This is a genomic window from Drouetiella sp. (assembly GCF_059504425.1).
On record NZ_JCACIN010000049.1, the window covers coordinates 1 to 50,973 of the forward strand.

General features: G+C 49.7%; 44 protein-coding genes and 1 pseudogene. 16 read left to right on the top strand and 29 right to left on the bottom strand.

The window, feature by feature from the left end; genetic code table 11:
- Window positions 1-44: 44 nt before the first annotated feature.
- The 7 genes from AC5JMP_RS12385 to AC5JMP_RS12415 form a co-directional block, all read right to left on the bottom strand.
- Window positions 45-1,049, bottom strand: a complete 1,005-nt coding sequence (locus AC5JMP_RS12385; protein WP_495851779.1) for an ABC transporter permease — start codon at window positions 1,047-1,049, stop codon at window positions 45-47.
- Window positions 1,050-1,105: 56 nt separating this feature from the next.
- Window positions 1,106-2,764 (bottom strand): ABC transporter substrate-binding protein, encoded by a 1,659-nt coding sequence (locus tag AC5JMP_RS12390; protein ID WP_495851780.1) that lies wholly within the window; start codon window positions 2,762-2,764, stop codon window positions 1,106-1,108.
- A 335-nt stretch (window positions 2,765-3,099) separates the two neighbouring features.
- Window positions 3,100-3,513, bottom strand: coding sequence for a helix-turn-helix domain-containing protein (locus AC5JMP_RS12395; RefSeq protein ID WP_495851822.1), 414 nt, complete (start codon window positions 3,511-3,513; stop codon window positions 3,100-3,102).
- Between the two features lie 207 nt (window positions 3,514-3,720).
- Entirely contained in the window at window positions 3,721-4,116 is a 396-nt protein-coding gene (locus AC5JMP_RS12400) for a hypothetical protein (protein WP_495851781.1), read from the bottom strand.
- Window positions 4,117-4,581: 465 nt separating this feature from the next.
- Window positions 4,582-5,217 (bottom strand): response regulator, encoded by a 636-nt coding sequence (locus AC5JMP_RS12405; protein WP_495851782.1) that lies wholly within the window; start codon window positions 5,215-5,217, stop codon window positions 4,582-4,584.
- Window positions 5,214-6,299: a PAS domain-containing sensor histidine kinase gene (locus tag AC5JMP_RS12410; RefSeq protein ID WP_495851783.1), complete on the bottom strand. Its 1,086-nt coding sequence runs from the start codon at window positions 6,297-6,299 to the stop codon at window positions 5,214-5,216. The genes AC5JMP_RS12405 and AC5JMP_RS12410 overlap by 4 nt, the downstream gene beginning before the upstream one ends.
- A gap of 404 nt (window positions 6,300-6,703) precedes the next feature.
- The gene (locus AC5JMP_RS12415) at window positions 6,704-7,837 is read right to left on the bottom strand and encodes an aromatic ring-hydroxylating dioxygenase subunit alpha (RefSeq protein ID WP_495851784.1); all 1,134 of its coding nucleotides are present in this window, start codon (window positions 7,835-7,837) and stop codon (window positions 6,704-6,706) included.
- A gap of 509 nt (window positions 7,838-8,346) precedes the next feature.
- On the opposite strand from AC5JMP_RS12415, the gene AC5JMP_RS12420 reads away from it, so the two are divergent.
- The 7 genes from AC5JMP_RS12420 to AC5JMP_RS12450 all read left to right on the top strand — a co-directional run bounded on the left by AC5JMP_RS12420 (window position 8,347) and on the right by AC5JMP_RS12450 (window position 16,150).
- Complete coding sequence (locus AC5JMP_RS12420; protein WP_495851785.1) at window positions 8,347-9,780, top strand: NCS2 family permease; 1,434 nt, start codon at window positions 8,347-8,349, stop codon at window positions 9,778-9,780.
- A 130-nt stretch (window positions 9,781-9,910) separates the two neighbouring features.
- A complete protein-coding gene (locus tag AC5JMP_RS12425; protein ID WP_495851786.1) occupies window positions 9,911-11,035 on the top strand; it encodes a DMT family transporter in 1,125 nt (374 codons plus the stop codon).
- A gap of 71 nt (window positions 11,036-11,106) precedes the next feature.
- On the top strand, window positions 11,107-11,445 hold the full coding sequence (locus AC5JMP_RS12430; protein ID WP_495851787.1) for a hypothetical protein: 339 nt from the start codon (window positions 11,107-11,109) through the stop codon (window positions 11,443-11,445).
- Between the two features lie 408 nt (window positions 11,446-11,853).
- Complete coding sequence (gene guaD / locus AC5JMP_RS12435) at window positions 11,854-13,224, top strand: guanine deaminase (protein ID WP_495851788.1); 1,371 nt, start codon at window positions 11,854-11,856, stop codon at window positions 13,222-13,224.
- A 61-nt stretch (window positions 13,225-13,285) separates the two neighbouring features.
- A complete protein-coding gene (locus AC5JMP_RS12440) occupies window positions 13,286-13,777 on the top strand; it encodes an SH3 domain-containing protein (RefSeq protein WP_495851789.1) in 492 nt (163 codons plus the stop codon).
- A gap of 25 nt (window positions 13,778-13,802) precedes the next feature.
- Window positions 13,803-14,468 (top strand): hypothetical protein, encoded by a 666-nt coding sequence (locus AC5JMP_RS12445; protein ID WP_495851790.1) that lies wholly within the window; start codon window positions 13,803-13,805, stop codon window positions 14,466-14,468.
- A 128-nt stretch (window positions 14,469-14,596) separates the two neighbouring features.
- Entirely contained in the window at window positions 14,597-16,150 is a 1,554-nt protein-coding gene (locus tag AC5JMP_RS12450) for a hypothetical protein (RefSeq protein WP_495851791.1), read from the top strand.
- A 109-nt stretch (window positions 16,151-16,259) separates the two neighbouring features.
- Here AC5JMP_RS12450 and AC5JMP_RS12455 read toward each other — a convergent pair whose 3' ends face one another.
- Together AC5JMP_RS12455 and AC5JMP_RS12460 are read right to left on the bottom strand one after the other, a co-directional pair.
- Entirely contained in the window at window positions 16,260-20,036 is a 3,777-nt protein-coding gene (locus tag AC5JMP_RS12455; protein WP_495851792.1) for an alpha/beta hydrolase, read from the bottom strand.
- A gap of 24 nt (window positions 20,037-20,060) precedes the next feature.
- On the bottom strand, window positions 20,061-20,792 hold the full coding sequence (locus AC5JMP_RS12460; RefSeq protein ID WP_495851793.1) for a TVP38/TMEM64 family protein: 732 nt from the start codon (window positions 20,790-20,792) through the stop codon (window positions 20,061-20,063).
- A gap of 338 nt (window positions 20,793-21,130) precedes the next feature.
- Here AC5JMP_RS12460 and AC5JMP_RS12465 point away from each other — a divergent pair, with 338 nt between their 5' ends.
- Window positions 21,131-22,693, top strand: a complete 1,563-nt coding sequence (locus tag AC5JMP_RS12465; RefSeq protein WP_495851794.1) for a BamA/TamA family outer membrane protein — start codon at window positions 21,131-21,133, stop codon at window positions 22,691-22,693.
- 337 nt (window positions 22,694-23,030) lie between these two features.
- Here the strand turns inward: AC5JMP_RS12465 and AC5JMP_RS12470 are convergent, their stop codons facing one another.
- From AC5JMP_RS12470 to AC5JMP_RS12495, 6 genes are all read right to left on the bottom strand, one after another.
- Entirely contained in the window at window positions 23,031-24,404 is a 1,374-nt protein-coding gene (locus tag AC5JMP_RS12470; protein ID WP_495851795.1) for an alpha/beta hydrolase, read from the bottom strand.
- Between the two features lie 13 nt (window positions 24,405-24,417).
- The gene (locus tag AC5JMP_RS12475; protein ID WP_495851796.1) at window positions 24,418-25,767 is read right to left on the bottom strand and encodes a C45 family autoproteolytic acyltransferase/hydrolase; all 1,350 of its coding nucleotides are present in this window, start codon (window positions 25,765-25,767) and stop codon (window positions 24,418-24,420) included.
- Between the two features lie 352 nt (window positions 25,768-26,119).
- Window positions 26,120-26,593, bottom strand: coding sequence for a T9SS type A sorting domain-containing protein (locus AC5JMP_RS12480; protein ID WP_495851797.1), 474 nt, complete (start codon window positions 26,591-26,593; stop codon window positions 26,120-26,122).
- 108 nt (window positions 26,594-26,701) lie between these two features.
- Window positions 26,702-26,854 carry a hypothetical protein gene (locus AC5JMP_RS12485; RefSeq protein ID WP_495851798.1) on the bottom strand — a complete coding sequence of 51 codons (153 nt, stop codon included), beginning with the start codon at window positions 26,852-26,854 and terminating at the stop codon, window positions 26,702-26,704.
- A gap of 42 nt (window positions 26,855-26,896) precedes the next feature.
- Window positions 26,897-27,679: an SDR family NAD(P)-dependent oxidoreductase gene (locus AC5JMP_RS12490; protein WP_495851799.1), complete on the bottom strand. Its 783-nt coding sequence runs from the start codon at window positions 27,677-27,679 to the stop codon at window positions 26,897-26,899.
- Between the two features lie 45 nt (window positions 27,680-27,724).
- Window positions 27,725-28,873, bottom strand: coding sequence for a DUF4268 domain-containing protein (locus AC5JMP_RS12495; RefSeq protein WP_495851800.1), 1,149 nt, complete (start codon window positions 28,871-28,873; stop codon window positions 27,725-27,727).
- 398 nt (window positions 28,874-29,271) lie between these two features.
- Between AC5JMP_RS12495 and AC5JMP_RS12500 the strand changes: the two genes are divergently transcribed.
- The 3 genes from AC5JMP_RS12500 to AC5JMP_RS12510 all read left to right on the top strand — a co-directional run bounded on the left by AC5JMP_RS12500 (window position 29,272) and on the right by AC5JMP_RS12510 (window position 32,642).
- Window positions 29,272-30,081: a Uma2 family endonuclease gene (locus tag AC5JMP_RS12500; RefSeq protein ID WP_495851801.1), complete on the top strand. Its 810-nt coding sequence runs from the start codon at window positions 29,272-29,274 to the stop codon at window positions 30,079-30,081.
- Between the two features lie 45 nt (window positions 30,082-30,126).
- Complete coding sequence (locus AC5JMP_RS12505) at window positions 30,127-30,960, top strand: aldo/keto reductase (protein ID WP_495851802.1); 834 nt, start codon at window positions 30,127-30,129, stop codon at window positions 30,958-30,960.
- 410 nt (window positions 30,961-31,370) lie between these two features.
- Window positions 31,371-32,642, top strand: a complete 1,272-nt coding sequence (locus AC5JMP_RS12510) for a C1 family peptidase (protein WP_495851803.1) — start codon at window positions 31,371-31,373, stop codon at window positions 32,640-32,642.
- Between the two features lie 124 nt (window positions 32,643-32,766).
- On the opposite strand, the gene AC5JMP_RS12515 is transcribed toward AC5JMP_RS12510, so the two are convergent.
- The gene (locus tag AC5JMP_RS12515; protein WP_495851804.1) at window positions 32,767-33,330 is read right to left on the bottom strand and encodes a Uma2 family endonuclease; all 564 of its coding nucleotides are present in this window, start codon (window positions 33,328-33,330) and stop codon (window positions 32,767-32,769) included.
- A 142-nt stretch (window positions 33,331-33,472) separates the two neighbouring features.
- On the opposite strand from AC5JMP_RS12515, the gene AC5JMP_RS12520 reads away from it, so the two are divergent.
- Window positions 33,473-33,958 (top strand): protease inhibitor I42 family protein, encoded by a 486-nt coding sequence (locus AC5JMP_RS12520; protein WP_495851805.1) that lies wholly within the window; start codon window positions 33,473-33,475, stop codon window positions 33,956-33,958.
- A gap of 6 nt (window positions 33,959-33,964) precedes the next feature.
- On the opposite strand, the gene AC5JMP_RS12525 is transcribed toward AC5JMP_RS12520, so the two are convergent.
- The 3 genes from AC5JMP_RS12525 to AC5JMP_RS12535 form a co-directional block, all read right to left on the bottom strand.
- Complete coding sequence (locus tag AC5JMP_RS12525; RefSeq protein WP_495851806.1) at window positions 33,965-35,080, bottom strand: aldo/keto reductase; 1,116 nt, start codon at window positions 35,078-35,080, stop codon at window positions 33,965-33,967.
- A gap of 2 nt (window positions 35,081-35,082) precedes the next feature.
- Window positions 35,083-35,589, bottom strand: a complete 507-nt coding sequence (locus AC5JMP_RS12530) for a bifunctional nuclease family protein (RefSeq protein ID WP_495851807.1) — start codon at window positions 35,587-35,589, stop codon at window positions 35,083-35,085.
- Window positions 35,590-36,110: 521 nt separating this feature from the next.
- Window positions 36,111-36,776 (bottom strand): HAD family hydrolase, encoded by a 666-nt coding sequence (locus AC5JMP_RS12535; RefSeq protein ID WP_495851808.1) that lies wholly within the window; start codon window positions 36,774-36,776, stop codon window positions 36,111-36,113.
- Between the two features lie 293 nt (window positions 36,777-37,069).
- On the opposite strand from AC5JMP_RS12535, the gene glgA reads away from it, so the two are divergent.
- Complete coding sequence (gene glgA, locus AC5JMP_RS12540; RefSeq protein ID WP_495851809.1) at window positions 37,070-38,548, top strand: glycogen synthase GlgA; 1,479 nt, start codon at window positions 37,070-37,072, stop codon at window positions 38,546-38,548.
- Window positions 38,549-38,849: 301 nt separating this feature from the next.
- On the opposite strand, the gene leuB is transcribed toward glgA, so the two are convergent.
- A complete protein-coding gene (gene leuB, locus AC5JMP_RS12545; RefSeq protein WP_495851810.1) occupies window positions 38,850-39,929 on the bottom strand; it encodes a 3-isopropylmalate dehydrogenase in 1,080 nt (359 codons plus the stop codon).
- Between the two features lie 58 nt (window positions 39,930-39,987).
- Window positions 39,988-40,284, bottom strand: a complete 297-nt coding sequence (locus AC5JMP_RS12550) for a hypothetical protein (RefSeq protein ID WP_495851811.1) — start codon at window positions 40,282-40,284, stop codon at window positions 39,988-39,990.
- 409 nt (window positions 40,285-40,693) lie between these two features.
- Between AC5JMP_RS12550 and AC5JMP_RS12555 the strand changes: the two genes are divergently transcribed.
- Together AC5JMP_RS12555 and AC5JMP_RS12560 are read left to right on the top strand one after the other, a co-directional pair.
- Entirely contained in the window at window positions 40,694-41,590 is an 897-nt protein-coding gene (locus tag AC5JMP_RS12555) for a CoB--CoM heterodisulfide reductase iron-sulfur subunit B family protein (RefSeq protein ID WP_495851812.1), read from the top strand.
- A gap of 123 nt (window positions 41,591-41,713) precedes the next feature.
- A complete protein-coding gene (locus tag AC5JMP_RS12560) occupies window positions 41,714-43,282 on the top strand; it encodes a CapA family protein (protein ID WP_495851813.1) in 1,569 nt (522 codons plus the stop codon).
- Between the two features lie 45 nt (window positions 43,283-43,327).
- On the opposite strand, the gene AC5JMP_RS12565 is transcribed toward AC5JMP_RS12560, so the two are convergent.
- Window positions 43,328-43,588, bottom strand: coding sequence for a helix-turn-helix domain-containing protein (locus AC5JMP_RS12565; RefSeq protein WP_495851814.1), 261 nt, complete (start codon window positions 43,586-43,588; stop codon window positions 43,328-43,330).
- A gap of 147 nt (window positions 43,589-43,735) precedes the next feature.
- Here AC5JMP_RS12565 and AC5JMP_RS12570 point away from each other — a divergent pair, with 147 nt between their 5' ends.
- Entirely contained in the window at window positions 43,736-44,005 is a 270-nt protein-coding gene (locus tag AC5JMP_RS12570; protein WP_495851815.1) for a hypothetical protein, read from the top strand.
- Here AC5JMP_RS12570 and AC5JMP_RS12575 read toward each other — a convergent pair.
- The 7 genes and pseudogenes from AC5JMP_RS12575 to AC5JMP_RS12605 form a co-directional block, all read right to left on the bottom strand.
- A pseudogene (locus AC5JMP_RS12575) lies at window positions 44,002-44,346 on the bottom strand (type ISP restriction/modification enzyme); the annotation flags it as partial. The gene AC5JMP_RS12570 and the pseudogene AC5JMP_RS12575 sit on opposite strands and share 4 nt — an antisense overlap.
- A gap of 184 nt (window positions 44,347-44,530) precedes the next feature.
- The gene (dnaK, locus tag AC5JMP_RS12580; RefSeq protein WP_495851816.1) at window positions 44,531-46,423 is read right to left on the bottom strand and encodes a molecular chaperone DnaK; all 1,893 of its coding nucleotides are present in this window, start codon (window positions 46,421-46,423) and stop codon (window positions 44,531-44,533) included.
- Between the two features lie 429 nt (window positions 46,424-46,852).
- Complete coding sequence (locus AC5JMP_RS12585; protein WP_495851817.1) at window positions 46,853-48,244, bottom strand: DUF3084 domain-containing protein; 1,392 nt, start codon at window positions 48,242-48,244, stop codon at window positions 46,853-46,855.
- A 106-nt stretch (window positions 48,245-48,350) separates the two neighbouring features.
- Window positions 48,351-49,004 (bottom strand): arsenical resistance protein ArsH, encoded by a 654-nt coding sequence (gene arsH / locus AC5JMP_RS12590; protein ID WP_495851818.1) that lies wholly within the window; start codon window positions 49,002-49,004, stop codon window positions 48,351-48,353.
- 52 nt (window positions 49,005-49,056) lie between these two features.
- On the bottom strand, window positions 49,057-49,761 hold the full coding sequence (locus tag AC5JMP_RS12595; protein WP_495851819.1) for a tetratricopeptide repeat protein: 705 nt from the start codon (window positions 49,759-49,761) through the stop codon (window positions 49,057-49,059).
- Window positions 49,762-49,975: 214 nt separating this feature from the next.
- Window positions 49,976-50,440, bottom strand: a complete 465-nt coding sequence (locus AC5JMP_RS12600) for an arsenate-mycothiol transferase ArsC (protein WP_495851820.1) — start codon at window positions 50,438-50,440, stop codon at window positions 49,976-49,978.
- Complete coding sequence (locus AC5JMP_RS12605; protein ID WP_495851821.1) at window positions 50,437-50,898, bottom strand: phosphatase domain-containing putative toxin; 462 nt, start codon at window positions 50,896-50,898, stop codon at window positions 50,437-50,439. The genes AC5JMP_RS12600 and AC5JMP_RS12605 overlap by 4 nt, the downstream gene beginning before the upstream one ends.
- Between the last annotated feature and the right edge of the window lie 75 nt (window positions 50,899-50,973).

Consider the following 50,973-nt stretch of genomic DNA (forward strand, 5'->3'; position numbering starts at 1 on the left):
AAAAATGCACTACAGCTAGAGGGCTTGCGTAAGTCCTATCCTGATTACTTATATTGAATTCTGGGATCAAGGAAGGCGTAGGAAATATCGATGAGGAGATTGATTAAGACAAAGACGATCGCCACAAACACCACGCCGCCTTGCACCACCGGATAATCTCTCGCCAAAATGCCCTCATAGATCCAGGAGCCAATCCCTGGCCATGAAAAGATAGTTTCCGTCAGGATGGCGCCGCTCAAGAGCGTCCCAAATTGCAGCCCAATGATGGTGATTACAGGCAGCAGCGCATTTTTGAGGGCGTGCTTCATGATGATCCAACGCTCGATCAAGCCTTTGGCGCGAGCGGTACGAATGTAGTCTTGAGACAGCACCTCTAACATGGCGCTGCGAGTGATGCGGGCAATGATGGCGAGGGGAATCGTGCCTACCGTAATGGCGGGCAAGATTAGATGAGACAGCACATCTAGAAGCGCCGGAAAATTCAGCCGCAGGATTGAATCGAGAATGTAGAACCCTGTGATCGGCTGAAGCTGTACACCCACGCCCAAACGACCGCTGGGGGGCAGCCAGTGCAAATTGACGGCAAATAGATAGATCAACAGCAGCCCTAGCCAGTAGACAGGCATAGATACACCCAGTAGCGATGCACTCATAGCTAAGTTATCAATCCAGCCATTTTTGCGGACGGCCGCCAGAATTCCGGCAGGGATACCTAGCAGCATCGCCACCAGCATGGCAGCCACCGAAAGCTCAAAAGTTGCGGGCCAGCGGATGGCTAACTCCTGAGCGATCGGTACGCCGCTGAGAATGCTTTTGCCCAGATCAAACCGAATGAGTCTGCCCAGAAAAGCAAGGTATTGCAGCGGCAGCGGTCGATTTAGCCCAAGCTGCTCTTGCAAAGCGACAATTTGATCCGGAGTGGCGCGAGGTCCCAGCAAAACTACTGCCGGATTGCCGGGAATCAATTGGAGAAACAGGAATACCAGTAGGGTGATTCCTAAAAGGACGGGTAGAAGATCAAACAGGCGTTTGCCGATATATTGCAGCATGGCAGATGGGGGGATATAAAAACGAGGTCTTTGGATATCCAAAGACCTCGCTAGAACTACTTCTTCTCGATCGCATCAAAGGGTTCTGTAGCCAGCGGGCTGGGCTGCCACCCTGAGATATTGCTGCGCTGCGCCAACAGCGGCTCCGAATGGACGATCGGAATCCGCACCGCCTCTTCGTAGGTAATTTTGTCCACCTCAGCGTACATTTTGGCGCGCTCGGTTTCCTTGCTGTCCTGACGAGCATTCTCTAGTAGGGTAGCGACCCGATCGCTCTTCCAGTTACCAATGTCCTTGGTGCCGCTGGGGCTGAAGTGGTAGTAGAGGAAGTTGTCGGGGTCGCCATAGTCGCCTGTCCAGCCCATCATGTAAGCCTGAAAGCCCGGAGCTTTGAGGCGATCGGCTAGATACGCCGCCCAGTCTTTGGTATTGAGCTTGACCCGAATGCCGATCGCTCCCAAGTCTGCGGCAAAGGCTTCGGCGATCGGTTTGGGAGTGGGGTAATAGGGACGTGAGACAGGCATATACCACAGCTCTAAGTCAAAGCCGTCGGGATAACCTGCCGCCGCCAGCATCTCCTTGGCTTTGTCAGGGCTGTACTCATACTCCTTCAGGCTGGCATCCTGGTAAGCCTGCATTGAGGGGGGAATAAAGTGAGCGTCCGTTTTTGCCAGACCGGACCAAAAGGAATCGACGATCGCCTTGCGGTTAATCGCCATGGCTACTGCCTGACGCACCTCTTTTTTCTGAAATGGCTCAAAGCTGGGATTGAGCGCCAAGTAGCCCACGTTAAAGGACGGGCGGCGAATCTCCTTCAGGTTAGGGTCGGCTTGCAGCTCTTTTAACTGGTCAGGAGCAATATCTACCGTGAAGTCAATGCTGCCTGAGCGCAGTTCTGCCAGACGGGCGGCAGGTTCTTTGATGGTACGGAAAATCACCTGCTGCATCTTAGGTTCGCCCTTCCAGAAGCTAGGGTTTTTGTCTAGCACGATGCGATCGCCTGATCGCCATTCCTTGAGAATGTAGGGACCTGTGCCAACTGCCGTCGAACTGGGAGTACCATAGCTAGCTCCAGCTTTTTTGATGGCATCGGGGCTGGCAATCCCAAAGTAGTTAGAGGCGATCGCGGCTGGAAATGCGGCAAACGGGTCTTTCAAAACAAACTGGACGGTTTTAGCATCAACGGCTTTCACGTCCTGCAACAGCGAATCTTCGCTGCCTTTGAAGCCACCAAACAGGCTTGACCAAATGGCATAGGTTTTCCCAGCATCGCGGAAGCCCAGCGCGTCTTTTTCGTCCCACCAGCGATTGACGTTAGCCACTACGGCAGCGGCGTTGAGGTCTGTGCCATCATGAAATTTCACGCCGTCTCGCAGCTTGAATGTCCAAGTTTTGCCGTCAGCAGACGCTGACCATTCGGTTGCCAGTCCTGGCTCTAGATCGGCAGTTCCAGGCTTAAAGCGAATTAGTCGATCGTAGATTTGATCCTGAACGTAGCCAGAGTTGCTGTCTTCAAAGTTGCCCGGTTCCAGGTTGACCGGATCGCCGCCTGTGCCAAATACCAGGGCTGTCGCTGCCGGAGCGCCGGATGCGAGGCTGGCGCTGGCTCCAGGGGTAGGGGCGGTACTCTGCTGGGCGCAATTGGCAAGGGTAATGCTGAGGACGGCTGCCAGGGCAAATAAACCCATCTGCCATCGTTTTAGCTGTCGAATCATATTAAATTCCTTTAAGGTCTGAAAGTGATATCTGACTAAGCTTATATGAGCTAGGTGATGCTGAGCGCTGAGATGAATTTTTGTTTGAGAGGGGCGCGGAGCGCCCCTCTCAAACAAAAATTCATCCCTTTAAGGCTATGGGCAACGGGAATAGACCCATTAAGATTCAGCGTCTCAAAGATTGCACTTTTTCACTTAAGGTTCTGTAGCAAAAGGTTCTGTAGCAGAGTACAGCTTTCTCTTTGCTATTGAGTACAGATAGGAGTGATAGTGTGCCGAGCGATCGTCTTCGGTCTACTTTGAGGCGTTGTCCTGATGACAGATGCGGTGCGTCTCTACTGACCTACGGCGTTGAAAAGGATTTCTTGATTGCTGCTAGCTAAATCATTCCGCAAGATTTTTGGGGTTAAGCCTGTATGCTTTCGCATTAAGCGAGTTAAATGACTTTGGTCTGCAAACCCGGTTTGGCTAGCAATATCTCCAATCGACATCTGGGTTTGGATCAGCAAGGCTTTCGCTTTTTTGATGCGCTGAGCCATAACGTATTGGTGTGGAGTCAATCCAGTGGATTGCTTGAAAAGAGTCAAGAAATAGGAAGAACTCATGTTTGCCACTCTAGCGATCGCTTCCAAAGAGACAACGGCATCAAGATGCTGATCGATGTAGTCTATGACAAGCGCGAGTTTATGGGAAGGCAATTTCCTATCTATCGCCTGATCTATCGCTTGATCTATCGCCTGATTTTCCATAACTGCATATTTTCTAACGAGATGCGCGATCAGGGTGTGAGTTAATGATTCAACATAAACGCGATCGGGCAGTGCATCCTGACTCAACTCGGCAATGAGATTCAACGCTAACTGATGGAGCAAGTCATCACGAAGCTAAAGCGACAACAGTTATTTCCCAAGTTCTTTGGCTATTTGCTGATAGTAGGTGAATAGAATACCGCTGCATCAAGACCAAGTGCACTGCTTAGTCATCATGGTTTCTCCATAGTGGGAAACCGTTAGACTGCCAGAACCACCGCCTTGGGTCACAACTTTGTACTCGTAGTCATTGTTATAGAAAAGGTAGGTTTCACCGTCGCGGGTGCCATTAGTTAGAAAAAGACCATCTGTCAAATAGGAGTAGCTGTCGCTAGCTGCACTGCCTTCGGTACGGATGGTGATCGTGTAACCGCCACACTGTAAAGTAGCAATCCGAACATTCTGTTCTTGAGCCAGAAGCATCGGAGCTTGGTCAATGCCAGCACGAGCGGCAGTAGGAACCAACGGGAGACAGAGCAGACCGCCAATTATTACTGAGCCAGCCAGTTTTCGTGCGTTAACGATCGTATTCCAGATAATCATAGGATTCCAGGTTTAAAGGGTACAGGGATATTGCAACGATGATGGGAACCAATAGCAATCTGCCGCTGCGTGAGCCAGCCTGATCTATTCAGTCTTACGTTCCATACTGACATCGCATTGAATATTCGAGCTGACAGTAGCAATAAAAGATAACGAAACAATATGGCATTACGTAATTGAGTTAGGACGAGTTATTTTTTGAGAGCCGCGCGGCTCTCAAAAAATAACTCATTGGATCTAAGCGCGTAGCGCTATATCATCACAGCTCAGGTTATGCAGATGCAAAACTTGAGAACAGAACTAATTCGAGATGACATACCCCTTCGTTGGTGAAAATCGCAAATGAGAATTTGCCTTTTACCTTAGAAAATTCATTAATAGAAGATTCATTAAATGTTGTCGCCAGCTCAACATTGAGTTTTACACCTATCAAAATGTTGGGATAGCTAGCGTACCTCAATTGAATCAAACCGACAAATCCACGATACCCCGCTGTACTGCTGTAATCACCGCTTGAGTGCGATCGCTCACGCCCAGCTTGCTCAAAATATGGCTGATGTGAAATCTAACCGTACTCTCGGCGATGTTCAGGTCAGCGCTGATCTGAGGATTATTTTTACCCTTTGCCATTAAGCGAAGCACCTCTAGCTCTCGATCGCTCAACTCTGACGTGCCCATGCGTTCTGCTAGTTTCGCGCCTATGTGAGGCGGAATGTAGGACTGGTTACGATAGACCGTGCGAATGGCATTTAATAACTCTTCAAGCCGAGTTCCCTTGAGCAGATAGCCCTTTGCGCCTGTTTGCAGCCCGCGATAGATGTCTTCGTCGCCGTCATAAGTCGTTAGTACAATAATTCGAGCCTGGGGAAACTCCGCCCGAATTGCGGCGATCGCTTCCACTCCGCTCACTTCTGGCATCCGTAAGTCCATTAGCGTGACATCGGGTTGGTGTTGACGAAAGAGTTCAATGGCTTCCCTACCATTGAGAGCCTGTCCGACGACCGTGATATCCGGCTCACATTCCAACAGCATGGCTAGTCCTTGACCCAATACGGGGTGGTCATCCGCGAGCAGAACGCGAATAACAGGAGATGAATTCATGAGAGGTTCCCTGAATGACCCATATCTTGATTGACCCATACAAGGATTTCCGTTCCCTGGCTCAGAGCGCTTTGGATGGTCAACTGTGCCCCAATCCGTTCAGCCCGTTCCGTCATTCCCAATAGACCAAAGCCGCTTCCAACAGTGTCCGAAACGCTATCCAGCGCAAACCCTATCCCATTATCCTTAATTTGTAAAACACACTGGGCTGGCTCGTACCTCAAACTCAGCTGAATTTCAGTTGCCTTGGCATACTTGCAGGCATTCATCAACGCTTCCTGCCCAATACGAAGTAGATGATGCTCGGTTTCTGGGAGAAGCGAATAGGGCGTTCCCTCTTGATTAAAGACAAGCTGCATTGGACTGTGGGCGAACATCTGCCTAGCCAACTGACAGAGGGCATTGTAGAGATCGCCATCTTCTAAATAGAGAGGGCGCAAAGCGGTAACCGATCGCCGCGCCTCGGATAGTCCAGACTGAGCTAAGTCATAGCTGGTTTGAATGCATTCTTGAGCAAGGATAGGATCGATCGTCAGCTTACGCGTGGCAACATCCAGGTGAACAATAATGCTGGTAAACGCTTGGGCTAGCGTGTCATGAATTTCGCGGGCTATGCGGTTGCGTTCTTCAAGAACAGACGCGGCTTCCGCCCGTTTGCGATCGCTGAGATCTAACACAAAGCCGATCGATCGCTGCTGCTCTGCATCAAAAACGGCACAACCAAACAGCACTGGAACTCGGCTGCCATCTTTACGGTAATACTCTTTCTCAAATGCGCTGCAAACTCCCTGAGTTTTTTGTTCTGCGATCGCTTGCTGATCCAGTTGAACATACTGCGGTGGAGTCATGTTAGCCCAATTCATCTGATTTGCGCTCAGATCATCTTGGGTATAGCCGACCATCTCCAAGAAGGCATCGTTGGCTTCAAAAATAGCTCCATTAAAATCAGCGACATAGACCCCAAGCACATTAGATTCAGCAAAGCGTCTAAATTTAGCTTCGCTCTGTCGCAAGGCTACTTCTACCTGCTGACTCTCTTCCAACAAATCGGTTCGCTGTCTCTGCAAGGTTTGCTGACTCATCAGAATACCTGTGAGCATTCCCAGGAAAAAGGCTGCCAGACAGAGAAAAAGCGCTATGTGGAGATTGGATTCAACCCACTTTAAGAAGATGTCTGAGAAGTGCAGATTGCTACCCAAATCGCCCCCCAAATCCCTCAATTCTAGGGGACTTTGAACAAGAACTGGCTCGAAAGTCTCGCAGAATTGGGGGGTTGAGGGGCGAATGCAGAACATTTGATACTTTTCAGATAATCTCTAAAGCATTGATTTTGAAGAACACAATCGCAACTTGATGATTTAGCTCTCAAAGCTTAATATTTTCCATTTCCCTCTACTCTGCACCGCTCTAAAGTAATAATTCCTACCCTCTTATTTAGGGCGATCGCCCTTTGCCGCCAGTTGAACCCTAAACGATTTTAGCTGTTCTATGAGTGTAGTATTTTGATTGAGACATGGTTTTGATTAGGCTTGTCTTGATTAGATGTATTCTGATTAGATTTATTCTGATTGGATTGATCAGAGAATTCTGTTACTCTGCCTAGATTCTGCTCTTTGGTATATTCCACCTCACCCTGCGCTTTTAGGAGAGCCGCTATCTTTTTCCGCATCATAATTCCAGGTTTGTCTGTGAACATATGCTGTTCCTGGTTTAGACTTAGCGGCACATCATAATCAGTCGATTCTAGAATCCGCTTGTCTTCTAAAGTAACAGCTCGATCGAAGGCAATTACATCTTGGCTGGGTGTATCTGTCTCCGTATCGTTGCGGAGGCAAAACTGTACCATCTGAGAAGTTGAGTCATTAATAGGCGTCATGGTATTCACGATGACATGAGCCAGTCCGTTAGGATAATTAATCCGCAACCTAACCGTAAACGGCATGAACCAAACCATATCTAAAGTACGAACTGTTTGTTGTTCATTCATGCCTAGATTCTGTTGCTGCAACTCTGGATTGACAACGCCTAGAGTCCCCCGTACTTGGAGTCCCCATTCAGTTTCAGTCACTTCTAGCACATCGGGAATAGGATGGTTTTCGCTACCAAAGGTTGCGGTGTGAACGAAGGTTGGATGAGCCAAGTCAAACTCGTTTTCCATCACGCGTAATCCAGCGCATCGCCACGGTTCGTAAAACTCATGAATTAGACGGAAGGCAGGATCAGTTGCTTCAGCGATCGTCGGAATGTCCGTCAGGGGTTCTCCTAGACAAACCCAGACATAGCCATATCGCTCCACACAGGGGTAAACCTGTATTTGGTAACTCGCAGGAATTGCCTGATCTGGCTTCAGTTGTGGAACATGAACGCAAGTGCCACAGCCGTCAAATTGCCACCCATGATAAGGGCATGAAATATTGCCGTTAATCACAGTGCCCAAGGAGAGTTGAGCCGATCGATGGCAACAGCGATCTTGAGCGGCGATCGGTCGATCGTCTGAGTCTAGCCAGAGGAGAATTTTCTCGCCTAGTAATTCAAATGTCTTCAACCCATCTGATAAATCCGCAATAGGAACAACTGGATACCAGAACCGACGCAATACAGACTGTTGTGTGACTAACATTGCAGTACTATTCCAGACCTCCGCATAAAAAATGAATCCACTTAAACTGTACCAAGATGCGAAAAAGCAGAGAGGTTTAGTTTTACAATTTCTTAACTGTATACAGTATACATAACAAATTTTATCGGGTAATTTTGTATCGTTGAGAACTTTAGAAGAGCAAAATTCAGAGATGACTGCGGCGCGAGTAGAAAAACTATCAAAATGATGGTTTGTTGTTAGCAAATTGTTGGCAAATTGTTAGTAGATTATTAGCAAGTTTGATGAGTCATACAGAGCTATAGTTTTATTGAAGCTAAATCGTTTGAGCAAGAGCATAGAAAAATAGTTAAATACTCTAAAGTAAATGGATTGAGCAGAGGGTTAGTTTGCGGCAATATTGTATTAAATGTGACAACTAGAGCCTGACAATCTTCTTATTATTTGAGCAAAATAACGCCTTGCTAAATTTTTGTTAGTAAAAGCCGGAGTTGCACCGGAGTTACACAAGTTGGTGGGAGAAAGCTGCTTTGAAGACAGATATTGACATTGAACGATTAGATCCGCCCCAACCTCCCCCCTATAACGGTTGGCAAACTGCGATCGCGAATTACTTTAAATTTAATTTCTATAAAACAGGGTTCAAAACAGAAATTCTGGCGGGCATCACCACCTTTATGACGATGGGATACATCTTGGTGGTAAATCCCATCATTTTGTCAAACGCCATTTTTCTGGAAACACCTGGCGATTTATTTTCTCAACTCGCCGTGGCTACTGCGATTGCATCGGCAATTGGCACTTTTTGCATGGGGTTTTTCGCGAACTATCCTTTTGGGCTAGCTCCAGGGATGGGCACAAACGCCTTCTTTGCCTTTTCCGTCGTCATTGGACTTAAAATCGATTGGCGATTGGCATTATCTTGCGTATTTATTCAGGGTCTAGTCTTCATTGTTTTAACGTTCACCGACATTCGTCGCCATTTGATTCAGGCAATTCCTTCCTCCATTAAGCACGCGACAGCAGGCGGAATTGGTCTGTTCATTTCCTACATTGGTCTGTCGGGCGCTGTGAACGAGGGGGGTGCAGGATTAATTGTGGCAAATGAAGCAACCAAAACCGCCTTCGGCAGCTTTGCCGAACCTAATACGCTAATGGCGGCAATTGGGCTGCTGATCACCGCAGGACTGGTGGTGCGGCGAGTCAGAGGAGCGCTCTTGCTGGGTATTATTGCAACGGGTTTACTGGCGTGGATCTCAGGAGTTGCGCCCTGGCCCAAAGGCATCTTTGCTTTTCCAGAGCTTCCCCAGGCGCTAATGGGACAGGCGATCGGCGGTCTTGCCCAACTGAATAGCCAAAACTTTATCGACTGGCTGGCCGTGCTGTTTGTCTTCTTGTTCGTCGATATTTTTGACACCATTGGAACATTGACGGGTGTGGGAATGCGGGCAGGCTATATTGGTCGTGATGGTCAGCTTCCACGGGCAAACCAAGCGCTGATGGCAGATGCCTTTGGAACAACTGTTGCACCTTTACTCGGAACCTCCAGCGTCACCGTATATGTAGAGTCAGTAGCGGGTGTTGTTGAAGGCGGGCGAACGGGCTTCACTGCGATCGTCATCGGCGCTTTATTTGTGGTCGCGCTGTTCTTTATCCCACTCTTCGCGGGTATTCCAGCCTTTGCCACCACGCCGACACTCGTGATTGTGGGAGCAATGATGCTGTCAGAGATTAGAGAGATTGATTGGGACGATATGGCGGTGGCGATTCCAGCCTTTCTAACGGTTTTTATGATTCCTCTGACCTACTCGATCGCCGAGGGATTGTCGATCGGGTTTATTAGCTATGCAATTCTCAAAACGTTCCAGGGCAAAGCGCGTGAAGTGTCATGGGGTACTTGGATCATTGCGGGTATCTTTGTCGCTCGGTTCATTTTCATGACGCTACGATTCGGTCGCAGTTAGTGGTATCAGAAGGGTAAGGCTTTATGGTATAACCTTCAACATTTTTTGAGGTAGACCTTACTCCTAGAGCCAACACTGGCTGTCTTTTCCTTCTCGTCGAAACCTTTATCAGAAACGTTGACATAAGCTCATGCAGATACAAGTAAAACAATCAGACTTTACTCGATCGCCGCTCTTTCTCATTGCTCCTTTCTTCTTCTTAGGAACGGCGATGGTCGTGATGAAGTTCATCATTCCCGACACAACACCGCTCTTCCTTGCCGCCTTTCGCCTTCTGCCAGCAGGTGTCTTAATCTTGGGTGTTGCAGCCCTCATGAAGCGCCCTCAACCTACAACTTGGCAGGCATGGCTATGGATCGGCTTATTTGCCCTTATCGATGGCGCCATCTTTCAAGGCTTCCTCACTGAGGGATTGGTGCGTACGGGAGCCGGGATAGGCGCTATTTTGATTGATGCCCAGCCCTTGGTGGTTGCCTTACTCTCAAGGTTTCTATTTGGCGAGTTAATTGGACTCTGGGGCTGGCTGGGTTTGGGCATTGGGCTAGCAGGCATCTGCTTGTGTGGCTTACCTGCCTACTGGTTCTTTAATCTCCTGAAAAATCTGGGAATTTCTGTTCCTTATGCTGTTCAAGCGGTTTTGAGCAGCAGTGATAGCTTGGTTAACTCGCAGCCTGTTGTTGCTTCTGGATTTAACATTCAAAATCTGCTAAACAGTGGCGAATTACTAATGCTGTTGGCAGCTCTAGCCATGTCCTTTGGCACCATCATTATTCGTTACGTCAAGCAACATGCTGATCCGCTTGTGGCAACGGGCTGGCACATGATCTTGGGTGGGCTACCGCTTGCAGTGCTGTCCTTTATCTGGGAAGACAGCCAGATAGTAAACCTTCACGCTGGAGAATGGGCTGGATTAGGCTATGCGACGGTATTTGGCACAGCAATCACCTACGGAATATTCTTCTATCTGGCATCAACGGGCAATATGACCAGCGTTAGCGCTCTCATTTTTCTGACTCCGGTTTTTGCCCTACTGTTCAGCAGCTTACTTCTAGATGAGACGCTATCTGGACTGCAATGGATTGGTGTTGCTTTAACGCTAATCAGCGTGTATCTGGTGAACCAGCGCGACGAAATTGCTAAGAAGTTTGCAGGGGATGGAGCGATCGCCCCAGCGATTACAGTGACAAACCCTGCTAGTTCAGAAACATCAACGCCCCTTGTTGCTGAAAATACAGCATTAGAACAGGATGCATAGCTGAATAGCAAGATCTTTTAATGAACTAGAGATGGTATCGTATACAAGTTTGGTACATTAAGGAGAACATAATGATTCGTCGATTGATTTTGGTTGCTATAGGTGTTTTCTTTGCTATGGCTACATTAATTGCCAGTCCTGCATCGGTTAATGCAGCAGGATTTTTGGATCGATTCCAAGGAGTACAGCAATCGAATCAAAAACTTCAAGAAGATCAAAGCTCTAAACAAGAGGAATATTTACAACAGAGTCAGTACGCTCAAGATAAACAGGCGGATCAAATGCAGCAGGCAGCTCAAGGCAAAGACGGACAGTACAGCTACTCTAACAACCAGGCAAATCAGCCGGACTCCCAGAATGCTGGACAGTCTGCTCAGGTAAAATCAGAATCCGCTGCTACCCCAGATTAAGTTAAGTGCTATTTCAATGCGTAGTTCATTCGCTTAACTTAGAAGGGTTTTAAGCCCTTGTTTAGGATGGTGGATTACATAACCTGTACAACCGATCTGCTGTAGGGGCTTAGCAATGCTAAGCCCCTACCCCAAGAATTACTTGAAAAGCCTGATAGCAACTTAAATCGCCCTCTACATCCTCCAATTCTGAGGGGCAAATGCAGAACTTTTGATACTTTTCAATCATCTTCTTAGATCCTTCTTTCAAACCTGCTGGAGAATTAAAATTGCGCGCGTATCGCTGTCGCTAGTTTGCTTAGTCGCTAGTTTGTTTAGGACATTTTTGGTGGGGCGCTTCGCGCCCCACCAAAAATGTCTCCGTCCTAACCGCTTTAGCGGTTGCTCTATCTGAATCTTTGAACTGACATGGCAAGCCTTGCTCAATCCCCACAACATTCTCTTAAGGCGTTTCGCGGCTCCTTTCTAGATTTTATTGATGATCCTTTCCATAGCTCTGTATCAGAAAGTGTCCGTTATATTTCTGATGGATTGCTGATTTTGGAAGACGGTAAGATCAAGGAGTTAGGAGCCTACGACGTTCTGAAGGATAAGTATGCGGCGATGCCCATCACTTCGTACGTTGGGCGACTGATCATGCCAGGGTTCATCGATACTCACATTCATTTTCCTCAAACTGAAATCATTGCTGCCTACGGTGAGCAGCTTTTGGAATGGCTGAATCAGTACATTTTCCCGACTGAAGGTAAGTTTAGCGATAAGGCTTATGCTCAGAAAGTTGCTTCTATTTTTCTAGATGAGCTACTGAAAAATGGAACAACAACGGCTCTAGTGTTTACTGCGGTATTTCCAGTCTCAACTGATGCGTTTTTTGAAGAGGCAAGCCGTCGCAATCTCAGAATGATTGCAGGCAAAGTCATGATGGATCGCAATGCTCCAGATTTTTTGGTGGATACCGCAGAAACCTCGTATCAAGATAGTAAAGCCCTCATTCAGAAGTGGCACAAAAACGGGCGTCTACTGTATGCCGTTACGCCCAGGTTTGCGATTACCTCTACGAATGAGCAGCTGCGTCTTGCAGGAAAGCTGCTGGATGAATTTCCAGATGTTTATCTGCACACGCACATTTCTGAGAATCTGAACGAAGTGGCATGGGTGAAAGAGCTATTTCCAGAGAGCAGTGGTTATTTAGATGCCTATGACCAAGCTGGGCTAGTGCGAAGCCGCTCGGTATTTGCCCATGGAATACACCTGACGGATCAAGAACTTAAGCGGCTGTCGGAAGCTGAATCAGCGATCGCCTTTTGCCCAACCTCCAATCTGTTTCTCGGCAGCGGCTTATTCAAAATTGAGCAGGCGAAGTCGGCAGAACACCCAGTGAAAGTAGGGTTGGGAACTGATGTAGGGGGCGGTACCAGCTTTTCGCTGCTACAAACAGCAAGCGAAGCCTATAAAGTGGCGCAACTGCGACAGCAAAAGCTTTCTCCTTTTCAGGCGCTGTTTTTGGCAACGCTGGGGGGAGCAAGAGCGCTGTCACTAGGCGATACGATCGGCAATTTCGATCCGGGAAAGGAAGCTGACTTTGTTGTGCTAGATCTGCGCTCCACGCCGCTAATGGCGTTCCGCAACCCAGAAACCATTGCAACTTCAATAGATGAACTGGCAGAACAAACATTTACGCTGATGATGTTGGGCGACGATCGCGCCATTGAGGCAACTTACATCATGGGGGAACCCGCATACGAACGGGAGGCTAAAGCTCAATCCCTTAGTACTTGAAGTAGCAGTAGTTGAAGTAGCAGTAGTTGAAGTAGCAGTAGTTAAAGTAGCCCTTAAAATCATGACCTTCAAACCATTCATTGTTTCAGTGCTGATGGCAATTGCTGTGATTTGCTCAACTGTTCTTGTGCCGTTTGCATGGGCGGATAATAGCAGCAATCAAAGCAACCAGAGCCTGAACCAGCCGAGTGTGCTAGTTGCACCGGAGCCAGATTTTGAGATTAACGTTTATCCCAAGCCAGGAACCAACAGGCAGCGAGTTGGGTATGGACTGGGGGGCGATCGCGTCACCGTCCTTGAGCAGGTGGGGAGTAATGAGGGCTACCTGTGGAATTACGTGCAGTTTTCTGATTCGCCGATGCTAAAGGGATGGATTCGGGAAGAGTTTGTTACCTCTGATACTCAGAAAATTCGCCAGCCTCAGAATAGTAGCAATCAGCGCAGGGGGCAGGGCAGTAGCTTGCAGGCAGACCCAGGCTATTGGGGCGATCGCCAGAGCCAGCATCAAGGGAATCAACGACAGGCACGCTCCAGCCAATACTCAGACCACTAGAGCCAGACTACCAGAGAACGCCAGCATGAGCCTTCCGACCGATGAAATTTCTCCTGCAAGCTTGGTCGTTGAGCATACGGTGTCTAGAGGAAAAGGCTCAGCCTTTAAGCGATGGCACGCCGATCTAACTGATTCTGCAAAGCATCACGAAGGATACATCCGTACCGATCTTTGCTCTCCAGTTCAAGGTTCTCAGCTTAAGTGGTATTCTTTAATTCACTTTGATTCTCCAGAGCATCTGCACAGCTGGCTTAAATCAGAGGATCGGGAAAAGTTGCTTGAATCCGGGCAGCAGTTCTTTAGAACCTACCGCTTCAAGTCGTTTAGCACTGGGCTAGAGGGGTGGTTCTCTCAAAAAACAGGATCAGAACAACTAGGCTTAGGGTCACCCGCCTGGAAACAAAATCTAGCTGTTATCCTAGGACTGTATCCTACTGTAGTCATTCAAACATTATTGTTTACTCAGTTTAGTATTGCCCAAAATTGGTCACTGGCAAACTCCATGCTGCTGAGTAACTTTATCTCATCTTCTACTCTAACCTGGGTGGTGATGCCCCTCGTATCACGGCTGCTGAGTTTCTGGTTGCAGTCTAAGTACGAACCGATACCAAAGCAAACGAACGCGCTGGGAATATTCTTAATTGCCTGTGCGCTTACATTCATGAATTCTATTTTTAATCATGTTCAGTAGATTGCAAAGCACGACATTACTTTTCGGTTTTTGGGGCGCGCAAAGCGCGCCCCAAAAACCGATTTGCGATCTACTGATGTTTGAATAATCAGCTGTTTGAAAATCTAATCCTGGCAGGATTAGCGATTATGAATCTAGTTCATCGCCTACTGTTCAACGTTCTGAAATATTTAGGGTCTATTATTTTGCCGTTAGCTTGCCTGACTCTGGGCGCTAGCTGCCTCATTACCACAGAGGCTTTTGCTGATATTCATCTCAATGCTGAGGTAGCTGGTTCTAAACTGATTCGAGTCACGAATACTGCGAATAGCGGAGTTGGCTCACTGCGTTGGGCGATCGACCAAGCTAATGAGTATCCAGATGATAATTTAATTGATCTTAGCGGAGTCAGCGGCGCGATCGCGCTTAGCAGTCCTTTACCTAAAATCACCCGTAATTTGAGGATTGTGGGTGATGGTAACGATACCATCAGCGGCAATCACGCCCATCAAGTCCTGTATGTCGAACGAGGAGACGTGACTCTGAGCCACCTGACGATCGCCGATGGCTTAGCTCAAGGCAGCAGCGGACAAAATGGCGCAGGGGGTTCCGCAGGAATGGGCGGTGGACTATTTATTAGCCAAGGCAGGGTCACGCTCAACACCGTTAGATTTGTAAACAATCAGGCGATCGGTGGAGAGGGAGCCTATCGCAGCACCGATAGTCAGCAGGGTGAGATGCAGCAGGCTGAGACAAGACAGGCTGAGCTTCAGCCTAGCCTTCAGGATGTTAAGCCCAGCATCCAAACTAGCAAAAGTAAATTGAAGGTCAATCGAGGGGCAATCCTGGGCGTGAATGGCGTTAGCTTGACGCTAGATCCCTCATCTACAAAAACCAGCCCGATTACCATTGACACGCATAACGATAAACTGTGGGCGAATCGAGGAGCGATCGCAGGGGTAAACGGTATTGGCATCGGGGGCATCGGCAGTATTGCCTTTGGCGGTGGCGGCGGATTTGGCGGATTTGGGAACGCGGGTAACGGCGGCAATGGCGGCAATGCAGGGGTGAGCGGTGGAAACGGCGGCAACGGTGGAAACGGCGGCAATGGCGGCGTGGGAATCTTTGGTAGCTTTGGACTTTGGGAGAATCAAGGCGGCATTGGGACAGTTGCCTTTGGCGGTGGCGGCGGATTTGGCGGGTTTGGAAATGCGGGCAACGGCGGCAACGGCGGCAATACTTCTCCTGAGATGGCGAACGGTGGTAACGGCGGTGATGGCGGCGACGGCGGCTTTGGGGGCGGCGGCGGCTCAGGAGGATTTGGCGGCACAGGGGGAACGATAGGTAATGCTGGAAATCCCGGTCAAGGCGGATTTGGCGGCAGTGCGGGCGGTCTGGGATTTGGCGGCAGCGGTGGGGGATTTGGCGGCGCAATTTTTATCAAATCCGGTCGTCTCATTTTGAGGGAGACTCTGTTTGAGCATAATAGAGCTATTGGCGGAACTGGAATGAGTGCAGGACAGGGTAAAGGAGGCGCAATCTTCATGGTCACTGAAGATTTGATGGAACAGATAGGAACGTTACCTTCACCCAAAGTCATCTCTTTCAAGCAACTGCCGCAGTTCGTAAAAAATACTGCCTCTGATGCAGGACAAACATCGATCGATAATGCGGATATCTACGGGACAATTAATGTGGAATGAGCTACTGTCTTATTTCATCCACCCGATGCCCTTGGATAAAATTTAGGGTAGTGGTATTTAGGTAAGGACTATCAAATTTAGTAGGATGAGCTGAACCTGGCTAGTTCTGCTATTTCGATCGCAGTAGCTTCATCACAGCCCCCGTATTAATGCGAACTTTCTGGATGGGGAAATGGTGTAACACGTCCATGAGCGTGACATTTTTGGGCTTGGCTTTTGCAGCTTCAACCAAAGCAGTTTCAATGGCAACCTGACCATTTTCACCTGATTTTGTTTGAATGAATTCTCCCAACCAGAACAGCCACGCATCCCCTGTCGATGAGTTAAGGATCTCAGCGACCTCAACAGAGCTGACATCCAGCGGGTATTGCAGCGCCGATCGCATATTCTGCAAGGTCTGTTCATCCAGAAATTGAGCGTAGAATCCCAGTGGACTGGTTATCTCTCCTGAATCAACGTAAGTTTGCAGCGTTTCTACAGGCAGCGTAAAGTCGATCGCGCTGACTGCAAAATAGAACTTTTCTGCTCCCACAGCATCAGAGGGGGGAGCTACTAAAGAGTTCTGAAAGGAAGGGGAATTACGAGTAGCGTTTAGGCTCGTAATTTTTAAGCGATCGTGCTGATATTGAAATCCCAAATGGGTTTCGGGAAGAGGGATATGCTTCACTCGAAGTTGGCTAAGGCTAACATCTCCACCGATCGCCGTTGCGTTCAAGTCGCCTGTCACCGTTGCAGAAGTGCTTAAGTTCCCTTCCAATGGCATCGATACATTCATCCACTTTTGAATTGCAGCAAGCGGTAAATTTGTGAGCTGAATTTGTCCGTTGTTGATACTGCCATATTTCCCCGTCAGCAGAATCTGAGTATCTAGATTCTGAATTATTTTGCCTTGACCATCTGGATAAGTTATCCCCTTTAGCTGTAGCGGATGCATCACCACTTGCTGTCCATCATACTGACCACTTGCTGTGATCTCTCGAACTCCATGCTGTTGCCATGACCAATCTTGACCCTGGATATCAAAGCGGGTTGAGAAACCCGATCGCAGTGAGCCAGACAGAGCAGCATTTCCTGAAAAGCGACCGTTTAACGACGCAAGTTCGGGCAACTGATGGGTTGAACTAGGCTGAATTTTTTGAATTTCCGCCAAAACCATTTGGAGGTCACTTAGCTCTCCCTCACTCACTGAAACACTGGCGCTCATTTGCGGATCTTTGTCCAAGAGAGCCTGTCCGTTGAAGCGGTAAAGACTTTTGCCTAACCGGAACTCGCCCTTGTTCAGCGTGGCTATCCGATCGCGATACTGAATCGTACCCGTAAGCTGATCCTGCTCATGCCCTAAACGATTCGACTGAGAAGTGCCAATTGTGGGCTGAGTAACGCTGATTTTTGCGACTCCCTGCGGATGGGTATTGAGAGCATTGAAGTTGAACCGCCCCGACAGCAGACCATTTACACCTTGGATAGCTGGAGAAGCCTGCGTGAGCTGGTAAACAGACTGAAGCGGTAGTTTGTTCACGGTTCCGGTCAACTGTCCCTGATGGTAGCGTCCTTGGAGAGTTGCCTGATCGGACTGAACCTGAAGGGCAACCGTTTGAAACGGGCGATCGATCCAGCCTTGAATTCGATCCTGCGATCCTTTGAGGTCGAGCTGTAACCCTGTTGTCGTGAACTGAACCGCACCTGTCAATGGCTCAAACTGAAACTGATTGAGTGCAAGCCCATCGACCTGAAGTTGCCCTACGAGATGCGGTTCAATCAGGTTTCCTGTCAAGCGTCCGTCAAAGCTAGCAAATCCATTGAGACTGGCAGCCTTGGAGACACTCGGCAATTTAGCTACTAAACCTGCCAAGTCTTCTCTAATCTGCACTGCCAGATCCATCGCTTCGAGGGTGGGCTTTGTTCCGGTGAAACCGAGCTTAACGACACCGCTCAAATGGCTGTTCTGGGTTTCAGCATTGATGATGTGTAGTCGATCGCCATCCCACTGAAATGCTGCGGTCAGCGGTTGAGGAAGAATATTGGTTTGAGAAAGCTGAAGCGTGCCTACTGCGTCTATGGCGTTGGCAGATATCTGTTTCAGCGTACCTGTTACTTTGACCTGCCCATCAAGAATACCTGGCAGAGCTGGATCGATCGCCTTTAGCTGCACCTGAGAACCTTGAATATTCGCGTTCCAGTTCTGATCGGTCAGCGTGCCCTCAATCTGCACAGTTCCAGCAGCTAGATGTAGCGGCGTTGTGTTGATCTGTGCCTGCCATTTACCCTCGATCATCTGCCCTGCTCCAGTAATCGTCCCGCCTGCAAACTTCAGAGAGGTATTCTGTACCCTCAGTCGCTTATCCGCCCAAATGGCTTGTCCTTGAGCTGGATAATCGCCCTGAAGCTGCCAATTAGCCTGTAGATTGGGTCGATCGCCTGTTCCAGTAACCTGAGCCTGAGCCTCAATTTTTCCTAACTTCGTAGATGAGAGAGTTCCAGTCGGTAAAACTTCAGACAAGCCATAGAGCTGCGCCAGCGCATCAGCAGAAAGCTGTTCTGCACTCAAGTTGACCTTTAGTGGAGCCTGATCGTCCTCTAGGGTGATGTCGGCATTAGCTATAATTTTGCCGCCGCTGTCGGGCAGAAACTCGACCTGTTTCAGCGTGAGCTGATCGGTTTCCTTATCCAGAATAAATTGTGCTTGCGCTACTGGAACGGTGAGGCGATCGATCTGAAAGGGTTGAGCAGCCTCAGCCATTCCCGAAAAGATGACGTGATCAAAGGCTCCTGAAACGCGAACATCCTTTGATTTCAGCGCTCCAGTCACCGAAAAAGGCAGATTTAACTTAAAAGTCTGCATAAAATCGGCAGCGCTGACAAACGGCACGGTTGCCCGCAGATCTAAACCCTGTTGTAAATCGATCGTTCCTCCCAGATCAAACGGAATTTTGCCAAAGCGAATATGTCCCTGCTGTACCTGAATTTTCTGTCCGTTAAAGCGCAGAGTTCCGGCAACATCAGAAATAGGATTTGGCTCACCTTTTGCTCGCAAGGCGCCTTGTTTAATCTCTGCAACTCCCTGTAGCGCGATCGGCTGATGCAAAGATTTATTGATCTGGATACGTCCGCTGATCGTTCCTTGGTCTACCGTTACCGGGATAGGTAGCAAGGAAACAAACGGTGCAATTTCTACATTCTGAGTGGTCACTGCAAGACTCACCTTCTCTGTCTTCAGATTGGTCTGCCCTTTGATTCCCCAGTTTCCCTGTCGAAATGCTCCACTTAGATTAAGGGTGAGATGCTCATCGTCTTCAAGTTGGAACGATCCCTGAAGAGGAAGTACTGTCATTGTCCGTTGACGATTAGTATCCGAAACTCGATCGCTCAAGAAGGGGATCAAAGTTACTTTGGCATTCTTCATCTGAATTTGCTTAATTTCCGCAAAATCTCCGCTTTGAAGATTTAGCTCAGTCTCTAACCAATCTCCTTTAGCATTCTGTTCTAGAGAGACTTGCGGTTCAATCAGCGTCACGTCAAGCTTCAACTGCTGGTGTAGCAGCACATCAGCTAGATCAAAGTGAATTTCGACAGCTTTGATGCGCATCTCATCGGGATCGTTTGCAGTGGCAGGAATACTGGATGCTCCAAGCCGCAAGCCAATCGGTGTGACCCGCTCAAGTGCGCCGAGCTGCACCGGGCGATCGAGTGCCCTCTGCAATTCGGCTGCAATTTTAGGGAGAAGCTGGTGGTTTACCTGCTGGTGAATCTGCTGCCCAATCCACTGCGATCCTGCGACTCCAGCGATCGCTAAAAATCCGCCCGCTCCCAGCCCAACGATCAGCCACTGTCTGCCTTCCAGCTGCCGATTTGCTCTCCGACCACCCCGATATTTAAAGTGCGACATGCTGCTTACAGATGTGATAACCGACTAATGACGTGAACTATCGTGATCTGGTTCCACTCGAATTACATCTCGTAATCCTAGCCAATTGTGGCGTTTAATTCCCCAAGTGAGCAACGCCAGAACCGTTATGAACAACCCTAGGAAAGCCAGAAGAACAGGAAATCCAATTGAGATACTAGAGCCAATGAATGTTAGTAGAAATGCACAGGGAATGATTCCTAAAAATGCTGACCTAGCGTAAATTGACAGGGAAATGCCTGAGGTTCCTGCCGCATAGCTCATCAATTCATAGGGCAGAACAGGCAGCAGATGCACCACAAAAATTAGCCAGCCGATGTAGCGATCGCCCCGATGCGTTGAGAAGTAGATGACTTTCCCCGTTAATGCCCGCATTGCCGATCGCCCCAAGGTACGCCCAATAAAATAGGCAAGCAGGCTGCCTACAGAGATGCCAATCACCGCATAGATACCTGCCGTCATGGGTCCCCAAATGGCTCCTGCTGCGATCGTTGCAGGAGTGCTAGGAATGACACTAACCACGATCGCCACAATCACAAAGCCAATGTAAAACAGAACGCCCCAGATGCCTTGCTGTTGAATGAGCTGAGTAATTTGCTCAGGCTGCGACCAGTTAATATGGGACTGCGAAATCACCCAGATGCCTGTTGCAATACATACCCCCAGCACAAGCAGAGCGATCGTATTTTGCAAGCTAAAGAACCTGGCTATGCGAGTTTTTGACCTCAAGGGTTCCATTAAAGCTCCTGCTTTTTAAGGTGCCTCCTTCAGAAGTATAAAAGATTCACAATAGAGATTTCTTCACCCATCCGTCTAGCCCGACGGGTTGAACTTTTACTAGCGCGGCATTCTCACTTTAAGAGCAACCGCCAGCTCGCGACCTTTCATGGCATAATCTAGAAAAATCGGCGGCTCAACCAAGGCGTACATCTCAATTATTGGTGGTATTCAAGTAATAATTTTTTGTGGCATAGACTTTGCCCGCGCCACAAAAAATTATTACCTCCTGGAGAATACTCAATCATCAACTAATAGTGATGTAACATGAGATTATTTTCATTCACCGATAGAGATATATGTCAGTACCCTTAGCTTATTATCGATCGGTACTTTTGTTCACTACGGGCTTGTTAAAAGTAATCTTATGGGATTCCCTATTTGCACCTGCAAGTTGGGCACAGTCGATGGAGACAGAACAAGTGCTGCAAACTCCTAATTATCCACTGGAGCTTGTTCTAATTGGTGAATCAGATCATAAAGGAGCGGCTGACACCCATGAGATTAGAGTGCAAGGTGTTCAATTGCCACTTCTCTATCAAGCTGCGACACCCCCTCAACCCACAGCAGAAATTTTGCTCGATCGCCCTTCGACTCAAGCCGCAGATTTGCTGCCAGAAACTCAAGATGTTGAACAGACAGACGGGCAGATTGATACCGTAGCTTCGGTACAGTTTGCCGATCTCTCTCAAGCCATCACGATTGAGGAGCAGTTTGCTCAAGTGCAGACTGCTCCCGCCGATTTACAAAATGATTCGTTCTCCTTTGGCTTTAACACTCATCTGTTTGATCCAACGGCTTTGCGAGGCTCCCTCCGCACTAGACCTGCACGTACTCCAATCAAAGTGACAGGCTTAGCCGCTGCTGTCAGCCTCAATCAAGGCTTAGGCAATGGCAATGCTCTCAACTTGGTGGTGGAAGGAGGAGAACATATCGTTGCATTTGATCTCGGCTTCACTAGCGCTACCGATGATCCTCGACGTGGATTTGGAGTCAATCTCTCTAGCCAGCAGTCTTGGTTTCCTGCTTTTCGGGGTGGGGATAATGATTTGGATTTACCCAACGGAAATACACCTTGGATCGATCGCTTGACTGGAGGTGTTGAGGTACTCTTGCCGCTAGGGAGTCAGATTGATTCTGCGATCGGCGTTTCCTATCAACGGGTAACAGTGCGCGACGAGCTATTCACCTCTAAGGTTTTTGCTTCTGATGAAGATGGAAATTCTTTGACCATCGATGATGATGGCGTGGATGACTATATTACCCTCAACTTTGCTGCCCTGCTTGATCGGCGGGACGATAGAACGTTTCCTACAAATGGCTTCATTGCCCGCGCCGGGGTGGATCAAGGCTTTAAGATCAGTGGTGATGAACTGGCTTACACGCGGCTATCAGGGAGTTTCATTCAATACCTGCCCGTCAATTTTATTGGGTTTGCTCCGGGGCCTCGAACTTTAATTTTGCAACTTCAAGCTGGCACAATCCTGGGAGATGTTCCACCTTACGAAGCCTTTAATATTGGAGGAGATCACTCTGTTCGCGGATTTGATGAAGGGGGAGTAGGAACAGGATCAAGCTTCATTCAAGCCGCTGCTGAGTATCGTTTTCCTATCACTTCTTTTGCTGTTTTCTCTCGAAATATTCGGCTAAGAGGATCGCTGTTCGTCGATTACGGAACCGATTTAGGTACAGCCGATGAGGTAATCGGCAGACCTGCCGAAGTGCGGGATAAGCCGGGTGATGGTTTCGGCTTTGGCATAGGACTCAATGCTGAATCTCCATTTGGAATGGGCAGACTGGAGTTTGCAATCTCGGACGATGGGGATAATCAAGTCATTGTCACGATCGGCGATCGCTTTTAAATGCCTATCCACCCAAACTCTGGCCCTAGGGCGTGTTTTAAAACTGGTTGGGAGGGTTTTTTTTTCGGGCGCTCCGCGCCCGAAAAAATAACTTTTAAGACACGTCCTAGGTATAGCGATCGCCAGTAATTCTTGGGGTAGGGGCTTAGCAATGCTAAGCCCTTGCAGATCGGTTGTGCAGGTTATTTAATCCACGATCGTTAGGACATTTTGGTAGGGCGCTTCGCGTCCCACCAAAATGTCCCCGTCCCAACCGCCTTGGCGGTTGCTATACCTCAACGCAACATTTGGAATCTCACACAGCAGTTCTCACTGTCTAGGATCGTAAATTCAGACATTAACCCGCTGGTTGGTTCTCGCAATTACAAACCTCTTTGGCAATGGCAGCCTGCACATTCACTAAAAAGTCCTCCAAGTTTTGAGCCTCATTAACAACTAACCCTCTAGCTCCACCGGAGGCTGCGACCAGACGCGCCAGTCTAGCTAGCCGCATTCCATCCACATACATCTGGGGTAGCGGATAGTTTTGCAAGAACTCCAGGAAAGTGACGTGATTGTCATCACGGGCTGAAAGGATCAGTGCCGATCGCAGCGCCTGAATATTTGCCTTACCTGAACCTGTTTGAACAATCTGACCCACTTCAAACAGAGCAAATTCTCCCAAAACATTGCGGAGATTTTTATCCAAGAAGGTAGCATCCACCTTCACGCTTCGATTGAGCAGCGTTTGAACATTCTCTGGAGAAACTTTGGCGAGTCCGAGTAGAGACTTGAGCGATCGCGATGGCTTTCCTGTCTCCGCTAAGGTCGTTAAATCGGCGATGCTCAGCGATCGCCTTAAGGGGCCGTACTTAACCACTATCTCCTGAGCTAGCTGAGGAGGAGTGTAGTCGGATGATGCCTGAACCAGTAGCGGAGTTTCCTTAGCTCTAGCGCTTGCCATCGTTCCAGTCATGGGCTTAGAAAAATTAGCTTGAAAACCTTTTAATTTTGGCAGGCTAGCCAAAAGACTAAGAGTGTCAATTTGGCTGGACTGATAGGCTTCAAAAAGCTTCTTAGCAGATGCAGTAGGCAAATCAGCTGGCGTTGAGGACATTAGAGCAGGTCCCGACTCGACTCCGCAATCGCACACCAGATCTTCAAGCAATCCATCTGACTGTTGCAAGATGGGTTGAACTCGTTCCACAAACAAGCTGACATCGCTGTGAACGCGATCGAGTCTGCCTAAATAGACTTTCACGTCTGACTCTGGATACTTATCAATTAACTTCAGAATCGAAAAGCTATCATCATCTGCCAACGCGGAGATTACAACGGTTTCCAACGCATCCAATGACTCACGACCATAGGGTTCGCCCATGAGATGATTGAGCTGGAGAGCCAGAAACTCGTTTAAGTTGGAATTGAGCCTTAGACTAATCTTAGGAACGATCGGTTCATTCAGCAAACGACGAGCTTCGTCTGGAGTCAGAGGAACTTTTTGAAAATAGGCTTGCAAGTTGTCAGAAACTTCAGTGCCGTTAGCAAACTCTAAAAACTCTTGATTAGAAACAGGAATGCGCGTGTCTAGATAATTTAGAATCACGGTCTCGGCGGCATCCGCTCTTCCCACACTGCATAAGAGACTAGCGATCGCCCCAAGCAACAGCCCTACAGCCCGGATGAACACTGATTGAATAAATTCTGATTTCATGCGTGAAACGTTCAGCATTGCTTTCCCTTGGTTAAAGCGCAGGTGTGGAACAAGGCACTGCATTCGGCAGTCCAATCATCTCCCCGAATGAGAAGCAAACAAACGGATTTTCGGGCACTGGAACACTGCCACCTGCCACCCAAAAAAGCAGCCGCTTGTCATCGAATAGCTCCTGCCGCAGTGCGCCGTTGCCTCCGACGCTGACATCGTCGTCAAACACAGTCAAGGGGCTGGATTGTAGGGTAGTGGGATTAGTGCGATCGCGCAGAATCTTCACCATCACTTCTGGATCAACTTTGCCATACTCTGTGTAGGGAGTGTTGGATTCAAGCAGTTGCTCTAGACGCTTGAACCGAGACAGCGTTGAGCCTGAAGGCGTAGGATCCTTCCCTGCTGTTGCTGGGGCGACAAAGTGATTCGTCATGTAGACGGTGCCATTGTCGCGAATTTCCCGAATACCCAGCTCTCGACCAAGAATCTCAAACACTCCAGCCTGTTGAGATTTTCCATCCGCAATCAGGATCAAATTGGCGCGGGCGCGTTCCCAAGTATTCATCAACGTCTTGGCTTCATCATAGCTATGAGCCTGTTTCATAATCCGCGCCATCAGCTGCACATTGCTGGCTCCCCTAAGCGAAATGTCATCGATGGTTCGAGGATGTGCGGTATCTAAGGAGATAGATATGCCTTCGGCATTGAAACCAGAGTTGGGCCACACCGCTCCGGGGATACCGATGAACACATGGGGAATTCCATCATTGGGCTGGCGGATGAAAACAGTTGGATTTTTTACCCAGTAATCGACCGGCTTTTTATTATTATCCAGGGTGCGAGCATGATAGACCTCACCATCGCTTGAAGCGTCTCCCAAGGCTACAAAGCCAGCACAGCCGTCATGGAATAAAATCGGCGGTAGTAAGTAAGCAAATTGCTCTTGAAACACGTCGCCATAGGCTAAGACCATGCAGCCATCAAACGTCAGACCAATATCTTGAGTCGCAGATGACAAACCTCGGCATTCCTCAATCACATCAGGAAACGATCGCCGCATAGCCAACCGCCCCAACGCCAATCCTCGACCTGCAAAACTCAGTGCTTCGATCGCTTCTTTACCTATTGAAGCAATCTCATCATGTAGTAAAGTGCCGTGCTGACGACCCATCTCATAAGGCGTTCCTTCTAGCCAGACGACTTTAATCGCCCCCCTATCCTCGCGGTGAGAAGCAACGGGCTGCCAGGTGCCTTGAGCAGGCTGCCACATGGGCCGCTGAGCTGGAGCAGTTTGGGAAATGCTGGGGCTTGCCTGGATACCTAAAAGTAGGGCTACAGCACAAGCTAGAATCGCCAGAGCTGAAAATCTACGTCGAATGAAATCGTTCATGGTGCGATCGCTCTACCTACGGATATATCGGATGCCCTTGCCTCGCCGCTACTTGAAAAGCTGAAAGCCTCTTCACAAGCAACCAAATGCCCGCTTTGCAGTAGAGCTGAGAAGATGATACAGAATCAGACCATTGATGACAAGTCCAACAATCACAAGCCCAACGATTACACCAGCAACGATTACACCAGCAATGATTGACAAGATAACAAGCATAGTTACCCCTGTGGGTATCTGCGCGTAGTCATAATTTGCTGCTAAATTTCCTAACTTCTCCCACAGAAGTCCGCAATAGGAGAGCATCCATCAGAGAAGCAAAAGTCTATATTCTCTGATAGAGGCTTCTGGCAGATTAACTAAACAAGTTAGCGCCACGTCTAAATCCAAGGAGATAGGGAACGCTTTGCCCCCCGCTCGTAATCCGAACAAAGTAGGTACCACGAGCTAGGGTAGCGGTAATAGTTTCAATTTCTCCTCCCTCTATTGTTTGGCTACGGATACGTCTACCGCTACTCTGCTGTAGCTCAACCCGCAATTCAGGAACAAATGCGCTGAAGATACCGCCAGCCTCCTGATTTCTTGTGGAGAGGCGAACTGGAGTACGGGTATTTAATGTGAATCGGTAAAATATTGGATCATCTTCGCGAGTGCCCACTCGTCCAGCATCTTGAAAGCTCGATCGAGTGATGCGGATGGCTTGACCTCTCGTTGCCTTGGAAGCGCTTAGCGTAGTTATTGCGCCGCCTTTAAGCAAAGAGGTTGACTTAATCGAAGCGCTAGCTAAGCTGGAGAAACTGCTGTCTGCGCCGAGAGAAGTGAAGGTCATAGGTATCCCAGGACTTATATGAACTTGGGAGATTATAGGGGTCTGGCAACAGCATAATCTTGAACAAAATCACTATTTTTGGAAAATTCCAACTATGGCTGTATTCCCCTAGGTTAGGACGATGCGATCGCCAAGCTGTAACCCGGAATTGATTTGGATGCAAGCTATAGCAAACGCCAAGGCGGTTAGGACGGGAACATTGAGGGTAGGGGGCGCAAAGCGCCCCACCCTAAACGCCCTAAGCAAACTGGCGACAGCCATAACAGACAAATAAAGCAGCGTAGAAAATAGTAAAAATCGACGTTACGATCGCAAATAGCTAGCTCCGTTCACGTCCACAATACCGCCCGTCAAAAACTCGGCACCCTCAGATGCTAGAAACAGCACCGTGTGGGCAACTTCTTCAGGACGTGCCACTCGATTAAGAGGGCTTTGTTGTCGGACTGCATCTCCGGCAGGGCTTTCTAGAATGGAGCGCGCCATGTCTGTTTCAACAAATCCCGGCGCAACGGCAGTGACAAAAATGTTGTGTGGGGCAAGATGTTGAGCCAGAGATTGACTAAAGGAATTGAGTCCGGCTTTGCTAGCTCCATAGGCGATCGCCCTCGGCTCTCCTCGAAAGGCTCCCCGTGAGCTGATATTAATGATTCGTCCGCTATTGCTCTGAGTCATGTTGCGTTGAATCATGTGTTGAGCAACGCAAAAAGTGACGTTGGCAATGCCAATCAAATTGGTATCTAAAGTTTGCCGCCAGACGGTCTGCCAATCTGCGTAGTTTGTAACATCCAATGGATTTTCCTGATAGACTCCAGCACTATTCACCAGGATATCAATCTGTCCTAAATAGGCGATCGCCTCATTCACCATTTTCTCTACAGCGCTGGCATCTGCGATATTTGCCTGAAAGATCTGATGATGATTATCCGCAAGCATCTCTTTTGTTTGCTCAGCCGCTTCCTGACTGTGTCCGTAATGAATTCCTAATTTCGCTCCCGCTTGAGCAAAGGCAATGGCGATCGCTCTACCAATACCCCGCGATCCACCTATCACCAAGACCTTCTTATTCTCAAAAGATAAGTGAGTCACGTTACTTCCCTAAATTCCTACTGACTTCCAATTCCTACTTGTTTTCTAAGACCCAGGCAAACTAGCTGACTTCAGCGGATTAAAACCATAGTCTGGTAGCGGCTGATAGTCGTTTGCGTTGAGGCGCTTAATACGATCGCCCAACACGTCATGAAACTGTTCCAGGTAGACACAGAACCACTGATAATATTCAATCCACTGATCGCGATCGGCAAGATCAACATCCGCCAAAGTACAGTAAATCAAGCAGGTTTTTCCGTCACCTTCCGCATCCCATTCTAAGGGAATACCAATCTCAGCTTCAATCGCCTCTTGTTGTTCTTCCAGCAAATAGAAGTGGGGTCTTGCGTCTTCACCGGAGAGCAACAGCCCCACAGTTAGGCTCTGCTCTGGCTCATCTGCGTCTAGTTCATTTGAGCCTGGTTCATTTGAGCCTGGTTCAACTTGATCAGATTCATCCAATCGGGTATACAGCCGAAATCCAGCTCTCCCAATAGCAAAGCTGATGTTATCTTCAGTCGAAGGGTGACTCGGTTTTACAATACTGCCCCGTCGCTCTAGCTGATGGCACAGCCCATACCAAAAATCTAGATTCTGCTGTTGTGCCTCTGTCAGAATCTCTGGAAGAATCTCTGGAAGAACCTCTGAGAGATCTTCTGGTAAAAGCTCTGCTAGAGAGTCAGACACAGCGATCGTTTCTCTATGGGGTTGGACGACCCAATTAAACTTGGGAGCTACTGATTCACCAATGCGCCACAGCTCAATCTCTACCCCAAAGAAGTGAATTCCTGGAGCAATCTGATTTAGCCAACTCAACGCTGCCTGATGCTCTGAGGTAAAGCTACTGGCGATCCAGATTACCGCAGCTGCCTGAAGCGTGTTTGCCTGAAGCGTATCTGCCTGAAGACGCGCCATCGCTGTCAAAAGCTGTCCCAGATGATAATGATCGGTTGGCTCTAGCTGAGTCTCGATCAAAATAGGGCGATCGTCACCATCCCGACAAAGAATCTCGGCTGAATCAGTTTCTTCCTGGGACACCGTTAGCTCTATGCCAATGGCTTCTCCCAACAGCTTGATGATGTCTGCTTGCGCCAGCCAAGACGCGAACTCAGCATTCTCCCCACTCCAGTAGGTGCGCAAGTCAACTTTTTCCAATCGTCCCAAAGTTAGCTTTTGCAGAGGCTCAGATGGCATATTCAGCAGCACGAATGATTTCTCTCTCCATCCTACGCTGCCAGAACACAACCTTTCGAGCAACCTATGTAAGGTAATCGTTAAAGAGGAAGGATTTTTTGTTGCGTGCGCAACAAAAAATCCTTCCCTGAATACCCCCATCTCTACATATAGCTGTCGCCCGTTTGCTTAGGAAAGTTAGGGTGGGGCGCTTCGCGCCCCACCCTAACTTTCCTCGTCCTAACCGCCTTGGCGGTTGCCATAGCATTGGGCATAGTATGGCGCTATGCGGCTTAGATCCAATAAGTTATTTTTGGAGAGCCGCGCTCCGCGCGGCTCTCCAAAAATAACTTGTCCTAACTCAATTACGTAGTGCTATATCAGACGTAATATAGGAACTATTGCACTTGCTAGATGCCATGACTCCAGAGCTTTTAGCCGAAGAACTTGTCATTCCTGACATCAGCCACATTGTTACTGAAGACGACACGCCCGTGGATAATTTTCAGTCTGAAAAACAGCAGCGGCTTCTCGTGGAGCCGCTTTACAGTTCTCAAGCTGTACCCCCTCCTTTTATTGCGGCTGCGAACGTTGGGCTATTCTACGGACTCAAGCTTGACCCGATCGTCCCTGACGTCTTTCTGAGCCTAGAGGTGCAGATGCCCGAAGACTGGAGCCAGAAGCAAAACCGCTCCTACTTTGTCTGGGAGTTTGGCAAGATGCCCGATGTGGCGATCGAGATTGTCTCCAATCGGGAGGGCAAAGAACTTGGCAAAAAGCAGCAGATCTATGCTCAAATTGGCATTCCTTACTATGTTGTATTTGATCCGCTAAAGCAGCTTCAAAAATCAGACGAGATGAATGGCGAATCTCTTAAGGTGTGGGCACTCAACGCTAGGCGGTATATGGAACTGCCCGCACCTTTCTGGCTAGAAGAAGCAGGCGTGGGGCTAACGCTCTGGGAAGGCGAGTTTGAGGAACAGATAGGAACCTGGCTGCGCTGGTGCGATCGGACGGGCAAAGTTGTTCCAACAGGCAAGGAAAGGGCAGTTGCATCTGAAGCAAAAGCCCAGGAAGCTGAGGTAAAAGCCCAGGAAGCCGAGGCAAAAGCCCAGGAAGCCGAGGCAAAAGCCCAAGAAGCTGAGGCAAAAGCCCAAGAAGCCGAGGCGAAAGCCCAACGTTTAGCTGAACGGTTGCGAGCAATGGGCATTGACCCCAATCAGGATTAACCGCGAATCCCTTAAGTCATCTTCACCATCCCAACGGGTATCACCGTGAAAACAATTCACTTAGCTTCTGGACAATCCATCCCGGCATTGGGTCTAGGGACTTGGCGAATGGGAGAGAATGCCAGCCAGCGCCAAGCTGAAATTAGAGCTTTACAACATGGCTTAGACTTGGGCATCTCTCTAATTGACACTGCCGAAATGTATGGTGAGGGAGGCGCAGAAGCGGTGATTGCTGAAGCGATCGCCCCTCATCGTTCAGAGGTTTTTCTAGTCAGCAAGGTCTATCCCCATAACGCTTCCTCCCAAAAAGCGATCGCTGCCTGTGAGCGCAGTCTGCAACGGCTTAAAACGGACTATCTTGACCTATATTTGCTGCACTGGCGGGGTTCTATCCCGTTATCAGAGACGCTGGAGGCATTTCAAACGTTGCAACAGTCTGGCAAAATCCGCAGCTATGGGGTGAGCAATTTCGATCGCCGTGATATGGCAGAAGCCAGTGGAATCAAGGGCGGAGAGGCGATCGTCACCAATCAGGTACTCTACAATCTCATGCGGCGCGGCGCTGAGTGGGATCTATTGCCTTGGTGTCGGCAGCGCAGTATGCCGATTATGGCGTATTCCCCCATTGAGCAAGGTCGTTTGCTCCAGAATCGGATGCTCCAGAAGATTGCCCAGCAGCGAAATGTGACTGCGGCACAGGTGGCGATCGCTTGGCTGCTGCATCAGGAAGGCATCATTGTCATTCCTAAATCAAGTCGAGTAGAACATATTGATCAGAACCGAGCCGCCCTGGATTTGAAGCTGAGTTCAGAAGAACTCATGGCACTAGACACCGCATTTCCAGCGCCTACCCAAGCTGTACCGTTGGAAATGCTCTAAATCATGGGCAGGGAAACTTAGAAACTTATTTCCGGAATTAGCTCACAAATATTTATCTTTGATTGCGATGCTCAATTGCAATCCCAATTTTGTATAGTTAAAAATATTCAGCTTGCCTAAATTGAAGTAGATTATTTAGACAATTTTGAATATTGCTTAATAGGAGTAGCGATCGTGCAACTCCTTACGCTACAGGGCATCTGAAGAGTACCCGCGCGGGTAATGTACTCTAATAATCTTTTTTGGCACGATAAATACATCAAGCGGTAGCAGCCAAGCGGTAGCAGCTTTCAAAACAATAGGAAGCTCCTCAATAACCCGATGCTTTCAACCTATTAAAACTTCGCCTAACTTCAGCTCAAGATCAACAGCTTGCTCACCCCCTAGTTCAATAACCTGGAAGAATCATTATGACGGACAACATTAATCCCATTCAGCTACAGTCTGCTGTTTCTGCTGCCGGAGCGCAGTGGCAAGCCAACGAAACCACCATTTCTCAGCTTTCTACCCTTGAGAAAAGGATGCGCTTAGGCTACGTTCCTTCAGATGGGGAACTGACGCTAGAGCAGCGCGAACAGTCGGCGCGGATGAACTTTGCCGTGATGCAGTCGGCGATCGACAAAGGGCAAACCTTCAGCTATCCCTCGTATCACAACCTGCAAGATGGCGGCTACGTCACACCAATCAAAGATCAGTCGAGCTGCGGTTCTTGCGTAGCTTTTGGAGCCGTTGCCACCGTAGAAGCAACCTACCAGATGCAAAAGAACAAGCCCAACTCAGGCATTGATCTTTCAGAAGCTCAGCTTTTCTACTGCTATGCCAGTCTGGATGGCTACGGCTGCGGCACAGGCTGGTGGGTGTCTCCTGCTCTAGAGGCTTTTGTCACGGGCATCAGCGATGAAGCTTGCTTTCCCTATATACCCGGAGATCAGGCTTGCGTCGTCTGTGCGGACTGGCAAAACCAAGCCATCAAAATCAAGAGCCACCACGAGATTACCGACCTGGCTGAAATGAAAGAGTGGCTGTCTACCAAAGGCGCACTTGTAGCCTGCTTCACGGTCTACAGCGACTTTTACTACTATAGCAACGGCATCTATCGCTATGTTTCAGGCGACTACGAAGGCGGGCATTGCGTTTCGATCGTCGGCTATGACGACGTGGCAAGCTGCTGGATCTGCAAAAATAGCTGGGGCGAAGGCTGGGGCGAAAATGGCTTCTTCCGCATCGGCTACGGCGAATGTGGGATTGATGCCACCATGTGGGCAGTTGATAGCGTAGTAGAGCCTCTGGCAATGATCGCTCCTGTCTACGAGTACAACGCCACCGCACCCTGGCGCTATCAGTATTCCACTAGCCCCGATGTGCAAGATGGCTGGACGCGCCTCGGCATCGGCTTCTATGCTTTTGGAGCCAGCCAACCCGGAACCGTTCCGGTCTACCAGTGTCGGGCAGAAAATCCCTGGCGCTATTTCTACTCTACTCAAGGCTGCATTGGCGAAGGCTGGACAAACGACGGTATTGCCTTCTACGCCTACGAAACTCAGGTGGAAAACACGATTCCGGTCTATCGCTATGTCGCGGCTGAACCCTGGCGTTATCAGTATTCCACCAGTCCCAGCATTGGAGACAGATGGACGAATGAGGGAATTGCCTTCTACGTTTATGCTGCTAAACCTGCGTAATCGCGCCAGTGCTTGAAACCTGGTGCTTGAAACCAAGACGACTGATGAGTGCAGATGGGATGTTGGCGATCGCTCAAGGTGTCAAAACAGGAGGCGATCGTCAGCACCTTTCCTATCAATTGTTTTATTCAGAGAGCCAGCTAAAGATCTCTCCAACGCTTAGCTTTAACTCCCCTGCAAAAGCTGGAACGAGAAGCAGTTGTTCTGGTTCATCGAAAATCATCGTCTGCTGTTTGGGCAAATAAATCAACACCGTCTGTTCAGCCGGGTCAATCAGCCAGCCTATTTCAGTTCCGTGATCGAGGCAATGTAGAATGTTTTTAGTCACTTTCGTCTGACTTTGCTCTGGCGACAAAATCTCAATAACCCAATCTGGCTGCATTTGAAAAGCGTCTGCAATTTCTCCATTTTCGTCACGCGGAATTCTAGACCCAACAAACACCGACACATCGGGCACGATCGATCGCTCTCCAAAAGTACAACGCAATTCTGAAAAAGCTCTGGCGATCCGGCGAGGTTTAAGAATGACATTGATCGCGGTCGCCAGCTCTGTTTGAATGGCGCTATGTTTCCCTTTTGGCATCGGTTTTTGAATAATTTGCCCATCAATGTACTCGCTAGCAGGTTTGGTTTCTGGCAGCGTCAAGAATTCCTCTAAGGTCAAAATTCGAGGCTTTATCTGTACCACATGAACTCCTATAGCGGTCGCCAGTTTGCTTAGGGCATTTTCGGTGGGGCGGTGCGCCCCACCGAAAATGCCCCCGTCCTAACCGCCAAGGCGGTTGCTATAAAAGAAGACCGATGGGCGATGTGCTTTTATTCTATAAGCTATGCCACAACCGCTAAACCCCGATCGAATGCTAGGTCTTCCAGCAATATCTTTCAATATTCTTAGGTCTGTATTGATACTTGTCTTGCTGGCAGGCGCGATCGCTCTTCCATCTTGCTCATTCAGTCCTTCTAGCTCAGCATCCTCTCAGCCAACCGGGAGCCAAACCATGCCTCTAGCCCTCACTGCCGCCGATTCTGGCAAAACCCTTGAGGTTAGCTCAGGTGATATCCTGTCGATTCAGCTTGCTGAGAACCCCACAACAGGCTATCGCTGGACGTTGCAAACTCCGGACGAGCAAATCCTGGAGCTGCAAAGTTTAGAATTTTCTCCCGCGAATTCAGGCATTGGGGCAGGCGGTCAACGCACTTTCACCCTCCAAGCAAAATCTCCTGGCACAGCTCACCTTCAGCTCAAAGAATGGCGGCAGTGGGAGGGGGATCGCTCCATCCTCAATCAATTTGAGCTAACAGTGCAAGTCAAATAGAAATCTCTACTCTCCCCAGAGTCGCCGTCTAGATTTTCCATTGAGCCGATCATGGGTGTCGCGCAGCAAGCGGGGAATATCTAGGTTTTCAGGGCACCGGGGCAGACAGTCGCCGCAGTCTGTGCAGCGATCGCCCTTCCGTCCAGGAAACCAATGTCCGGCGTTTTCAAACATCCGGTAGCGGTACTGTCCGTAATCCGTCATGTCGTAGGCGATCGCCAGATTTCGCAGCCGCAGCACTTCTGGAATATTGATTGCCTCTGGACAAGGCAAGCACTGTTGGCATTGGCTGCACTGATCGGTGCCCAAGGCTTCAGCATGGTGACGCTGCAATCGTTTCAACGCCATTGACTCTTCCGGCGTGAGGGGATCATCACTCACATTCAACGCCCCTAGCTCATCAGGATGGGCAGCGCCCACGCTCAAGGTGGTAATGCGACAATCGCTTAGCAAAAACCGATAGGTCAACGCTAGCGGCGAAAAAGGCTGGCACAGAGCTTTGAGGGCAAGCGGCGGCGTGTGCAGCATTCCCCCCTTATCGGCAGGCGAGATGATGAACACGCCCATATCGTTGGTTGAAGCGAGAGAGATTGCCGGGGCGTTGCGCTGGTTAAACCAGTAGTAGTGCAGATTGACAAACTCAAATTGATGGGTGGCGATCGCCCGCAAAATCACTTCCAGCGGCGCATGGGTAGAGAACCCCACATGGCGGATGCGTCCGTCGGCAACAGCTTTGCCCACGGCGGACATACAGCCGTGCGGGTTTTCGATCCAGGCAAGATGCTCGACAGTATTCACCCCGTGAAGGGCAAAACAATCGAGATAGTCAACGCCTAATCGGTGCAAAGATTGGTCGATCTGCCGCTCCAGAGTGTCAGCATCCGGCGTGGGCGGAATTTTGCTGGTAATGTAAACCTGCTGCCGGGGCACCGATCGCAGCGCCAAGCCCAGAAATTTTTCGCTGCTGCCGTAGCCCTGAGCGGTTTCCAGATGATTGATGCCTAGGGCGATCGCTCTTTCTACCGTGGCGATCGCATTTGCCTCAGATGCTAGATAGCGCATCGTCCCCAACGAGAAAATTGACAGGCGCAGATCGGTTTTGCCAAAGCGCCGATACTGCATCCCTACCCCTCGTCTTGTTTGCTGAACCGTCCGCCCTGTTTAAAGTCATCTGGACGAATGGTGTCCAGAAAGTCTCTAAAGGCTCTGCGATCGGCTTCATCGGCATCGCGATCGACGGGCATGGAAGCATCAGCAACCACTTCTTCCATCACCCAAATGGGGCTTTTGGTGCGGATAGCTAGGGCGATCGCGTCGCTAGGGCGAGAATCCACTTCCTTGCGAGCCTCGCCCTGACGGAGCTGTAGGATGGCATAAAACGTATTGTCTTGAAGGGAATGGATGACAATACGCTCTAGAACCATATCCCATTCATTGAGAAGATTGACCATCAGGTCGTGGGTGAGGGGGCGAGGCGGAGCCTGGTTTTCTAATGCACTGATGATCGCCCTTGCCTGATCTTGTCCGATGTAGATAGGCAGCTGACGGCGCTCTGTCGCGTCTCTCAGAAGCACGATCGGACTGCGAGATACCGCATCCAAGGCAATTCCAGCGACTTTCATCTCAATCATTGGCTTAGCCTCTAGAATCCGTTAGAGATAGAAATAAGGATAGCTGAATTGAAGAGTAGGCTGTAGGCAGTTTACCCGCAGTCACCTACCAGTAGTTTACCCACTATTATCCGCCCACCGCTTGCTCCTGTCAGGACAGCCGATGAGGCGGACGGTAGAGCTGCGACATGACTGCGATATCCCAGCTGAAACTGCCAGCAATTGCCAGCCGCCAGCCCATATCCGGTTTACTGATTTCCAGTATGCCCTGATCTGAGGTTAAATCTGCTAGCTCAAACTTGAAACTTTGATAAAAGATTAGGTACTGGTATCCAGGTAACGCGATGTGCGACTATTTTTCTAAAGCTCTTGATCTACGTGGGGCAGACATCTTACCTGCCCAGATTCGGACGGGCGAGACGCTCATCCTACAAGACTTTCAGACCAAGTTGCACATCGCGTTGTCATGATTTTTGAGGACTACCAAAGATCACAAAGATGAAGAGATCAAGAGTTGGTTAAAGGCGCTTTTCAAAGGTGTTTCAAACGGGCATTGCGTCCAACTTTTGGCTCAGCCATTTCATGAGTAGAGGATCGGCAAAATCTTTGATCACGATCGCTGCTCCCAATTTCTTCAATTCTTCTGGATCATGGGTTGAAGCCACGCCCACGACCGCGATTTCTGCCGCTACCGCAGACTGAATGCCCGATGGCGAGTCTTCAAAGGCGATCGCTTCTTCGGGTGAAAGATTGAGCAGCCGCAGCGCCTCTTGGTAGGGCAAAGGATGGGGTTTGCCATGGGGCAGCTCGCCGCCCAGCACCACCAGCGAAAAAGCATCTGCCACCTTGAGGGACTTCAACATAAATTCAGCATTCTCTTTGGGCGCATTGCTGACCACGGCACGGATGAGGTGGCGATCGCTTGCCCAGCTTAGACAATCTAGCAGCCCGTTTAGCGGCTCTAAAGCCGCCTGTTCCCGAAAAACTGCCTCTTTATGTTCGGCAAAAGCAGTCTGCTGCTCTGAGGAAAGATGGGGCAAGAGATCTCTGACAATGTTGGGATTCAGCCGACCGCTGATCTTTTGTTTATAGGCTGCGTCATCAATCTCTAGCCCTTCTTCTGCCAGCACCTGACGCCAAATCTCGTAATGGAGCGTATCTGTTTCGACCAGCGTCCCGTCAATATCAAACAGTAGAGCCTTTAACATAGAGATTCCTTAGCATATTAGATTCCTGGTATAGCTGTCGCCAGTTTGCTTAGGACATTGAGGGTGGGGCGCTTCGCGCCCCACCCTCAATGTCCCCGTCCTAACCGCCTTGGCGGTTGCTACAAAGCTCAGATTCCCTGGAAGACCAGATTCTTTACGGACACCTCTGCAATATATCAAGCCCTTCCCCTTCCTGGCTAAACTCTTCCATCAGGCTCTTCTTACTCCCACCCGCATTCGAGTATAATTTCCCACGAGTTGGAGCTTTACTCACTATCTTTTAAGAAATTATTATGTACATCGTTCAGATCGCCTCCGAGTGTGCCCCCGTTATCAAAGCTGGCGGTTTGGGCGACGTGGTCTATGGGCTGAGCCGAGAGATGGCGATTCGGGGGCATACAGTCGAAATCATTCTGCCCAAGTATGACTGCATGCGGTATGACCAGATCTGGGGACTGCACGAAGCCTACCGAGATCTGATGGTGCCTTGGTGCGATGGTGCAATCCGCTGCCAGGTTTTGTGTGGCTGGGTGCTAGGGCAGCTCTGTTTTTTCATTGAGCCACAGTCGCAAGACCAATTTTTCAACCGGGGCGTTTACTATGGCTGCTCGGATGACAACCTGCGCTTCGCCTTTTTCAGCAAGGCGGCGCTAGAGTTTCTGTTGAAAACCAACAAGCGCCCGGATGTTTTGCACTGCCATGACTGGCAAACGGGCTTAGTGCCTGTGATGCTGTACGAAATGTATCAGTATTCTGGCATGGAGAATCAGCGCGTTTGCTACACCATTCACAACTTTAAGCATCAGGGCATAGCCGGAACAGAGCTACTGTGGGCAACCGGGCTAAACCGGGCTGAGTATTACTTTGAGTACGATCGCCTTCAGGACAACTTCAATCCCTTTGGCTTGAACTTCATGAAGGGTGGTATTGTCTATTCCAACTATGTCACCACCGTTTCGCCCCATCATGCCTGGGAAGCGCATCATACCGAGATTGGCTATGGTCTGGGGCATACGCTGCACATGCATCAGCACAAGTTTAGGGGGGTGCTAAACGGCATTGATTACGATGTGTGGAATCCAGAGGCGGATGGCTACATTCCCTACAGCTACACCGTCGAGAAGCTAGACATTAAAGCAAAAAATAAGCGGGCACTGCGCGATCGCCTCCTCCTCAGTCAGGACGATGAAAAGCCGATCGTGGCGTTTATTGGGCGGCTAGATGAGCAAAAAGGAGTTCATCTGGTTCATCACGCGATCTATTTCACGCTGGGGCGTGGGGCACAGTTTGTTTTGCTGGGTTCGGCAACAGAGTCTGGCATCAATGCGCACTTCTGGCATGAGAAAAACGTTTTGAACGACAGTCCTGACTGTCATCTGGAGTTAGGCTTTAATGAAGAGCTGTCTCACCTGATCTATGCGGGTGCAGATTTCATCATTGTGCCTAGCAACTACGAGCCTTGCGGACTCACCCAAATGATTGGCTTGCGGTATGGCACGGTGCCGATCGTCCGAGGGGTTGGGGGTCTGGTAAATACGGTGTTCGATCGCGACTATGACGAGTTTCATCCGCTTGAAGAGCGCAATGGCTATATGTTTTACCAAAGCGACAACTATGCGTTGGAATTTGCGATCGATCGGGCGTTGGGTCTGTGGCATGGCGATCCAGAAGGCTTTAAGGATCTGGTGATTCAGGGCATGAAGTACGACTATTCCTGGAATAATCCGGGTCAGGATTATCTGGCAATTTACGAGTTAATTCGCCATAAGTAAGTTTATTCGGTCAAACTTGCGCTTTGCTTGTTTCCTAAAACAGACTTTACTTCAAGTCAGTTTATTCTCTTGGTCGTACATCTAGACATCATTTTTGCCGTCTCTTTTTTCTCTCTTGCTTCCTCCTGCCATTGATTCTCAAATCCCATTAGAGTACCCTGCCTAATACTGTTTTAAGGTCTAAGCGCGGCACTCAAAAAATATCTGCCTCGTAAGCACATCTGGGTATAAATTTTTTTGAGAGGGGCGCTCCGCGCCCCTCTCAAAAAAATTTGTGCATAAAATCAGCAGTGCCAGAGTGTTAGCCCAGGGCTTGCATCAATGCTGCGCCCATTTCTTTGCAGCCGACAAGCTTCATGCCGGGAGACATAATATCGCCCGTGCGGTAGTTTGCGTCTAGCACCGTCATCACGGCTTGCTCTAGGCGATCGCCTGCTTCCGGTTCATTTAGCCCGTAACGCATCATCATGGCGGCACTCAGGACTTGAGCTAGAGGATTTGCCTTGTCCTGTCCGGCAATATCAGGAGCAGAGCCGTGAACGGGTTCAAACACGCCGGGGCCTGAAGCTCCCAAACTCGCAGAGGGCAACATACCAATACTGCCCGTCAGCATGGCAGCCGCATCAGAGAGAATATCGCCAAACAGATTGCCTGTAACGATCGTGTCGAACTGCTTGGGGGAACGCACGAGCTGCATTGCGGCGTTGTCTACGTACAGGTGAGATAGCTCTACGTCGGGGTAGTCGGCGCTAAGCTGGGTGATGCGATCGCGCCAGAGTTGCGAGACTTCCAGCACGTTGGCTTTGTCTACTGAGCAGAGTCGGCTGCCGCGTTTCCGGGCTGCTTCAAAGGCGACCTTGCCAATGCGATCGATCTCGCTTTCGGAGTAAACCATGGTGTTTACGCCGCGTTTTTCGCCTGTTTCGGTCGTAAAGATACCCTTCGGCTGCCCAAAGTAAATGCCGCCCGTTAGCTCTCGCACCACCATAATATCGACACCTTCCACAACTTCGCGCTTCAGGGTAGAGGCATCAATCAGCTGCGGCAAAATCTTTGCCGGACGCAGGTTAGCAAAGAGTCCCAGCCCAGCCCGCAGATCTAGCAGACCCCGCTCTGGACGCAGGTTGTTGGGCAATGAATCCCACTTGTAGCCCCCGATCGCTGCTAGCAAAACGGCGTCGCTGTCCTTGCAAATCTCCAGCGTCTCATCAGGGAGAGGATTGCCTGTAGCATCGATCGCCGCTCCGCCCATCAGCGCCTCCTTGAAGCTGAATTGCAGGTCGAGGTGTTCCCCGACGCGCTTCATCACGGCTACCGTCACCTCCATAATTTCGGGTCCGATGCCATCGCCAGGAAGAAGGGTAATGCGGTAATGTGTCATGAGTCGTAAAAAGAGGGTCGGTGGGCGATTCAGTATTTTATCTCAAATGAGGGGGCGCTCAATCTTGCAGCAGAAACTCAATTTGTGGAATCAGCGGATCTTGCACCATGCCCACGCCGATAAATCCCCAGCGCTTGATCAGGGCTTTGAGCTGAGTGCCCGGAAGCGACTCTACCGAAAATCGATGGGCGACCTCGCCGCCGTGGGTATTCAGATAGCTGAGGGCATCGGCATGTTCTTTAAACATCAGTAGGTAGCCAGGGTTGGGAGGTGCATCGGCATTGGGCTGGGTGCGTGCCACCAGATATTGACCATCTGCCCTAGAGCGAACGAGATAAAAGATTTGGGAAAGCATTGGGTGACAAACAGCTTGGAAACGTAAACGTATTAGTAAATTTACCTCAAACTCCTCTCGCGACTCTTATAGCGCTACGCGCTTAGGCTCAATGAGTTATTTTTTGAGAGCCGCGCTCCGCGCGGCTCTCAAAAAATAACTCGTCCTAAATCAATTACGTAATGCTATGCAGCAATTTTCAATTGCCTAAACCACGGTTATTTTTTATAGCTGTTGCCAGTTTGCTTAGGAAATGTCTCCGTCCTAACCGCCTTGGCGGTTGCTATAGAAGCCGCGCTCCGCGCGGCTTCTAAAAAATAACCGACACTTAACCCAGCGCAAAGCGCTGTAAGAGAGTATGACGAGACAGACATTCGGGGAATAAAGACCGCATGATAGAGGAGAGAGGACTACACAAGATACAAGATTCATGACTTTAAAGTACGCCTATTTCCCAGGTTGCGTCGCCCAAGGAGCCTGCCGGGAGCTGTATATGTCAACGCGATCGCTCACTCAGGCTCTGGGTATTGAGCTGATCGAGCTAAAAAAAGCATCCTGCTGCGGCTCCGGCACCTTCAAAGAAGATTCTCAGCTCCTTGAAGATACAGTTAATGCTCGAAACATTGCCCTGGCAGAATCGCTAAATCTGCCGCTACTGACCCATTGCAGCACCTGCCAGGGCGTGATTGGTCATGTGGATGAGCGGCTTAAAGCAGCTCAGCAGGACGATCCCGCTTATCTGGCTCAGGTCAACGGCTTGCTGAAGCAGGAAGGCTGCTCTCCCTACCAGGGCAGCACTGAAGTCAAACACCTGCTGTGGGCGCTCGTAGCTGATTTTGGCATCGAAGCCCTGCAAGAAAGGGTAACGCGCAAGCTGGCAGGTTTGAAATGCGCCGCTTTTTATGGCTGCTATCTGCTGCGCGCCCAGGATCATTTGCCCTACGACGATCCTTACAATCCGCAGTCGATGGAGCGTGTGTTTGAGGCGATCGGCGCAACGCCCGTCTACTACCGGGGGCGAACCCAGTGCTGTGGCTGGCCGCTGTCGAGCTATGCCACAACGGAGTCCTTTAAGATGGCAGGCGGACATATCCAGGAGGCGATCGCTGCCGGGGCAGACTGCATCGTTACCCCTTGCCCGCTCTGCCATCTCAATCTAGATTCGCGTCAGCCTGAAGTCGAGAAGGTGGTGGGGCAGGCGTTGGGTCTGCCTGTGCTGCATCTGCCGCAGCTAGTGGCACTGGCGCTAGGGGTGTCGCCCAAGGAGCTAGGACTCGATCGTCACGTGGTTTCTACGCGATCGGTCTTAGATAAGCTAGGCGTTTAACTAACCTCCGCTACAGGTGGAGGAATTTCAATTTTCTACGCTACATATGCCGCTTATCTCTGTCAGAAACGCTCTAAAGATCTATGATTAAAGTCACTTATTCTTTTTTTGGAGTAATGGGCTGTGGGCGATCGGCAGATAGAGTTGGCGCGTACGGGAAATGAAGAGGCGATCGCCCAACTGATTCAGAGAGCGCTGCTGAATCAGACAGTTCAGGTGGAAACGCTGCTGCAAGGCGGCAATTTGCAGGTGGTTTTGCAATCATCCCGTTTGCCCGATCGCCCGTTGGCACGGGTCGTTTACGCGACGCTGCTGGGTCTAGATTCTCCTGTAATTCAATCTCTACGGGTCTTTGGGCAGCAAGGACAGCAAACCGTGTGGACGCAGAACTTTGCGCTGGGAGATGAAAGAAATCGAGCTGCCCATAGCCAAACGCTGAAGAGCGATCGTCCTTCCCTTACCCCCTTACCCTCCCACCCTCCCACCTCCTCACCTCACCCCAAAATCGCCTTGCTCCTGCTGCCCACGATTCTGGTTAGCTTCTTGACCGGAATAGGCTTAAGCTTTTTTTCCCAGCGTCAGGCTCCAGGCTCTAGCCAAGCTGCTGAGGCAAATTCTGCAAGAGTCGCGTTGATTCCACCAACGGCTGATGTTGAATTGCCAGCGCCTAAGCCCAGCCTTGCCTCGCCCCTGGCGGCGTTGCCCTCTAGCTCAGCCAAGCCAATCATTTCGATCAAGGCAGTCGGCGATATGGTGCTAGGAACCAATTTTCCGGGCGATCGCCTCCCGGCCGACGGCGGACAGTGGCTATTTGACGACGTTAAGCCCTACTTCGCGGGGGCAGATATTTTGTTCGGCAATTTTGAAAGTACGCTAACAGATTATCCCTACTCGGCAAAAGATATCAACCAGGGGATGACTTTTGCTTTCCGTACGCCGCCCGCTTTTGCCAATGTGCTGAAGGACGCAGGCTTCAACGTTCTCAGCGTGGCAAACAATCACTCGTTCGATTTTTCTGATCAGGGCTTTGCCGACACGATCGCCAATATTGAGCAGTTGGGGATGACGGCGATCGGTCAGAAGGGTAAAATCTCCTATCTCACGGTCAAGGGTGTGCCGATCGCCTTTATCGGCTTCAGCTATTTGCCAGATCACAACTGGATGCTGGATTTGGATACGGCAAGGGCATTAGTCGATCAAGCCAAGCAGCAAGCTCAGATTATCGTGATTTCAGTTCATGCGGGAGCCGAAGGCAGCGATGCCATGAATACACCCGATCGCTCAGAGCTGTTTTTTGGCGAAGATCGGGGAAATTCTGTCCAGTTTGCCCATGCCATGATTGATCAGGGAGCCAGTCTGGTGCTAGGGCATGGGCCGCATGTGCCGCGATCGCTTGAGCTTTACAAGAGCAGGCTGATCGCCTATTCGCTGGGCAACTTCGTGGGCTACCAAACGCTGTCTAGTCAGGGCGTTTTGGGCAACTCGATGATTTTACAGGCTGATTTGAATGATGAGGGCAAGTTTGTCGGGGGCAAGGTGATTCCGGTGCTCTTGGATGCCAACGGTGTGCCCTATGTTGACGACACGTTCCGAAGTGTCAGCTTTGTGCGCAATTTGATTGAAAGTGATTTTCCCGTTACGCCGCTGCTGATTGAGGATGACGGCACAATTGTAATTAATGAGGCTAATTAATGAGGCGAAATGAGCAATAGGCAAGCTCAAAAATCGCCCTTATTTTTAGGAAGCCGGATCTTGCTCGATCGCCCCAAAATCATCAGGAATCTCATCGGCGGTTAAGTTCAAGATCTGCATTAACGCCTTCCACTGCCGAGGCGAGAGTTTGGCTTCGGTTTTGCCAGCAATCCAGCGCTGATAGGTGCGGGGTGGAATATCGCAATGTATGGCAAACTCGTTCTGAGACAGCTTTGTGCGCTGAATTCTCAGAAGTTCGATCGGTGATTCACTATCTTGAAGTCGCCTCTCCCGCTTGCTGTTCATCTAAATTAGTTCGCCATCTTGACGATTTATCGTAAGTTCGTCATAATGACGAATAAGAAAATAAGAACGGGGTAAGCAGCCAGAGTCCTCCAGGAGTAATAGCTTGCCCTCGCTTTCGTGTCTCATTTTATCTAGTGCAAATAAATTATGCTCTATTCTGACCAACTCCGTCCCTGGGTGGTCTATCGTCTGCTGCCCAATTGCCAGCGCCTGATGATGGAACGCTTCCGCAACCGCAACAATGCCGAAGATTATGTGCGAATCATGCGACAAATGCAGCCCGATGCTCAGTTTGAGATTGTGTTTGAGTCTAGCCCAAAGTTACCCGGTGAGCTGTCTTCATTTGAGCAAGGACGATATGAGGAGGGGCGATCGCTCCCAATTTATCTCAGAACCAATCGCTTTCTTGAGCGCTAGGGCATTTGCCTGATAATGTGCATCGTTTCGACGCTGACGGTGCAGACCCGTTGCAGCAAATCTATCACCTGAGTTTTGTAGTCGGCAAAGCGATAGGTGTTAAATTTGGCGGCGATCGTCCCATCTTTGGGCTTTTTCTCTTTGTATTGGTCGAGAATCCATTCCAATGCCGATCGGTTGCCGAGCTTGTAGTCCCAGGCGATCGCAAGGATGCCTCGGAGCTGAGTGTTGTCGTCTAGATAAATGATGCCTTGGGCGTGGTCGGCTTTGAGTTTGGGCTTGGGTTCTGTGAGTTTGAGGGTGGCAGTTTCGAGGCGCTCTAGGCTGTAAGGGGCGATGGAAATCACTGAGGGCGATCGCCCCTATGCTGGGTAAGTTATTACTTCTTGTTTTCCCAAATCATTTTCCCAAATCATTGAGAGCAATAAAAAAGGCTTTCCAGAGCAGTACCCTAGAAAGCCTTCTTCTTATTGAATTATGACGCACTCTACACGCCATAAATTAGTGAGCTGCGATCGCCTGAGATTACTTATCTTCAGAGAACTCAGCATCAATCACGTCATCTTCGCCACCTGTAGGAGGTACGCCACCTTCAGGGTTGCCCATGCCTTCGCCAGGGGCACCTTGATAGAGGCTGCTGCCGATCGTGTACAAGACCTGCTGAAGCTCGGTGGTCAAAGACTTGATCTTGTCAAAGTCTTCTACCGTGACGGCATCGCGCAGATTTTTTACTAGCTCGTCAACCTTGGCTTTCTCCTCGGCAGGAACCTTGTCGCCTAGGTCAGCCATCTGCTTCTCGGCTTGGTAAGCCAAAGAATCAGCCTGGTTCTTCATGTCGATGCGTTCGCGGCGCTCTTTGTCCGTCGAGGCATTGTTTTCAGCATCGCGCACCATTCTTTCAACTTCATCGGAAGGCAGCGTAGAAGCTCCCGTGATGCTGATGGACTGCTCTTTGCCTGTGCCCTTGTCCTTTGCCCGAACGTTCAAGATGCCGTTTGCGTCGATGTCAAAGATGACTTCGATCTGAGGCACGCCACGAGGAGCGGGAGGAATACCGTCCAGACGGAAGGTTCCCAAGCTCTTGTTGTCATTAGACATTTCACGTTCGCCTTGCAGCACGTGAATCTCTACATTGCTCTGACCATCAGCCGCCGTCGAGAAGACTTCCGACTTTTTGGCAGGAACGGTCGTGTTGCGAGGAATGATTTTGGTCATCACGCCACCCAAGGTTTCCACGCCCAAAGAGAGCGGGGTCACGTCAAGCAGCAAAATATCTTTGACTTCGCCAGACAGTACGCCTGCCTGAATTGCCGCACCGACTGCAACCACTTCGTCAGGGTTCACGGTCTGGTTGGGATCTCTGCCCAGGATGCGCTTCACTAGCTCCTGCACAGCCGGAATCCGGGTCGAACCGCCCACGAGAACCACTTCGTCAATGTTGCTCTTGTCTTTCTTGGCATCACGCATCGAGTTTTCGACGGGAATGCGGCAGCGATCGATCAAGTCGGAACACAGCTCTTCAAACTTCGCCCTAGTCAAGGTGGTGTCCAAGTGCTTGGGGCCATCCTGCGTTGCGGTGATAAAGGGCAGGTTGATCTCAGCTTGAGTCACGCTAGACAGCTCAATCTTGGCTTTTTCTGCCGCTTCGGTCAGCCGCTGCAATGCCTGTTTGTCTTTGCGGAGGTCAATGCCTTCGGCGCTCCGGAAGCCTTCAGCCAGGAAGTCTACGATCTTCTTGTCGAAGTCGTCACCACCTAGGTGCGTGTCACCAGAGGTAGACAACACTTCAAACACGCCGTCGCCCACTTCCAGAATCGATACGTCAAACGTACCGCCGCCTAAGTCAAACACAAGAACGGTTTCGTTGCTCTTCTTGTCTAGACCGTATGCCAGAGAGGCAGCCGTCGGCTCGTTGATAATCCGCAGGACTTCTAATCCGGCAATCTTACCTGCGTCCTTGGTCGCCTGACGCTGAGAGTCGTTGAAGTACGCTGGAACGGTGATGACTGCCTGAGTCACATCTTCACCCAGGTACTTGCTGGCATCTTCCTTGAGCTTCCGCAACACCTGAGCCGAGATTTCTTCGGGCGAAAACTGCTTGCTTTGAGCTGGGCAGTCAATCTTGACATTGCCGCCCACGTTCAGCACTTTGTAGGCAACCTCAGTCGCCTCATTTGTAATTTCGTCAAAGCGACGACCAATAAACCGCTTCACGGAGTAAAAGGTATTATCCGTGTTCATCACGGCTTGACGCTTGGCAATTTGCCCCACCAGGCGATCGCCATTCTTAGCATATGCCACTACAGAAGGCGTCGTGCGAAACCCTTCGGCGTTGGCGATAACGGTGGGCTTTCCTCCCTCCATAACTGCAACGCACGAGTTTGTCGTCCCTAAGTCTATTCCAACAACCTTTGCCATAAATCGATTACTCCGGTTCTAACGTAGCTCTATGCTGACTAACTGCTGACTGATAACCGCGCCCTTAAGGATGGTCGGCACATGATAAATGAGAGCCTGAATGCGCGACGATCGCCACGCCCTATATCCGCACTACTTATATACTGTGTACCTTTATCCATCTGATGAAGGGGTGTTTACCGAACAAGAATTTGGACGGTTTGGAAATTTTAGAGTTTAGAATTTGGACTTTGGATTGAAGACCCCAAAAGCTCAGGGTTTTGGCAGCCTCAAAGCTAAGTGAATCCAAATTGCTTCTAAAATTGCTCTAATGCTCTTAGTTTAAGGATTTTGGCGATCGACGGAATGGGGGCGAACCGTAAGGAACAGGGGGGTTTGCCGCCTCTCCTAGCTTCTGACTCTCCCGAATGCTAGCTTCTGACTCTGCCCCTACTGCGTTCCAAATAGGATCTGCCCAGCTTGTACTGCCTGTAGATCAAGCCGAATACCCGCCGTATAGGCTTCTTCAGCCGCGATCGCCTGAACTTCTATAGGCTGCTCAACTTTCTTAAGCTGCTCCAGAAAGCTGTAGAGGCGATCGCGGTTGGCAATTTGGATGGTTTCAGGCACAATTCCGGCTTGTCGCGCCCGAAATTGAGCGGCAGTAATCATTTGATTAATTCGCATCTTGAGTTCGTCTTCGGGCATGGTTTTAGGATCAACCGTTGTAGAGGCAACCACTTCGCCCTGACGGTAAACAAGCTGATTGGGAATGGCGCTCACATTCACCTGAACGCAGTCTTCCCCTGCCAACACGCAGGGTTCGCCCACCACATAATTACCATCTGACAAGACGCGAATCACGTAAACCTTGCCGTCTTGAATCTGATCGATGATTCGGGTAGCTTCGGCATTGGTGATTTGAATGATTTGCTCGGCAACATCAGTCGTGTCGGGGCGGAGGCGCTGAGCTGCCCGGAGATTGGCCGTCTGCAAAAGCTGATTGATCACCTGCTGTGCCGCAGTGGGATCGCTGACCCGCACAGCTCCAGCCGCTAGCGTCTGGTTGCGAAGAATGGCAACGTTGCCTTGCCGCAGGTCTTGATATTCTTGCTCTAGCGACTGGTATTGGCGATCGAGGATATCAATTTCTTGCGTCAGAGAACTCCGCTGCACTTCAAGCTGCCGCAGCTTTGCCTCTCGTTCGGCAATGGCGCGATCGCGTTGGGCAATGTCCTGATCGCGTTGGGCAATTTGCGTCCTCACCTCATCTCGCTGGCGGACTAGATCTTGGCGATCGGTCTGGAGCTGCTGAATTTCGCTTCTTAGAGCGGAAGCCTGCTGTGAAACAGAACCCAGCAAGGTTTGCGCCTGCTGAAAGTTGGACTGAATCTGCTGAAGCTGGGATTGCGTGGTGCTGAGCTGCTCTTCGGTACGAGCCTGTTTGTCGATCGCGGCCTGAAGCGATTGATTGATTCGCTCTAGTCGTCGCTGAGCCGTAGACTGCTGACGGCGAGCATTCTGAAGCCGCTGCTCGGTTTTATTCTGCTCCGTTTTGGCTTGGGTCAACTCGTCACGAGCCGATTTCAGATCATCCTGAATTCTTTCTAGCTCAAAGACTCCTGTCCTGAGCTGGTCACTGACTGCAAACAAAATCCCTAGCGTCGATGCTGAAATAATTCCGCCCGTAAGAATAGTAATTAAGGTTGCAGTTTTGCGAGGGCGTAGATTAAACAGCGTCAGCCGCGCTTTGCCCACCTTCGTACCCAAGCGATCGCCTACCGTGGCAATCACCCCTCCCAGTATTAGCACCGCTACAATCAAGACCAATCCTGTGGTCATCGCCTACACACCAGAGTTCAAGTCCAGCCTACTATCTCTGGAATCAAATCACCTAACGATTTGATTAGTATTTGAAAGTATTTGAAAAACTGGAGCCTTAAGAACCTCAAAGCTTCGGGTGCAGACTTGGACGATCGCTCTCTTCCTTGCGCTCAAGCTTTGCCTTGCGTTCGCTGTGCCGATCGGTCAAATAATCCACCTTGTCCCGCAGGAGCAGCGTGAACTTGTAGAGTTCTTCCATCACGTCAATCACGCGATCGCGGTAGGGCGAGTCTTTCATTGTGCCGTCGTCGTTGAACTCCTGGTATGCCTTGGCGATCGAGGACTGATTGGGAATGGTGAACATCCGCATCCAGCGCCCCAGCAAGCGCATCGTGTTGACGGCGTTGAACGATTGCGATCCGCCGCTCACCTGCATGACCGCCAAGGTTCTACCCTGAGTGGGTCGGACGGCACCGATGCTGAGGGGAATCCAGTCAATCTGATTTTTCAGGATGCCTGTGATCGTGCCATGCATCTCTGGGCTAGACCAGACCTGCCCTTCAGACCAGAGGCTTAACTCTCGCAATTCCTGCACTTTGGGATGGGTGTCGGGCACGCTGCCATAGAGAGGCAACTCACGCGGGTCAAAAAACCGCACCTCTGCCCCAAATTCTTGAATAATCCGAGCCGCTTCTTCGGCAGCTAGTCGGCTGTAGGAGCGATCCCGGAGAGAGCCGTACAAAAACAAAATTCTGGGCGGGTGATCCAATCTAGTCATACATCAACTTTTAGCGTTCTTGCTAAAGCGAATTCATCATAACTGAGACATTTCATCTAGACAGTTGGTTAATTTGATCTCTAAACTGTTCAGGAGCAAGGGACGCAGCAACGGCGAACAGAGCCTTAGCTTCCTTAATACGTTCCTGCTGTTGTAAGACTAATGCCTTGCCTAGAACTGGACGGAAATCTTGGCGATCGCTCTCAATTACCTGGTTGTAGACAGCGATCGCCTCATTGAATTGCCCCTGTTTAGCATGAATTGATCCTAATAACATTTGAACTGCAATGATATCTGTTCTAGACTGGCAGGTATTAAGGGTTCCAGTATTCTGGGTATCAAGGGTTCCAGCATTCTGTAATGTGTCTTGTAAAAGGCTAATGGCTTCTCCTGAACGGTTTTGCTGCACCATAAGATAAATTAATCCACTGAGGGCTCTAATTTCTAGTGGTCGAATTGCCAAGACATCGCGATAGGCTTGCACAGATCCCTCAACGTTGCCAAACTGTTGCCTCATCTGTGCTAGAAGAATTCCGTACTCGACTCTATTAGGGTTTAATTCAACCAGTTTTTCTAACGGAGTAATTGTTGCCTCAAACCTACCTTGTCGAAGACGAATGTTTAGCAGTCCCGCAAGTGCAGTCTGATTATTGGGTTCTTGCTGCAAGATAAGCTCATAACCTCTCGCCTGTTCTTCTAAATTTGTCTGTTGAGTAACAGGATCAGGGGATGCGGTCGCCACAGTATAGAAGTTCATCTGAAATGTCGCTAAACTAGACAGTGAGAGAATTAAAAAATTTAAGAAAATAGCTCTCATCGTACTCTTGTTGTATTGTTACTTTTTCAAATAGGAGAACTGTCTCAAGTCTAGTTATAGAACAGAAAAATCCACAGGGTGAGAAAGCGATCGAGAAATGAAAGTTTTGGCGCTTGGGGCTTGGGGCTTTATCTTAATCTACACCTCCGGCTTTTCATTCGATCGCTTTTTGGGGCTGCGGATCAGGCAGTTTCAGCAGTTCGACGAGTTTCTGAATGTTCCGTTCAAGCTGAATTAAGGGAGACTCTGTAGTGGTTTCATCCAAATCGCGCACCCGCCAATATTCCACCGTATCGACCCATTCAGGAAATTGAGCAATTACCAACGGTCGGTGTTCCGGCTCATCCACAGCGATGATGTGATCGGCTGCCCTTAAGTCTGTGTCGGTAACTTGCGTAGGATTTCTTAGGCTATCTGGCACCTGCACACCGCGCTCCTTCAGAACGGCAATCACGTCTGGCGAAACTGCTCCCACATTATTGTTCTCGCGGTGCAGCCCTAATCCGCGAGATGTGGCGCGCCAGTCTAAATTCTGCTGGGTTGCCAGGTGGTTGAACCAATGCTCGGAAAATCGACTGCGGTAGTAATTGCCCGTACAAAGGAAGAGGATGGTTTTCATCTGACTCCTGCCAAGGTTTGCAAGAATAAGATTTGAGTCTCTCGAAGATCGAGGTCAGAATTAGCGCGATGGATCATCTGCATCGCATCTGGGTAAGACAAACCGCCAGCAATCAAGTATGCCGCTAAGAGAGTTCCGGTTCGGCGCTTGCCGTTAGTACAGTGAACCGCCACCGCGTGACCCAAAAGATTTTGGCTATCCACAAAATTCTGTAGCTCCTGAACTTGCTTTTGACTGGGAGGCGTACCCCCTTTAGTCGGCAGCCAGCGGTAAGGAATTTGGATCTGCTGATACAAATCCAGATTAGAGGAATCATCCAGCACGGAGACGATCGCCCCCACTCCCGCAGCCTGTAGCTCAGCCAATTCCTCTGCCGTCGGCTTGCGCACTCCCGCTAGCTTGTCTGGAATCACCCACCATAGGGTTTCCAGGATCGGCTGAATAGCTTGTTGCTCCATCGTTCTGAACCTCTCTCTAGATATAGCGCTACGCGCTTAGATCCAATGAGTTATTTTTTGAGAGCCGCGCTCCGC

Excerpts from the sequence above, each read along its gene's own strand:
- AC5JMP_RS12385 (WP_495851779.1), bottom strand. The coding sequence starts at position 1,049 with ATGCTGCAATATATCGGCAAACGCCTGTTTGATCTTCTACCCGTCCTT.
- AC5JMP_RS12390 (WP_495851780.1), bottom strand. The coding sequence starts at position 2,764 with ATGATTCGACAGCTAAAACGATGGCAGATGGGTTTATTTGCCCTGGCA.
- AC5JMP_RS12395 (WP_495851822.1), bottom strand. The coding sequence starts at position 3,513 with ATGGAAAATCAGGCGATAGATCAAGCGATAGATCAGGCGATAGATAGG.
- AC5JMP_RS12400 (WP_495851781.1), bottom strand. The coding sequence starts at position 4,116 with ATGATTATCTGGAATACGATCGTTAACGCACGAAAACTGGCTGGCTCA.
- AC5JMP_RS12405 (WP_495851782.1), bottom strand. The coding sequence starts at position 5,217 with ATGAATTCATCTCCTGTTATTCGCGTTCTGCTCGCGGATGACCACCCC.
- AC5JMP_RS12410 (WP_495851783.1), bottom strand. The coding sequence starts at position 6,299 with ATGAGTCAGCAAACCTTGCAGAGACAGCGAACCGATTTGTTGGAAGAG.
- AC5JMP_RS12415 (WP_495851784.1), bottom strand. The coding sequence starts at position 7,837 with ATGTTAGTCACACAACAGTCTGTATTGCGTCGGTTCTGGTATCCAGTT.
- AC5JMP_RS12425 (WP_495851786.1), top strand. The coding sequence starts at position 9,911 with ATGCAGATACAAGTAAAACAATCAGACTTTACTCGATCGCCGCTCTTT.
- AC5JMP_RS12430 (WP_495851787.1), top strand. The coding sequence starts at position 11,107 with ATGATTCGTCGATTGATTTTGGTTGCTATAGGTGTTTTCTTTGCTATG.
- guaD (WP_495851788.1), top strand. The coding sequence starts at position 11,854 with ATGGCAAGCCTTGCTCAATCCCCACAACATTCTCTTAAGGCGTTTCGC.
- AC5JMP_RS12440 (WP_495851789.1), top strand. The coding sequence starts at position 13,286 with ATGACCTTCAAACCATTCATTGTTTCAGTGCTGATGGCAATTGCTGTG.
- AC5JMP_RS12445 (WP_495851790.1), top strand. The coding sequence starts at position 13,803 with ATGAGCCTTCCGACCGATGAAATTTCTCCTGCAAGCTTGGTCGTTGAG.
- AC5JMP_RS12450 (WP_495851791.1), top strand. The coding sequence starts at position 14,597 with ATGAATCTAGTTCATCGCCTACTGTTCAACGTTCTGAAATATTTAGGG.
- AC5JMP_RS12455 (WP_495851792.1), bottom strand. The coding sequence starts at position 20,036 with ATGTCGCACTTTAAATATCGGGGTGGTCGGAGAGCAAATCGGCAGCTG.
- AC5JMP_RS12460 (WP_495851793.1), bottom strand. The coding sequence starts at position 20,792 with ATGGAACCCTTGAGGTCAAAAACTCGCATAGCCAGGTTCTTTAGCTTG.
- AC5JMP_RS12465 (WP_495851794.1), top strand. The coding sequence starts at position 21,131 with ATGTCAGTACCCTTAGCTTATTATCGATCGGTACTTTTGTTCACTACG.
- AC5JMP_RS12470 (WP_495851795.1), bottom strand. The coding sequence starts at position 24,404 with ATGCTGAACGTTTCACGCATGAAATCAGAATTTATTCAATCAGTGTTC.
- AC5JMP_RS12475 (WP_495851796.1), bottom strand. The coding sequence starts at position 25,767 with ATGAACGATTTCATTCGACGTAGATTTTCAGCTCTGGCGATTCTAGCT.
- AC5JMP_RS12480 (WP_495851797.1), bottom strand. The coding sequence starts at position 26,593 with ATGACCTTCACTTCTCTCGGCGCAGACAGCAGTTTCTCCAGCTTAGCT.
- AC5JMP_RS12485 (WP_495851798.1), bottom strand. The coding sequence starts at position 26,854 with ATGGCTGTCGCCAGTTTGCTTAGGGCGTTTAGGGTGGGGCGCTTTGCG.
- AC5JMP_RS12495 (WP_495851800.1), bottom strand. The coding sequence starts at position 28,873 with ATGCCATCTGAGCCTCTGCAAAAGCTAACTTTGGGACGATTGGAAAAA.
- AC5JMP_RS12500 (WP_495851801.1), top strand. The coding sequence starts at position 29,272 with ATGACTCCAGAGCTTTTAGCCGAAGAACTTGTCATTCCTGACATCAGC.
- AC5JMP_RS12510 (WP_495851803.1), top strand. The coding sequence starts at position 31,371 with ATGACGGACAACATTAATCCCATTCAGCTACAGTCTGCTGTTTCTGCT.
- AC5JMP_RS12520 (WP_495851805.1), top strand. The coding sequence starts at position 33,473 with ATGCCACAACCGCTAAACCCCGATCGAATGCTAGGTCTTCCAGCAATA.
- AC5JMP_RS12525 (WP_495851806.1), bottom strand. The coding sequence starts at position 35,080 with ATGCAGTATCGGCGCTTTGGCAAAACCGATCTGCGCCTGTCAATTTTC.
- AC5JMP_RS12530 (WP_495851807.1), bottom strand. The coding sequence starts at position 35,589 with ATGATTGAGATGAAAGTCGCTGGAATTGCCTTGGATGCGGTATCTCGC.
- AC5JMP_RS12535 (WP_495851808.1), bottom strand. The coding sequence starts at position 36,776 with ATGTTAAAGGCTCTACTGTTTGATATTGACGGGACGCTGGTCGAAACA.
- glgA (WP_495851809.1), top strand. The coding sequence starts at position 37,070 with ATGTACATCGTTCAGATCGCCTCCGAGTGTGCCCCCGTTATCAAAGCT.
- leuB (WP_495851810.1), bottom strand. The coding sequence starts at position 39,929 with ATGACACATTACCGCATTACCCTTCTTCCTGGCGATGGCATCGGACCC.
- AC5JMP_RS12550 (WP_495851811.1), bottom strand. The coding sequence starts at position 40,284 with ATGCTTTCCCAAATCTTTTATCTCGTTCGCTCTAGGGCAGATGGTCAA.
- AC5JMP_RS12555 (WP_495851812.1), top strand. The coding sequence starts at position 40,694 with ATGACTTTAAAGTACGCCTATTTCCCAGGTTGCGTCGCCCAAGGAGCC.
- AC5JMP_RS12565 (WP_495851814.1), bottom strand. The coding sequence starts at position 43,588 with ATGAACAGCAAGCGGGAGAGGCGACTTCAAGATAGTGAATCACCGATC.
- AC5JMP_RS12570 (WP_495851815.1), top strand. The coding sequence starts at position 43,736 with ATGCTCTATTCTGACCAACTCCGTCCCTGGGTGGTCTATCGTCTGCTG.
- dnaK (WP_495851816.1), bottom strand. The coding sequence starts at position 46,423 with ATGGCAAAGGTTGTTGGAATAGACTTAGGGACGACAAACTCGTGCGTT.
- AC5JMP_RS12585 (WP_495851817.1), bottom strand. The coding sequence starts at position 48,244 with ATGACCACAGGATTGGTCTTGATTGTAGCGGTGCTAATACTGGGAGGG.
- arsH (WP_495851818.1), bottom strand. The coding sequence starts at position 49,004 with ATGACTAGATTGGATCACCCGCCCAGAATTTTGTTTTTGTACGGCTCT.
- AC5JMP_RS12595 (WP_495851819.1), bottom strand. The coding sequence starts at position 49,761 with ATGAACTTCTATACTGTGGCGACCGCATCCCCTGATCCTGTTACTCAA.
- AC5JMP_RS12600 (WP_495851820.1), bottom strand. The coding sequence starts at position 50,440 with ATGAAAACCATCCTCTTCCTTTGTACGGGCAATTACTACCGCAGTCGA.
- AC5JMP_RS12605 (WP_495851821.1), bottom strand. The coding sequence starts at position 50,898 with ATGGAGCAACAAGCTATTCAGCCGATCCTGGAAACCCTATGGTGGGTG.